The following is a 57,671-nucleotide window of genomic DNA, read 5'->3' on the forward strand; positions in this document are numbered from 1 at the left end:
GCATGCGAAACCTCCACACCCTTAGGCCGACCCGTCGACCCCGACGTGAAAATCACATACGCCAAACCACCCACCACATCCACCCGCGACACCGGCGAAACGGGCCGGGCGTCGATGGCCGCCCGGTCGTCCGGGTCGTCCACAACCACGGTCCGCACGGCGAACCGGTCCGCGTAGGCGCTCTGGGTCACCGCCACGCGCACGCCGGCGGTGCCGACCATCGCGGCGATGCGCTCAGCCGGGTAGGACGGGTCGACCGGCACGTACGCGCCGCCGGCCTTCCACACCGCCAGCAGCGCGGTCATCAGCTCGGGCCCGCGGTCCAGCAGCACGGCCACACGCGACTCGGCCCGTACCCCGCAGCCGCGCAGGGCGTGAGCCAGTTGCGTGGCCCGGGCGTCGAGCTCCGCGTAGGACATCGTGCCGCAGTCGAAGCGCAGCGCGGTCGCGTCCGGCTTCCCGGCGACCTGGGCCTCGAACAGCTGCAGAACGGTCAGCGGCTCCACCTCCACAGCCGACTCGTTCCATCGCACCAGAACCCGCTCGCGCTCCTCCACCGACAGGTACGACGCCAGCGCATCACCACCGGCACCCGCCGCCATCGACTCGAGCACCCGCCGGTACAGGCCCACCAGGGACTCCGCCGACTCGCGCGACAGGGCGTGGGTGTCGGTGGTCAGGGTGATGTGCCCGACTCGGGCCGAGACGGCGAACGGGAACTCCGTGGGGCTGTCATCGATGCTCGCCAGATAGTCGACCAGCTCCCGGTCGACCTGGTGGAAGTCGTGGTAGCTGAACCGGACGGTGAGCAGCCGGTCGACACCAGCCGCGCGCTGGATCTCCGACATCGGGAAGCGCCGGTGCGGCCACAGCTCCACCTCGCGGGCGAAGACCCGGCGGACGAGCTCCTCCCACGTACGTGCGCCGCGGTCGAAGGCGAACGGGACGGTGTTGAGGTACATGCCGTACACCTCGTCGGCGCCCGAGGCCTCCGGCCGGCCGTTGCACACCAGGCCGGTGACGAAGGACTCCTCCTCGGTGAGCACGCTCATCACCTTGAGGTGGGCGGAGAGCAGCACGCTCTTGAGCGAGGCGCGGGCGGTGACGGCCAGCTTGCGCAGGCTGTCCTCCAGGTCGTGCCACGGTACGGCGACGCGGTACTTCTCCCGCGGCTGCGACGGATCCCCCGCCCACGCCTGCGGCAGGGTGAACCGGGCGTACCCGTCCACGATCGACTGCCAGTAGCCGCGCTCCTCCTCCGACGCGAGCGATCGTCCTTCCGCGGCGATGAAGTCCGCGTAACGGACGGCGGGCACGGGCGGCTGCGCGAGCTCCGAGCCGGTCCGTAGCGCGCGGTAGACCTCGATGATCTCCATGATCAGCGAGTGGCAGCTCCAGCCCTCCAGGATCGGGTGGCACTCGGTCGCGGTCAGCCACCACGCGCCGTCGTACTCGTGGGCGCAGATCCGGAACAGCGGGGGCACGGCGAGGTCGAAGAGCCTGCCCCGCTCCTCGGCGGTGAACTCCCGCAGCGAACGGTCGAGCTCGTCGGCGTCGAGGCCGCGCAGGTCACGAACGGCGACCGGCATCTCCGCGCTCGCGTGCACGACCTGCATGGGCACCGAGTAGCCGGTAAGGTCCAGCGAGGTCCGCAGGATCTCGTGCCGCTGCACGATCAGGTGCGCCGCGCGCCGCAGGGCGTCCACGTCGAACGGCTCGTCGTCGCGGACCCGGAACGACGTCACGTTGTGGTAGACGTGCAGCGCCGTGTCGTTGAGCATCTCGACGACCATGCCGACCTGCGTCTGGGCCATCGGGTACGCGTCCACCGCGTCCACCGGCAGCTTTGCCCGGTCCGCCTCCCCGATGAGCTCGAACGGGGCCACGACGAGGTCGAGCTGGTCCAGCGCGGGCCGGCCGGTGAGCAGCTCCGCCAGGCCCTCGATCGTGCGGTACTCGAACACGTCACGCACGGCGATGTCGAAACCGGCCGCGCGCAGCTCGCCGACCAGCGCCACCGCCCGGATCGAGTCGCCGCCCAGCTCGAAGAAGGGCTCGGTGACGCCGACCTGGTCGAGACCGAGCACGCGGGTCCAGACCTGGGCCAGCCGCTCCTCGGTGACCGTACGCGGGCTGACCTGCTCACGGCCGCCGAGCACGGTGTCCGCGTCCGGCTCGGGCAGCGCGGCCTTGTCGAGCTTGCCGTTGCCGGTCAGCGGGATCGTGACGACCGGCACGAACGCCGACGGGACCATGTACTCCGACAGGGTCCGGGACAGCGCGGCCCGCAGCGCGGCGCGGTCCAGTTCGTCGCCGGTGGCGGGCACGACGTACGCGACCAGCCGCTGGTCGGCGCCCGTGCCGCGGACCACGACGACCGCGTCGTGCACCTCGGGCAGCTCCACCAGCGCGGCAGCGATCTCCCCCAGTTCGATCCGGAAGCCACGGATCTTCACCTGGTCGTCCGCGCGGCCCAGGAACTCCAGGCTGCCGTCGGCACGGCGGCGCGCGAGGTCGCCGCTGCGGTACAGCCGGGCACCGACCGGGCCGTACGGGTCGGGCACGAACCGCTCGGCGGTCAGCGCCGGGCGGCCCAGATACCCGCGGGCCACGCCCAGGCCACCCACGCAGATCTCGCCAACGACGCCGGTGGGGACGAGGTTGCCGGCCTCGTCGAGCAGGTGCACCCGCAGGTCGCCCAGCGGGGACCCGACCGGGCTGCCGGCGTGCGGGTCGAGGTCGGCCGCGGTGAGCCGGTGGTACGTGACGTGCACAGTGGTCTCGGTGATGCCGTACATGTTGATGAGCTGCGGCGCGTCGAGCCCCAGCCGTTCCGCCCACGGCCGCAGCTCGGCCGGTTCGAGGCGCTCCCCGCCGAAGACGACCGCGCGCAGGCTCAACGCGTCCAGCCGCGGGTCGGCGGCGAGCGCCACGAGCGAGCGGAACGACGACGGCGTCTGGTTGAGGATCGTGACGCGCTCGGCGACCAGCAGGTCGAGGAAGTCCTCCGGTGAGCGGGTGACGTCCTGCGGCACGACGACGAGGCGGCCGCCGTGCAGCAGGGCGCCCCACAGCTCCCACACCGAGAAGTCGAAGGCGTACGAGTGGAACAGCGTCCAGACGTCACCGGCGGAGAAGCGGAATTGTCCGGCGGTGACGGTGAACAGGCGCAGCACGTTGGCGTGGGTGACGCCCACGCCCTTGGGCTTGCCGGTCGAGCCGGAGGTGTAGATGACGTACGCGAGGTCGTCCGGCACGGCTCGCGGCGCCGGGTCGTCGCACGGCCGGTCCAGCAGGGAGGCGGTGTCCGCGTCCAGGACGAGGGTCTCGCCGTCGTGCACCCCGCCGAGCTTGCCCGCGTGCCGCTGCTCGGTGACGACCATGGTGACGTCGGCGTCGGCGAGGATGAAGGACAGCCGGTCGGCAGGCTGGGCGGGGTCGAGCGGCAGATAGCCGGCGCCGGCCTTGAGCACACCGAGCAGCGCGGGCACGAGGTCGGTGCCACGCTCTAGGCTCACCGCGACCAGTGCGCCGGGCCGGACACCAGCGGCGACCAGGTGGTGGGCGATGCGGTTGGCGCGCTCGTTCAGCTCGCGGTAGGTCAGCGACTCACCGGTGTACGTGACGGCCGACGCGTCCGGGGTGCTGCGGGCCTGCCGCTCGAAGATCTCGACCACGGTGGCAGTCACCGGGGTGGTCTCCGCGGCGGAGGGCGCCGCGGCGAGCAGGGCCAGCTCCTGCGGCGCCACCAGGTCCAGATCGGACAGACGGGTGCCGGGATCGGTGACCGCGGCACCGAGTAGCCGGATCACGTGGTCGATGAGGCGTCCCATAGTGGACTTGTCGAAGAGGGCCGTCGCATATTCCAGGCGGCCGCCCAGCGAGCCGTCGGCCGCCTCGTGGAGCTGCAGGTCGAGGTCGAACTTCGCGCCGCCGCCGGTGCCCTCGTACGGGGCCGCCTCCACGCCGGGCAACTCGAACGCGGTGGCGCGGTCGCCGTGCATGGTGAGGGCCACCTGGAACAGCGGGGTCCGCGACAGGTCCCGCTCGGGCTGCAGCTCGTCGACCAGGCGGGCGAACGGCACGCCCTGGTGGTCGAACGCCTCCAGCACGGTGTCGCGCACGGCGCCGAGCAGCGTGGCGAACGACGGGTCGCCGTCCCAGCGGCCGCGCAGCACAAGGCTGTTGATGCCGTACCCGATGAGGTCCTGGACCTCGGGGCGCACCCGCCCGGACACGACGGTGCCGACGGGGACGTCCGCGCGGCCGCTCCACCGGGCAAGCACCGCCTGGTACGCGGCCAGCAGCACCATGAACGGCGTCGCGTCGTGGCGCGCGGCGAGGTCCCGCACACCCGTCATCAGCTCGGCGGGCAGCGCCAGCGGCACCACGGCACCGGCGCCGTCGCGGCGGGCCGGGCGGGGACGGTCGGTGGGCAGGTCGAGGTGGGGCAGGTCGACGAGCTGCCCGCGCCAGTACGCGAGGTGCCGATCGAGCGCCCCGGCCGAGAGCTGCTCGCGCTGCCAAGCCGCGAAGTCGGCGTACTGCACGTCGAGCGGCGGGCGCGGGGACCCGGCACCGGCGAGCGCTGCGGCGTAGTCCTCGCTCAGCTCGCGCCCGACGATCTCGATCGACCACGCGTCGAAGGCGATGTGGTGAAAGACGATGGCGAGCAGGTGCTCGTCCTCGGCGAGCCGGATGAGGCGGGCACGCACCGGCTGGTCCTCGGCGAGGTCGAACGGGCGGCGCAGGTCCTCCTCGACGAACGCGAGCGCGGCGGCCTCCCGCTCCGCCTGGCTGCCCGACCCGGAGAGCACGCTGAGCCGCAGCTCCGCCGCACCGGTGCCGTCGACGACCTGGGTGACCTCGCCGCCGTCCATCCGGTAGCGGGTGCGCAGGATCTCGTGCCGGCCCAGCAGCAGGCGCCACGCCTCGCCCAGGGCGGCGGTGTCCAGCCGACCCCGCAGGCGCACGACCAGCGGGACCAGGTACTCCGAGCTGTCGGGCTCGAGCCTGTTGAGGAACCACATCTGCTGCTGTCCGTACGACAGCGGCAGCGGCCCGGAGCGGTCGGCGCGCTCGATGGCCTGGCGCCGGCGGGTGGTGGGCCCGCCGGCGAGCCGCCGGCGCAGCAGCTCCTCCCGCGCCTCGGACGTGCCGGCCGCGGTGGGGTGGTCAGAACCGGTGCTCATCTGTCGCGCTCCTTAGCCGTCAGTTCCTCGCTCGCGATCTCGCTGTCGGAAAGCGCGGCGATCTCCGCCCGGATGCGCTCCTCGACGACGGCCGCCAGCTGGGCGACCGTCGGGCCCTCGAACACAGTGCGGACGGCGAACCCGATCTCGAACTCCTCCTGGATCCGGGAGATCAGCCGGATCGCGAGGATCGAGTTGCCACCGATGTGGAAGAAGTTGTCCTGCGCGCCGATCCGCTCGAGGCCCAGCAGCTCGGCGCACGCGGCGCCGATGCGCTGCTGCACCGGCCCGGACAGCGGCACGTACCCGCCGTCACGGTCGCTGCCGTCCGGCCCGGGCAGGGCGCGGCGGTCGACCTTGCCGTTGGCGGTCAGCGGAATGGCGTCCAGGGCGGTGAACGTGGCCGGCACCAGATAGTCGGGCAGCGTCCGGGCGCAGTGCCCGGCCATTTCGGTGACCGGTCCGCGGCCGGGCTCGGGCACGTAGTACGCGGCCAGCTCGGTCTCACCCGCCGCGGAGGTCACGGCCAGCACCACGGCCTCGCGCACGTCGGGGTGGGTCAGCAGCACGGCCTGGGCCTCGCCGGGCTCGACGCGGTAGCCGCGGATCTTCACCTGGTCGTCGGCGCGGCCAAGGATGACGACCTCGCCGTCCGGGCCGCGGCGCGCCAGGTCGCCCGTGCGGTACAGCCGCGAGCCGGGCGGGCCGAACGGGTCCGGGACGAAGCGTTCGGCGGTGAGGTCGGGGCGGCCCGCGTAGCCGCGCGCCACACCGGTGCCGCCGGCGTACAGCTCCCCGACGACGCCGGGCGGGACCAGCCGGCCGTCCGCGTTCAGCACGTACATGACCATGTTGGGCAGCGGGTGGCCGATCGGCAGCACCTCGGCGTCGATGGTGGCCGGGACGGGGTAGATGCAGGTGCCGACGGTCGCTTCGGTGGGGCCGTACTCGTTGATGAGCAGCACGTCGGGCGCCGGGCGCCGCCACCGCAGCAGCGTCGCCCGGGTGAACGCCTCCCCCGCCACGACCAGCACCGGCGCGAGCTCACGCGCCTGCGCCGGGGTGAGTTGCAGCGCGAGCACGTCCAGGTGTCCCGGCGTGAGCTTCACGAAGCTGAATGCGCCAGCGCCGGCCAGCGTGCGGCCCAGGTCGGCCAGGTCGGCATCCTGCGCGACCAGGAAGACCCGCTGACCGCAGATCAGCGGGGCCCACAGGTTGGGCACCACGAGGTCGAAGGCGACCGAGGAGAACAGCGGCGCGCCGCCGTCGCCGCGCGACGCCAGCTCCCGCGCCGCCCAGGCGACGTGGTTGACCAGGCCGCGGTGGGTCACCTCGACGCCCTTCGGGCGCCCGGTGGAACCCGAGGTGAAGATGACGTAGGCGAGGTCGTCGAGGGCGGTGTCGCGCGCCGGGGCGGTTCCCGGGTACGCCTCCGCCTGGTCGAGCAGCACGAGGTGCGGCACCGAGAACAGGCCCGCGTGGCTTTCCTGCGTCACCACCGTGTGGGCGCCCGCGCTGTCCAGCATGGACGCGATGCGCTCCGCCGGGTACGACGGGTCGAGCGGGACGTACGCCGCCCCGGCCTTCCACACCGCGAGCAGGCTGGCCACCAGGCCCGCGCCGCGGTCGACGAGGACACCTACCCGGGCCTGGTCCGCGTCTGCGGACCGTCGGCCGGCGCCCTGCTCGCGCAGCCGGTGCGCGAGCCGGTTGGCCCACCGGTCGAGGTCCGCGTAGGTCAGCCGGACATCGCCCTCGACCGCGACCGCGCCGGGGGTCCGGGCGGCCTGCGCCTCGAACTCGGCCAGCACGGACAGTTCCTGCGCGGGGTGGTACGAGGCGTTCCAGGTGTCGAGCAGCAGCGTGCGCTCCTGCTCGGAGAGCAGCTCGACGGCGCCGAGGGCAACCGTGGGCGCCCCGGCGACCTCGCGCAGCAGGGTCACGAAGTGCTCCGCCATACGGGCCACCGTGGGACGGTCGAAGAGAGCCGTCGCGTACTCCAGCACCCCGTCCAGGGCACCGTCGGCGGTGCGGCGCATGAACAGCGAGAGGTCGGTCTTGGCGACCTGCCACGCGGCGACGAACGAGGCCATGTCGTCGTCGTTCGTGGCGACGCTGGTGACTCCCTCGCTGTGCAGGTCGAAGGCGACCTGGTAGAGCGGCGTACGGGACAGGTCGCGCTCGGGCTGCAGGTGGTCGACCAGCACCTCGAAGGGGATCTCCTGGTGCAGCATCGCCTCGCGGACGACGTCGCGGACCCGGTCGAGCGCGGCGGTGAACGGCAGGTCGCCGTCCAGGCCGCAGCGCACGACGAGGGAGTTCAGGAAGAACCCGACCGTCGAGTCGACCTCCTCGCGGGGGCGGCCGGCGACCGGCGTGCCCACCGCCACGTCCCACTGCCCGCTGAACCGCGCCACCATCGCGGCGTACGCGGTGAGCAGCGTCATGAACAGCGTGGCGTCGTGCGAGCGGCCCAGCGCGGCGAGGCGCTCGGCCAGCTCCGGGTCGATGCGCAGCGGGACGACGGCCCCGTGCGGGTCGCGCTCCGCGGGGCGCGGATGGTCCGCCGGCAGCTCCACCGTGGGCAGGCCGTCCAGGGCGGTACGCCAGTACGCCAGCTCCTGCTCGACGTACGCGGGGGTCAACCGCGCGGCCTGCCAGGCGCCATAGTCCGCGTACTGCACCGGGAGCGGGGCCAGCACCGGCTCCCGGCCCTCCTGAACGGCGGCGACCAGCTCGCGGATCTCACGTTCGAGCACCACCGTCGACCAGCCGTCGGAGGCGATGTGGTGCATGGTCAGCAGCAGGACCTGGCCCTCGGCGCCGAGCCGGGCGAGCAGGGCCCGCCACAGCACGCCCTCGGCGAGGTCGAAGCCGAGCTGGAACTGCTCGGCGAAGCGGTCGCCGAGCTGCTCCGGGACCGTGTCGACGACGCGCACCTCCACCGGCGCCTCGCCGGGCGCCATGATGATCTGGCGCGGCTCGCCGCCGTCGTCGGTGTAGCGGGTGCGCAGCGCCTCGTGCCGCGCCGCGACCGTCTGCAGCGCGCCTCGCACCACCTCGGCGGGCACCCCGGCGGGAAGCCGCAGGAAGAGCGGGGCGACCCATTCGGGGCTGCCGGGGTGCATGCGGTCGAGGAACCACAGCCGCCGCTGCCCCGAGGACAGCGGCAGCGGGCCGCTGCGAGGGATCGGCACGATGGGTGCGCCGCCGTCGCGGAAGGCCGCCTCGATCGCCGTCTCCGGCGTGGCGGCGGGCTCCGTGCTGCCGGCGATGAGGCGGGCCTGGGCCTCGACCGTGGTCGCGGCGAACAGGCCGCGCAGCGCGATTTGCTCCCCCGTCGCGTTGCGCAGGCGTACGGCGAGCCGGGTCAGCTGCAGCGACGTGCCGCCGAGGGAGAAGAAGTCGTCGTGGACGCCCACCTTCTCGGCCCCGAGCAGCTCCGCCCAGACGTCGGCGACCAGCTGCTCGGTTTCGGTGCGCGGGGCCACGAAGCCCGGCTGCGCGGCGGCGAGCTCGTCGAGGGCGGGCAGCGCGGCACGATCGATCTTGCCGCTGGTGGTCAGCGGGAACTCGGCCACGACCCGGAACGACGAGGGGATGTGGCTCTCGGGCAGCCGGTCGTGCAGGTACGTCCGCAGCTCGTCCGAGGCGACCGGCTCGCGGGTGGTCAGGTACGCGGCGAGCCGCTTGCCCCCGTCGGGCGCCTCGGCGGCGATCACGGCCACGCCCCGTACGGCCCGATGGGCGGCGAGCACTGCCTCGATCTCGCCGGGCTCGATCCGTACCCCGTTGACCTTGATCTGCTGGTCCAGCCGGCCCAGGTACTCCAGCGTGTGGTCGCTGCGCCAGCGCACGGCGTCGCCGGTGCGGTAGAGCCGGGCTCCGGGCGCTCCGTACGGGTCCGGCACGAACCGCTCCGCCGTCAGCGCGGGACGCCCGAGGTAGCCGCGGGCAACGCCGGCGCCGCCCGCGTACAGCTCGCCGGGCACGCCGACGGGCACCGGGTCGCCGGCCGGGTCGAGCACCATCACGCGCAGGCCCGACAGCGGGCGGCCGATGGGCACCGGTCCGGTGGTCAGCGCGGGGTCGGCGAGCTGGGCGGTCACGTCGATGGCGCACTCGGTCGGGCCGTACGTGTTCCACACCGTCAGGTCGTGGCCGAGGCGTTTCCGGACGCGGGACACCAGTTCGGCGTGCAGCGGTTCGCCCGCGGAGAACAGCAGGCGCAGCGCGGCGCACCGGCTCCACAGCTCGGCGGGCTCCTCCGCGAGCAGCCGCAGCACCGAGGGGACGACCTGGAGGACGGTCACGTCGTGGCGCGCGACGGCCGCCAGCATCGCGGCCGGGTCTCGCTCCGCGCCGACGGGCGCGGCGACGACGGTGGCTCCGGCGACGAGCGGCGCGGCGATCTCCCAGACCGCCGCGTCGAACCCGATGGAGGTCTTGTGCAGGACGCGGTCCCCCGGCCCGAGGCCGTGCGCGGACACGGCCCAGTCGACCCGGTTGGCGATGCCCCCGTGGGTCACCGCCACCGCCTTCGGGCGCCCGGTCGAGCCCGAGGTGAAGATCGCGTACGCGAGGTCGCCCCCGGCTGCGGCTACCGCCGTGAACTCCGGCTCGTCGCCGTCGCCGGGCGCACCGGGCTGCAGGACCTCGGCGCCGGCGGAGCGCGCCGCGGACTCCAGCTCCGGGGTCACGAAGGCCAGCTCGGCGCCCACGTCGGTGAGCAGGGCGGTGAGCCTGGCCGGCGGGTTGCCGGGGTCCAGCGGGACGAAGGCCGCCCCGGCCCGCCACGTGGCGAGCAGCGCCACGACGAGGCCGACGCCCCGCTCGAGGCACACGCCGACCAGCGATTCGGGGCCGGCCCCCCGCTCGCGCAGCAGCCGGGCGGTCCGCCCGGCCGCGGCGTGTAGCTCCCGGTAGGTGACGGAGCGTTCCGCGTCCACGACGGCGATCGCGTCCGGTGTGCGGCGAGCCTGCTCAGCGAGGCGCGCGACGAGCAGGGCTGCGGCGCCGCTGCTGCCGGCGGCGACCGGCGGAAGTTCGGTGGTCACGGGCACTCCTGTCCAGGTGGCGGGCGATCGGGATTACGCGGCGCTGTCCAGGCGCTTACGCAAGCTCAGCGGGCGCATGTCGGTCCACACCTCGGCGATGTGCTCCAGGCACTTCTCCTTCGGGCCATCGAAGCCCTCGGCGCGCCACCCGGCCGGCACCTCACGGTCGCTGCGCCAGATGGAGTACTGCTCTTCGTGGTTGAGCACGACGAGGTAGGTGCGGTCGTCGGTCGCGTCGGCGGTCATGGTTCGCTCCTTGTGCGGCTAGGGATGACGCATCGGTGGTCAGGGCAGGAAGTCGTCGACGCGGACGCCGAGCGAGGCGGCCGCGGCCGTGCGGCGCACGAACTCGGCCAGCGCGATGTCGAGCACGCCGAGGCCGAAGGGTGAGAAGACGACGGGGCGGTACGGGTCGCGGGTCACCGTGGCGGTACCGCGCAGCAGCGCGCCCAGCGACGCGGTCACGAAGTCACGGCCGCCGGTGCTCTGCTCGGCCAGGTGCAGCGACGTGCGCTCGCGGCAGACGTGGTCGGCGTCGTCGACGACGTTGGTCGCCGCGAGGATCGTCGGGACGGTGAGGTCGCGCAGCGACACGTGCAGCACGGTGGTGTCCGGCGGCGAGGCCGTCAGGTCCATGTGCGGCTCGGCGGCGGTGGTGGCCAGCGACACGAGCCGGTGCCGGCCGACGAGCTCGACCGCGGTCGCGGCGGTGGTCACCCGCAGCGCGGGGAACTCCGCGGCGCACCGGTCGACGAAGGCGGCGGCCCGCTGCGGGTTGGTGTCGAAGCAGACCGCCTCGGTCAGCCCGGGCAGGGTGACGGTGAGGAAGCGCAGGATCTCGTGGTTGATGACGCCGCAGCCGATCAGACCCACGGCGGACGGCGGTGCCTCGGTGGTGAGCTCCCGGGCGGCCAGGGCCGCGCTCGCGGCGGTGCGCCGCGCCGAGACGACCGCGCCCTCGACCAGCGCCGCCGGGCGCCCGTCATCGAGGGAGTTGAGCACGATGGAGGCGCTCGCCCGCTCCCGCCCCCGAGCGACGTTGCCGGGGAACGAGGCGATCCACTTCATGCCGGCAGCGGGCGCCGGGCCTCCGGCGTACGCGGGAAGCCCGATGATCCGGTCCCGGCTGTGCGTCTCCTCGGGAAAGCGCAGGAAGATGGAGTGCGGTACGGCGGACTGCCCGGCGTCGTGCAGCCGGTAGGTGTCGGCGACGAGGTCGACGATCTCCTTCTCCCGGCCGGCCAGCACCGTCTCCACGTCCGCGCGCCGAAGGATCAGCATGGGGCTCCTCTGTCGAAGACCATCTCGATGAGCCCATCCTGCGGGGGGCGGCTATACCGGCCCTATACGAAGCGGAAGCCTTACGCGGCACCGGATCCGAGGCTCAGCAGGAACGCCAGATCGTTCTCGGCGACGACAGCGGGGCGGGTCACCGGCTGACCCGGCTCCTCGACCGACGCCTCGACCATCAGCCGGTAGATCCCGGCCAGTCGCTCGACCGTTTCCGGCAGGAAGAGGTCGCGGTTGTACCGCAGCAGGGCGGTGAACCGGGAGCCGCTCTGCAGCATCTCCACAGTGAGGTCGAGCTGGCCCTCCTGCTGCGGGACGTCGACCAGCTCGAGGTCGAGCCCGGCGTGCCGGACCGGCCCGTCGAACAGCCCCGGCACGGGCAGCCGGTCCGCCGCCACCAGCGTGAAGGTCACCGGCAGCGGCGGCAGGGCGTCGCACAGCTCGGTCGGCAGCCCGTTGTGGGTCATGCCGGCCAGCATCTGGCGCGCGGCCGCGGAGATGACGTCACCGAACGTCGGGGTCGCCTCGAAGCGGGCGGCGATCGGCAGGATGTTGACGTAGTACCCGACCGCGTCCCGGCTTCCGGGCACCGACCGGGTGGTGGCCGGGCAGCCGACGAGGAAGTCGGTCCCGCACCCGAAGCGGTACAGCGCCGCCTGGAACGTGCCGAGCAGCCACGCGAACGGGGTGATGCCGTGCGCCGCCGCGGACGACTGGACGCGGGCGCCCAGCGTGGCCGGCAGCTCGAGGGTGTGGGTGGCGCCGTTGAGGGTGCGCTGTGCCGGGCGGGGGTGGTCGCTCAGCAGCTCGGCTCCGGCGAGGGAGGCGCAGACCGTACGCCAGTGCTCCCGGGCGCGCTCGCCGCGGGCGGAGGCGGTGAGTTGCTGTTCGGCCCGTACCCGGTCGTCCCACGGCAGGACTGCGGGCAGGGACGCGCCGGGGTCCTCGTACAGGCGCAGCAGGTCGCGCATGAGCAGCCACTGCGACGTCGCGTCGGTGACGAGGTGGTGGGCGGCGGTGACGAGCACCGCGTCGCCGGGCGCCCGCGTCAACAGGACCACCCGGAAGGCTCCGGAGGTTTCCAGCGCGAACGGCTCCTCACCGGCGCGCCTGGCCAGGTCGAAGAGTTCGGCGTCGCTCGCGCCGGGCACGGGCCGCACGTCGAGCTGGACACTGTCCGCCGCACGCAGCGCGCGCACGTGCCGGCCGGCCGCGGTCATGGTGAAGGTGGAGCGCAGCAGCTCGTGCCGCTCGGCAAGCGCGGTCACGGCCCGTTCCAGGCGCGCCCGGGCGAGCGGCGAGCGCACCCGTACGGCCAGCACCACGTTGAAGGCGGAGCTGTGCGGATCGAGCTGGTGGGCGAGCCACAGCGCCTCCTGTCCGGCGCTCATCAACATCGGATCTCAGCCCTTCCAGAGGTGGGCGACTTCCCCGAAGTTCTCGTGCACCCAGGAGTCGGAGTAGATCGTGTCGAGGTAGCGGTCGCCGCCGTCCGGGAAGATCAGCACGCAGTTGGCGCCGGCGGGGATGCGGTCGGCGTACTTGAGCAGGGCGGCCACCGTGGCGCCCGAGGAACCGCCGGCGAGCACGGCCTCCCGGTCGATAAGCTGCCGGCAGGCGACCACGCAGTCGAGGTCGGATACGTGGATGACCTCACCGGCCGCGGACGAGTCCAGCAGCGGCGGCACCACCGAGGCGCCGTGGCCCGGGATCAGCCGCCGCGTCGACTCCAGGCCGAAGATGGCACTGCCCAGCGCGTCCACCGCGATCACGTGGGTGTTCAGCCCCTCGCGGCGGATGAGGTCGGCGCAGCCCCGCAGGGTGCCGAACGTGCTGACCGAGGCGAACAGGTAGTCGACCCGCCCGTCCAGCGCCTCGGCGATCTCGCTCATGGTGGTCTCGTGGGCCCGCGGGTTGAGCGGGTTCGCGTACTGGTTGGGCCAGAAGGCGTCGGGTATCTCCTCGACCAGTTCCCGTACCCGGCGCAGCCGCACGGGCAGGTATTCGCCGGTGAGCTCGTCGCGTTCGGTGATGACCTCCACCTCCGCACCGAAAGCGTGCAGGATGGCCAGGTTGACCCCGGTGGTCTTGCCATCCACCACGCAGATGAAGCGCAGGCCGAGGTTCCGGCAGATCTGGGCCAGCCCGACGGCGAGGTTGCCGGAGCTCGACTCGACCACGACGGAGCGGCCCGGGACCACCCGCCCGTCGCGCAGCGCGTCGTTGAGCATGCTCAGCGCGCTGCGGTCCTTGATGCTCCCGCCGGGATTGAATCGCTCCACCTTGGCGAAGACGTTGAAGGCGGCGCCCGGCACCAGGCTGCTGAGCTCCACGAGAGGAGTCCTGCCGATGGTCGCCAGAATGCCTTTGTAGGGTTTGTCCCGCACGGCTGTCCTTCCCCTGGAGGCGAGTGCCGGTCGCGTCAGCGGTCGCCCGCGACGAGGCCGATCAGGTGGGCCGTCATGGCGTTCACCGTCGGGTGGTCCCACGCCATGGTGGCCTCCACCACGACGCCGAAGCGGTCCTCGACGTCGCCGCAGAGGGTGAGCGCGTAGACCGAGTCCAGCCCGAGGTCGACCAGCGGCGCGCTGACGTCGATCTCGGCGGCCGGCCGTTCGAGGTAGAACGCCACGCGTTCCACCAGCCACGCCCGGACCGTCCCGGCCATCTCCGTCGTGGTGTGCGAGGTCTCTGTCATCGGTCAGCTCCCTGGGCGTCGAGCGGGTCCAGAGGCCAGGCGCCCCTGGAACAGGTCGAAAGTGCGGGCGGCCTCGTGGCGGGCCGTCAGGTCGGCGAAGAGCCGGTCCTCGATGTCCGGCGGCAGCGGGCCGGGCCGCAGACCCAGCCGGGCGGCGAGCCGGTGCAGCGCGGCGCCGGCCCAGACCGGGTCGGCGGACGGCGTGCCGGCGCCGGTGGAGTACGCGTGCCACCAGACGCCGGCGACGGCCGCGGCGGCGAGCACATGGGCGTAGCGGTCGGCGAGGGTGAAGGCCCGCGGCCCGGCCAGCACCGTCCGGTCGCGGGGCGCCAGCGCGAGCACCCGGTCGGCCAGCCCGCGCAACTCCGTCACGAACAGCCCGGTGAGCCCGGCGAGCAGGCCCAGCGCGGGTTCGCGGCCGGCGCGTCCGGCGAGGACGGGGTGCAACCGGACGAGGTCGGCGGCGAGACTGTCCGCGCCCCGGGCGTTGAGCTGCAGGGCGCCCAGTCGCAGCGGCGGCAGCGGCCCGTCGAGGTCGTACACGGACCCGACGTCGTCGTGTTCCGGGCTCTGCCCGGCGAGGGCGGGCCGCCACCCGCGTTCGGCGAGACGGGGCAGCTGCGTCACCAGGCTGGCCTGGCAGACGGCGCTGCCGGCGTGGGCCAGGGCGACGACGGGCAGGTCCCGCGCGGCTTTCTGGAACATGGCGTACGGTCCGGTGCGCAGGTAGCTGCGCGCCCCCATCTGGACCGAGAGCCGGTACGACGACTCCTGCAGCAGTTTGGGGACCAGGTACTTGACCGCGGCGGCGCTGACACTGGTCTCGCCGGGCCGCAGGTGCAGCGAACGGCCGACGACGGAGGCGAAGGCGTCGCAGACGAGCAGGTCGGCGAAGCACCCGGTGAGCGTGCTGCGCGCCGACGGCAGGTCCGCGAGGCTCCGGCCGTAGAGCCGTCGGTCTCGGGCGAAACCCAGGACGGTCCGCAGCTGGGTGTCACCGACGCCGACCACCATGGACGGCAGCACGGCCCGGGTCACTTGGAAGACGCGCAGGACGGTCTCCATCGCCCCGCCCTCGGCGCCCAGCTGGGCCTCCGGCGGCACGAGGCACCCGTCGATCTCGATGCCGCCGAGCAGGCAGCCGCGTACGCCGGAGACCGGATACCGCTTGTCGCGCCGTACCCGGCCCGCAGGCAGTGCCGTGAGGTCCACCAACAGGTGCGAGTGTCCCCGGCTGCCCGGTCCCTCGGACGTACGGGCGAAGAACACGGCCAGCTCGGCGCGTGAGATGTTGTTCACGAGTTGCTTGCCGCCGTCGAGCACGAACCCGCCGGGGCCGGGCGCGGCGGTGAACTCGGTCCGCGAGAAGTCGCTCCCGTGCGCCAGCTCGGTGTACGCCGCCACGACCCGCCCGCCGGCGAGCAGGGTGCGCGCCACCCGGGCCTGCTGTTCCGGCGTGCCGTCGGCCCAGACCGGGAGCCCGGCGATGAAGCTCGTGACGCCGTACCCGATGCCGAGCGCGCAGTCACGCCGGAACACCGTACGCATCAGCTGCCCCAACCGGTCGGCGCGTTCGAACCGCCCGCCCAGGTGCGCCGGCACGAACTCGGCGTTCAGCCCGAAGTCACGCAGCGCGCGTTCGCCGTCGGCGAGAAGCACACCCTGCTCGTCGGCCGCGAGCACGGCCGCGTGCCCGAGCGGGTTCGCCGGGTCGTCGCCGGGACCGAGCACGTCCTCCAGGTGGGCGGCCCGGGTGCGGTAGCTCTGCTCCGGGCGGATGTCCACCGTCACGGCTCCTCCTTCGCCAGCTCGCAGGGGAAAAGGGAGAACAGCTGCCCGCGGTCGTGCTGGGCACGGAGGACCGGCAGCAGCGCGTCGACGGCCGGACCGTCCTCGTCGTCGAGGTCCGGCTCGCCGGTCAGCCGGCGCAGCAGCCGGGTGAGGACGGCATCCAGCCACGCGCCCCTCTGCCACAGCGGATCGGCGGCCCGGGCCCCGAAGCCGGCCAGGAACAGGTGCGCGCTCGCCGCGGCGGCGTACAGGACCGCGTAGCGACGGGCCAGCACGAACGTCTCCTCGGTGACGCCACGGGGCGACGGCCGGACGGTGGAAAGCTCCGCGTGCACGCTGTCCGCCACGTCGCGCAGGCGGGCGCAGCGGTCGGCGAGGGCGTCCGGGATGTCGTGGCGGGCGGCGAGCTCCTGGATGCCGGCCACCGCGGCGGGCAGACTCTGCACCACGCTGCTGCCGGAACGCGAGTAGAGCGCGAGCCGCTGCGGCTGCAACGGCGGGGGCGGCCCGTCGGAAGTCACCGCCGCCGCGAGGCCGGGCTCGTCGGTGTGCCCGGCGCGGTAGCCGCGTACCAGGGCCGGGAACTGGTTGACGAGCAGGTTGAGGTTGACCGCGGTGCTGCCGTCGAAGATGCCCACGATGCGGTGGTCGCGGTCGAGCTTCTGGAACGCCCCCTCCTCGTGGTCGGCGACCAGCATCGCGCGGGCGCCGAGGACGCCGCGCAGGCCGTCGATGACTCCGTCGCCGAGGCTCGGCACGAGGTACTTGACCACCGCCGAGGCGACGCTCTGCTCCGCCGGGAGCGCATGGATGCTGCGGACGCCGACGAGGCTGACCGCCTCCATCGCCAACATGTCCACATAGGACTCAGTGAGCGTGCGCGCGGCCTGGGGCAGCTCGGCCAGCGGGCGGCCGTACAGCCGGTGGGCGCCGGCGAACCGCATCGCCAGGCGCAGCGCGTGGTCGGTCATGCCCAGCGACATGGCCGAGCAGAGCGTACGGGTGATCTGAAAGCCCTTGAGGATCGTCTCCAGGCCTTCGCCCTCGGCGCCGATCAGCGCGTCCGCGGCGACCCGGGCGCCGGTGAAGGCGATACCGCTGATGTCGGCCCCGCGGACCCCGTGGGTGGGCACCGCCGGCAACGCCCGCCAGCTCCCCGGGGTCAGCGCCGCCTTGTCGACCAGCAGGAGGCTGAAACCGCGAGCGCCGCCGGCGGGGTTCGTGCGGGCCAGCACACAGACCATGCCGGCCCGGGTGGCGTTGTTGATGAGCCACTTCTCGCCGTCGAGACGCCAGCCGCCCGAGGCGAGAGGTGTGGCGCTCAGGTCACCGGCGAGCAGGTCGCTGCCGTGCTCGTGCTCGGTGAGAGCCAGCGAGACGACCTCGCCGGCGCTCACCCGGGCGGCGAGCGCGGCGGCCTGCCGGTCCGACCCGGCGACCCACACCGACACCGCGCCGAGGTACGTCTTCACGTGCGCCAGCGCGACGGTGAAGTCACGGCGGCTGAGCACGCGGATGAGTTGGGCCAGGTCCTCGCTGTCGCGCAGCGCGCCACCGTGGGCTTCCGGCACGAACCACCGCGGCAGGCCCAGCGCGTCCAGGTCGCGGCAGATGCCGGCCGGGAACCTCTCGTCACTGTCCAGCGCGGCGCTCTGCTGCGGGGTGAAGGTCCGCGCCGCGCCACCGAGCACCCTCTCCAGCTCGGCCGCCAGAGCGTGCGGCGTCCACTGCCCGGCCAGGGCGTCCAGCGTCGCGCGGCTCACGAGCCGGCCCCGCCCGTCGCCACCGGTGTCCGCAGCGGACGCGCGGCGCCGCCGTGCAGCGCCGGGTCCAGCTCCTCGTGCCACGCCTCCAGCTCGCCGCGCAGGAACAGGTCGCGCATCAGGTTGCGCTGGATCTTCCCGCTCGTCGTACGGCGGGTGCGCCCCACGCGCAGCAGCACGAGCCCGGCGACCGCGACGCCGAGGCGACGGGCCAGGGCGGTGCGGGCGCGCCGGGCCAGGGCTCGCAGATCCTCCGCCGGCACGCCGCGGCCGCGGACCTCCTGCGTCACCACGATCTCCTCGTGGGTACGCCCGGGCGGGCGGACCGCGAACACGGTGGCGGGCAGGCCGTCGAACGCAGGGTCGAGCGCCTGCACCTCCCGCTCGAGGTCGTGCGGGTACAGGTTCCGGCCGTGCACGATGATGATCTCCTTCAGCCGGCCGGTGACGACCAGCTTGCCGTCGTGGAACGCGCCGAGGTCACCGGTACGCAGGAAACCGCCGTCGCCGCCCGCGGTCGTCCCGCCGAACGTCCGCGCGGTCTCCTCCGGCCGCTGCCAGTAGCCCTGGGCGACGCTCCGGCCGCGGATCCACACCTCCCCCACGACGCCCGGCGCCGTCTCGATGAGGCGTATCGGGTCGACGATGCGCACGTCCAAGCCCCGGACGACGCCGCTGGCGGCCACGTCGACGGTGTCCGTGCCCGCCTCGACGAGCCGGCCCTGTTCGAGCGCCGCCGGGTCCACCCGGAACACGGCGGGCTCCTCGTGCACCGGCGTACCGGAGACGTAGAGAGTGGCCTCCGCCAGCCCGTAGCCGGGCAGCAGCGCCGAGGGTTTGAGGCCCGCGGAACGGAACCGCTCGGCGAACCTGGCGAGCGTACGGGCGTCCACCGGCTCGGCGCCGTTGCAGGCGTAGCGCCAACGCGACAGGTCCAGGCCGGCGATCTGCTCGTCGCCGAGCCGGGCACACAGCTCGTACGCGAAGTTCGGCGCGCAGGAGATCTCGGCGCCGCAGCGGTCGATCAGGCGCAGCCAGGACACCGGCCGCTTGAGGAAGTCGGTGGGTGGCATCAGCACCGCTGTACCGCCGAGGTACAACGGCGCGAGCATCATCGCGATCAGGCCCATGTCGTGGTACGCCGGCAGCCAGCTGCACCACGTCATCCCGCCGTGCCACCCGTGGCTGTCCCGCATCAGGGCGAGGTTGTGGGCCAGTGCCCCGTGGTGCACCATCACGCCCTTTGGCTCACTGGTCGACCCCGAGGTGTACTGCAGGAACGCGAGCTGCTGCCGCTTTGGCAACGGCGGTGTCCAGTCGGCCGGGTCGGCCCGCAACGCCTCCTGCACGGTGAGGACCGTCGGGGCGCCGAGCCCGTCGCCGGACAGCGCCTCGGCCGTGTCGGTCAGGAGCAGCTCCGCGCCGGTGTCGCGGGCGATGCCGGCGGTGCGCTGCGTCTGCGGGGCGTGGCCGCCCGGCGGCGGGACGGGAACGGGTACGCGGCCCGCGTACAGGCAGCCGAGAAAGCCCTTGAGGAACGCCGTGCCCGGCGCGCAGGACAGCAGGACCCGGTCCGCCGGGGCGGTGCGGGCCCGTACCGCGGCGGCCACCGTGCGGGCGGCAAGATCGAGCTGGGCGTAGGTCAGCCGCTCGTCGCCGTCCCCAGCGCAGAACCGGACCGCGATGTGACCGGGCCTCTCGGCCACCCGCCGGCGAAACGCGCCGGTGAAGCTGTCGAACTCGGACACCGTCCCCCCGTTCCGTCGATCTGCCAGAAGCTTTGCCGCCGGCGCTATACCGCCCCTATACGGCCGTTGCCGCCGTCAGCCGCACCCGCCGGCGTGACCGTCGTCGACGCCGGGCGGCGCGGGCACCGTCACCAGCCGGCCCGCGTCCACGGGCGGCTCGGCGCGGACCGGGTCGGCCCCGAGCGCCTCCAAGAAGGCGGGCAGCCGGTCGATGCCCCAGAACTTCTGCCGCCGGTGCAGGAAGAACGGCACGCCGAAGACGCCGTCGTGGTCGACGGCGAGTAGCGCCTGCACCCCCTCGGCGCGCAGCACCGCATCCTCGGCCGCACCGGCCAGTTCGTCACCGTCGAGTCCGAGCACCGTCGCCATCTCCGCGACGACCTCCCGGTCGCAGATGTCGCGGCCCTGCTCCCAGCGCGTACGCGCGGCCTGGGCGATGAACGCGGGACCGAGCCCGTGCCGCCGGGCGGCCAGGTACGCCAGGTGCGGCACCTCCCACATCGGGTCACGGTCGACCGGCCAGGTCAGGCTCAGCCCACGCGCGGCCGCGAGCCGCCGTGCGTCCTGCAGGATGTAGTGGTGCTTCTGCCGGGACATCGGCACGTACGGGAAGCTGCCGCCCGCCTCGGCCAGCATCGCCAGGCTCCGCTGGTCGGGCTCGAAGAACGGCACCCACTCCAGCTGCGCCGCGACCTGCGGGTGGTGCGTGAGCAGGTCCCGGTACGCAAGGTACGAGTACGGGCTGCGCAGCGAGAAGTAGAAGCGCGGCGGCCGCTGGGAACGCCGCGCCGGTCCTGCGCTCACAGCGCGATGCCGCCATCGATCTGGAACACCTGCCCGGTGACGTAGGAGGACTCCGCCGAGATCAGGTACGAGACGAGCGGCGCGACCTCCTCCGGCTTGCCGAAGCGCCGCAGCGGGATGCGGCCGAGCATCGCCTTCGCCGCCTTCTCCGACATGGCACCGGTCATGTCGGTGTCGATGAACCCCGGCGCGACCGCGTTGGCGCGCAGCCCGTACGGGCCGATCTCCTTGGCCAGCGACTGGGTGAACCCGATGATCCCGGCCTTGGAGGCCGAGTAGTTCGTCTGCCCGGCGTTGCCGGCGACCCCCGCGACGGAGGAGATCGTGACGACCGCCCCGACACCGCGTTTGATCATCGGGTAGATGGCCGGCCGGCAGACGTTGTACGTCCCGTCGAGATTGGTGCGCATGACCGCGTCCCAGTCCTCGCCGTCCATCATCACGAGCGGGCGGTCGCGGGTCACGCCCGCCGACGTGACGATGCCGGTGACCGGGCCCAGGTCGCGCTCCACGGACTCGGCGAACTCGGCGCTCTCCGCGCGGTCCCCGACGTCCACCTTGCGGGCCAGCACCCGCCGGCCCAGCCCCACCACGGCCTTCTCCACCTCGTCGGCCGCCGCCACGTCGGACCGGTAGCAGAACGCGATGTCGTACCCGTCGCGGGCGAGGTGCATCACGACCGCGCGGCCGATCCCCCGGGAGCCGCCGGTCACGATGACGACGCCGGACTTCTGCTGCTGACTCATGCCGCTGCCTCCTCAGGCGAGCGCACCGGCGGGCGCCGATGCGGGAATGAACAGGGTCGGCGCCGGCAGCTCGGTGACGTCGCGCAGAGCGACCACGAAGGAGCCCACCCGCAGCAGCGGCGCGCCCTCCACCCGGCTCTCCCCGGCGAGGATCGCGGTGCCGTCGATGGACTTCACGAGCTGCACGTGGTGCTCGATCACCTGCCCCGGGAACACCTGGCCCTCGACGGCGATCTCCTTGATGGAGCCGGCGAGCTCGACCTTGCCGGCCAGCACGTCCGGGTTCGGGCACTCCCAGACCGCCAGCAGCACCGCGGACTGCGCCCACGACTCGATCACCAGCGGGATCGGGTACGCGTAGTCCGCGGCCTCGCCGGCGAAGCCCGCGTACACCGGCTCGTTGGCGGAGACGGCCTTGCGGGTCGTCATGCGCTCGCCGGGGAGGACCTCGGTGACCCGGTCGACGAGCAGGATCGGCGTGCGGTGCGGGATTGTGCGGCTGATGCGCTCCAGGCCGTACGTGCTCATCGGGTCTCCCTCGCGTAGCGCAGGCGGACGTCGGCGACCTTGCCGCGGCCGGTGCGCACCTGGGCCCGGCAGACCAGCTCGTCGCCGTCGGCACCGGTGACCGTCACCTCGGTGACCACCCGGTCGCCGGGGTAGACGGGATGCAGGAACTGGCACCGGGTCACCGCGGTCAGCCGCACAGCCGGGCCGCCTTCGCTCCAGTGCTTGACGGTCCGGTCCGCCGCCTCGATGAGGTAGACGCCCGGCAGCACCGGAAAGCCGGGATAGTGCCCGATGAGCACCGGGTCGGCCGGGTCGACCGAGAAGGCCGCCGCGGCACCGTCGGCGTCGCTTCGCAGCGGCTCCAGCGCCGCGCCGAGCGGGCTCGCAGTGCTCACCCCTGCTCCCGCAGCTTGCGGTTCAACAGATCGTAGGTGGCCTGCAGGGAGGTGACGGCGGCCAGCTCCTTCTCGTCGAGCTTGACGCCGTACTCACGCTCCAGCCGGACGGTGATCTCCAGCGCGAGCAGCGAGTCGACCTCGAGGTCTTCGGCGAAGTGGGCGTCGTCGGTGACCTCGGCAGGGTCGATGTCCAGGACGGTGGCGATCCGGCCCCGCAGCTCCTCCTTGTCGATCGTCAGGACGCTCGCCGGGCGGGCTGTGTCGGTCATGGTTCTCTCCGTTCTCCGTGGCGGATGGGGGTGGATCAGCGGGCGTTCAGGCGCCCGCGCGCAGCACGACGCATCCCGCCTGTCCGTCGGGGTCGACGGACGTGACGAGCACGGTGTCGCCGGGAGCGGCCAGGGCCAGCGCGGCTGCCAGCTGGAACGCCGAGGAGGCGGCCGACGCGTCGCCGAGCAGCGACCGCAGCCGGTGCCGGTTGGGCGTGTGGCCGGCCAGCACCTCGTCGAGGGCGGCCTCCTCGCGGGCGCCGAGCGCACCACCGAGGTCGGAGGGGACGACCAGGCGGACATCGCCCGCCGGCACGTCGGCCTCCTTGAGGGCTTCGGTGACCGCCCGCGCGACCGCGTGCTGGGCGCCCTCGGGACGGCTGAACGCGAGGAAGCGGGCGGCGGCGATCGTGGCGAGGGGTGTACGGCCATAGGCGAGCGCCCGTCCCGCGGGCTCCAGCAGGAAGAGCGCGCAGCCCTCGCCCAGCGGGCCGGCGGGCCGACCGTGCGGGGACCCGGCGAGCGAGCCCCGGTATTCCAGCCAGGCCCGGTCGACCGAGAACTCCTCGACCGCCCCGCACAGCACCGCCGCGCAGTGGCCCTGGCGCAGCAGCCGCGAGGCGTAGCGCAGCCCGAGCAGGCCGGTGAGCCGGCCGCCGGCGACAGTGGTGTTGGGGCCCTTGATCGAGTGCCAGATCGCGCTCTGCCCCGCCGCCCGGTTCATCACCGTGTTGGGGAAGCGCGCCGGGTCGACGTGGAACGGCTTGTCCCCGGCGAGCGCGTCGCGGGTGAAGTCCATGATGCTCTGCACGCTGCCGTGCCCGGTGCCCAGCACCATCCCGATCTCCTCGGGGTGGTCCGCGGTCAGCCCGGGCCCCGCCGACTCCAGCAGCGCCGCCGTGGTGGCCACGGCGATCGCGGTGGCCCGGTCCATCGACCGGGTGCCCTTGCGGCCCAGCACGGTGCGGGCGTCGAAATCCGGGATCCGCCCGGCGCGGTCGAACGGCCCGGCGGTACCCGGTTCGGCGGCGGTCACGGCAGAGCGCTGTTGCCGGACACCGTCGGTGAACGGCTGCGCGCCGAGACCGTACGGGGACGTGGCTGACCAGCCCGACACGACCAGCGGGTCCGCGGGCAGGAACGTGGTCATCATGGTGCGACTCCTCAGCTTCCGCAGGGCTACGAGGGGGACGGTCCCCAGGCGCCGGCGGCCGCATGGAACTCCCCGCCGTCGACGCCGATCGTGTTGCCGGTGATCCAGGACGAATCGGTGCGCGCCAGCAGCGCCACCGCCTCGGCGACGTCCTCCGGCTGGGTGAGCCGCCCGTGCGGGTTGTTCTCCGCGGCGCGGGCGACGTAGCCGGCGTGCTCGGGGATGCGCTGGAGGGCGGGAGTGACTGTGACGCCCGCCCGCAGCGCGTTGACCGCGACCCGGTGCGGCGCGAGCTCGCAGGCGAGCTGCCGCACGTGCGACTCCAGCGCCGCCTTCGCCGCGGACACCGCGCCGTAGCTCGGCAGCGCCTGCCCGACCCCGGCGCTCGTCATCGCGAACACCTTCGCGCCCGGGCGCAGCAGGCCCGCGGCGTGCAGGTCCTGGGTCCAGTAGACGAGGCTGTGCGCCATCACGTCTGCTGTCATCTCCAGCTGCCGTGAGGACAGCGTCTTGTCCCAGCCGTCGCGCGGCAGGAACGGGACCAGCGAACCGAAGGCCAGGGAGTGCACGAGAAGGTGGATGCCGGTCCCGCCGGTGAGCTCGCGCAGGGCGGCGACGACCCGGGTACGCGTCTCGCGGCTCGCCGCGTTGGCGTTGAAGAACTCGGCGCGCACGTCGAAGTCGCGCAGCTGGGTCACCAGCTCCGCCACCTCGTCCTGGCGGGCGGCGGTGTCGAAGTGGACCCCGGCCACGTGCACGCCCTCGCGGGCCAGGCCCAGGCAGATCTGCCGGCCGATCCCGCTGGACGCGCCGAGGACGAGGCACCACGTGCCGGAGAGGGACTTCAGCATGGCCGGGACTCCTGTCCGGGGGACCGACGGCGTGCGCCGGGGCGGCACGCCAGGGTGATCGCGAGATGTCCGTCGTGGACGGCGGTGACGAGCAGGGTGTCGCCCGGCTCGCCGGTGAGGGCGTCGGCAAGGTGCAGGGCTGGGGTCAGGCAGCCCAGCGGTGACTCGGTGCGGTGCTGGATGACGTCCGGACCGACCAGGGCGGCGGGCACCGTACTCGCTGTCAACTCCGCAAGGCCCGAGCCGTCGAGAATCAGCCGCACCCGCAGGCCGGGCGCCGCATCGCCGGTGACCCGCCGGACGGCGGCCCTGATGGCGACGGCGGCCCGTTCCGTGCCGCCGGGGTCGGCGAGGAATTGTGGCGGCACGAACAGCGATCCCGCCCGGAGAACAGGCGTTTCCTGCCGGCCGTCGCCCGCCTCGAGCACGAAGGCGACCGCGCCCTCCTCACCCGGGGCCGAATCCGAGCCGGCGTCCGGCAGGTGCTGCTCGGTGGCGGCCACCAGGGCCACGTCGCAGCGACCGGCCCGCAGTGCGCGGGCGCCCGCCTCCACGGCATCCATCGCGGCTGTCCGCGGGGAGGCCATGGTCAGCGCGAACGCCTTCAGGCCGTGGTCAGCGGCGACCCGGTTGCCCAGGACGTTCACCGCGAAGTACGGCGCGCTCACGGGCGCCAGCCCCGCCGCGCCTTCCGCACTGGTGACCTGGCGGTCCATGTCGTCGAAGAGGCGTCCCAGTCCGCCGTTGGTGGCCAGCGCCAGTCCGCGGCGTACCTCCGGGACCTCGGCCAGGCCCGTGCCGCCGGCGGCGTGCCGGGCCGCGGCGAGCGCGTACTGGGCCGCGGGCGGCAGGTAGCGATATCCCCGCGCACCTAGGCGGGTGCGGTGGTCGAACCAGCCGGCCACCGTGCCCGTGCCGCCCAGCGCCGCCGTGGCGCTGTCGCCGCCGGGGCTCACCACCGCGACCGCGGTCACCGCAACGGCGCTCATGCCGCCTCCAGGACCAGGGACATGTTGTTGCCGCCGAAGCCGTACGCGTTCACCAGCACCCGGCCCCCGTCGAGTGGGACCGGCCCGTCCTGGGGCAGCGACACGTCGCATTCCTCGTCCTGCTCGTCGAGGCGCACGTTGGGCGGGACGCTGCCGTGCCGCAGGATCTGGGCGCCCGCCACGGCACCGAGCGCGCCGGACGCCCCGCCCGCATGACCCAGCAACGCCTTCAGGCTGTAGAGCGGTACGCGGGCGGCGCGGGCGCCCAGCACCCGGTGCAGCGCCCGGCTCTCCAGCGCGTCGTTGAGTCGGGTGCCGGTGCCGTGCGGCACGACGCAGCCGATCCCCTCGGCGCCGCCGGCCTCGGCGATCGCCTCGCTCATCGCGCGCACGATCTGTTCCGCCTCTGGCTCGGGCGCCGTTGGATGCCCCGCATCGCAGCTCCAGGCCGTGCCGGCGAGCCGCAGGCCACGGCCGGGCACGGCGGCTCCGCGCGCCTCGGCGTGCTCACGCGACTCGAGGACGAGCATTGCCGCGCCCTCGGCGAAGACCGTGCCGCCCCGGTTCCGGTCGAAGGGGCGGCACCGCTGCGGGTCGACGGCGCCAAGCCGGTTGAAACAGCCCAGCGCCACCCGCGAGTACGCGTCCGCGCCACCGGCGACGACCACGGAGGCCTCGCCCGCGCGGATCATGTCCGCCGCGGCGCCGAGGGCGTACCCGCCGGCGGCGCAGGCGTTGGCGATGTCCTGGGCGGTGCCGAGCACCCCGAGCGCCCCGGCGACCCCGGCCGCGAGCCGGAACGGCGGCAGCCAACCCTGTTCCGGTGCGACATCCCCGCGCCGGTCGCTCTCGTTGATGCCCGGCTCGCCCATGCAACTGCCGACGACGACCGCCACCCCGGCACCGGCCTCAGCGGGGCCCAGCCCGGCGTCGCGCCACGCCTCCCGGGCCGCAGCGACCGCGAACCGGGTCGCGCGCGCGCCGGTCAGATCCCCGCCCGGGGCGAGGTGGATCAGCGGGCGGTCCATCACCGCCGGCGGATCGGCGGGGCGGTCGGGGCGGCGCGCCGCGGCGTCCGTCATGGCCTTCCACAACGCGTCCGCGCCGGTGCCGTGGCACGAGACGGCGCCGATACCGGTGACCATGACGTCGGTGGTCATGCCGACGTACCGGCCAGGGCGGCGTTCATCCGGTCGTCGAAGGTGACCAGGCTCCAGTCGCGGCGGTTCTCGATGAGGGCGTACCCGTGGGTGATGGTGCCCGTGGAGGTGTGCACCAGGGCGCCGTCGCGCACGACGTACGTGTCCATCCGGGCCGTGTACGTGACGTCCTTGAAAACCTCCTCGACGGTGAAGACCGTGTAGAGGTCCTCCTCCATGCGGGCCTCGTCGACGACGGTGATCCGCGAGCGCGGCACGACCGGGATCCAGTTCTGCTCGTCCAGCAGCGTCTTGATGGACACGCCGCGGTCCTCGAGGAAAAGGTCCACGACCTCCTCCATGAGCCGCAGGTAGCCCGACATCTGTACGCGCTCCGTGAAGTGGCAGTACCAGTACGGCATGCGCCACTTCCAGGCGAAGGCGTTGCTGCCGGCGGTCAGCTGCTTGATCAGGTCGTCGGCGTCGAGGTTGACCTCGGGCGCCTCGACGGCCCAGCCGGGAGCCGCGCCCAGCTGCGACACGACATGCGGCCGCAGCACGGCCGGGATCGGCTGGTCTTTACCGCCGCGGGGGTCGTGGCGCAGTTGCACCCGTACGGTCGACGTGGCGGCCTTGACCAGGCCCTCCTCCCGGGCGACCTGCAGCACCACCCCGAACAGCAGCTCGCCGTCGCGGGCGCGCCGGTGCGGGCGGACCGTGGCGGTTACGACGTCGTCGATGTGCAGGGCGTGCACGATGCGCGTGTCGATGTCCACGAGGTCGGTGCACAGGCCGTACGTCTCGTAGATCGCGCCCGGCGGCAACCCGCCCTCGCGCAGGTGGTTCAGCACCGACTCCTCGACGAGGTAGTTGACGTGCTTGAAGCCGATCCAGGTGCAGATGTTGGAGCCCTCGTAGCGGGGCCGGATCGTCAGCTCGGACGGCTCCGTCAGCGACGGCGTCGGGGTCAGGGTCACGTCAGCTCCTTGAGGTGGTGGTCAGGCGGGGAAGCTCCCGCAGCAGGTCCCCGGCGACGCCGGCGCAGTGCCCGGGTCGCTCGGCCATCGGGAAGTGGCCGCAGCCGGTGAGGATCTCCAGCCGGGCGTCGGGCAGGCGCGCCGCGAGGGCCGCGGCATCGCCGGGCGGCGCGCAGAAGTCGTCGGCGCCGGCCACGATCCGCACGGGCAGATCCAGCGCGGCGACGTCGAGGAACGGGGTACGCAGGTACGCGTCGAAGAACCGGGTCCAGCCGTACGGCCCGATCCGGTCCCGCACCCGCCGGGCCATCCCCGCGACGACGTCGTCCCCGAGCCGGCCGGCGGACCGTACCCGCAGCCCCTCCTCAAGGATCCGGTGGAAGCCGTTGAGGTACGTCGAGGCGGTGTCCCAGGTGAAATCGCCGGGGGTGGCGCGGTGGAAGGGCGCCAGCACCATGGCCGAGCGGGGCCGGTCCGCAGTGCGGGCAAGCCACTCCAGCGTCAGCGGCACCGCGAAGGAGTGCGCGACGACGATGTCCACTGTGCCCGACATCGCAGCCAGCGAGCGGCCGATCCACTCCGCGGGGTCGCCGCGGTGACTCCACGCCGGTTCGCTGAACGAGCTCCACGGCAGCTCTGCCATCCACACCTCGGCGCCGCCCGGGAGCCCGCCCGCGAACGGCTCCCACATCGCGTCGTTGCCCGCCAGGCCGGAGAGCAGCAGCACCCGCTGCGGTGCGTCGGAGGTGGCCGGGCGGATCAGCCGTGCGGCCGTCGCCGTCACGGCCCGTACGAGGATAGGACGACCGCGGCGGCCGCGTCCTCGCCTCCCGCGTCGCCGATGCCGGCGGTGGCGAGCACGGACCCCGAGTGCGGGCCGCCCAGCCACGCCGCCGCGGCCACGCACTGCAGGACACCCAGCGCGCCGGAGGCGGGTCCGAACGTCGCCGACAGGTCGATGCGGTGCGCGCCCGTCACGATGTCTCCCATAGGAGCCGACCCACGCTCCGGCAGACACCACAGCCCGACCGGGGCCGCTCCCGCGGTCACCTGGGCGACGGCCGTCGTGAGCGAGGCGCGCCGCGCGTAGCGCCCGACGACGGCCAACGGCCGTACGCCCCGGTCGAGGGCTGCCGACTCGGCTTCGAGCACCAGCGCCGCCGCGCCGTCGAACGGCTCCGCAGTGACACCGGAGCTGGACAGGACGTGGCGGACCGGCGCGTTGTCGGGCTCGGCCCCGGCGACCAGCACCCGATCGGCACGCCCCGCGGCGATCAGCAGCGCCGCCCAGTGCACGGCGTCGAGGCCGGAGGTCTGCCCGTTGCACAGGGTCAGGTTCGCTGCGCGGAAGCCGTACGTGATCGCCAGCCACGACGCGACGACGTTGCTGGAGGTCGCGGGCAGCGTCATCGGGCTGGTACCGAGGTAGGTGTGTTCCGCGATCGCCTGCACTGTGTCGCAGACGGTGTCGACGTTGCCGAGGTTGGTGCTGACGACCACGCCGACCCGCTCGCCGGGCACGGTCGCCCGGTCGTCCTCGCCGACCAGACCGGCCGAGCGCAGCGCGTCACGGCCGGCGACCAGGGCCAGCTTGGTAGCGCGGTCCTTGTAGCGCAGTCCGCGGCCGGTGAGCCGGCGCACCGGGTCGGCGGGGGCGGGGTCCCGCCGGTCCCCGCGCGGCTGCAGCAGATCGCCCGCGTCGTCGAGACCGGCGACGGCGAGCCCGAGCCCGGTCACCACCGCGCGCCGGCCTTCGGGCGTCATGGTCGGTCCTCCGTGCTCTCGATGACGGCCACGGCGTTGAGGCCGCCGAAGCCGAAGGAGTCGATCTGGGCAAGGCGCATCGGCTCGGCGGGCCGTACGGCCACGCCGCGCGCCAGCCGGAACCCGGAGACCGCCTCGACCGGGTCGGTGAGGCCGAGCACCGGCGGCACGACGCCGCGGCGCATCGCCAGCACCGCGGCGACCAGGCTGTGCAGCCCCGACGCCCCGGCGGTGTGGCCGGTCATGGACTTGATGGCGGTCATGTGCGGCATCGGCTCCACCCCGGCGAAGACCGCGCTGATCGCCTCCGACTCCGCCTCGTCGTTGAGCGGCGTGCCGGTACCGTGCAGCAGCACGAGGTCGATGTCGCCCGGAGTGATCCCGGCACGGCGGTGGGCCTCCTCGGTGACCGCGGCGATGCTCTTGGCCTCCGGGGCGGACGGGTGGTACGCGTCGCAGTTGACCGCGACACCACGCACCCTCGCGTGGATCCGGGGCGCGGGACCGGGACCGGCGGCCTCCCGGCGCAGCACGATCGCGACGGCGCCCTCGCCCTGCAGCATGCCGCGGCGATTGCGGTCGAAGGGGCGTACGCGGTCGGGGGCCTCGGGATAGCAGCGGTCCAGCAGGCCGTACGTGCTCTCGGTGAGGGTGTCCACGCCGGCGATCACCACCGTGTCCGCGTGCCCGAGGTCGAGCAGGTCGGCGCCGAGTGCGAGAGCATACAGCGAGGCGGAGCAGGCGTTGACGACGGTGTGCGTGTCGGCGGCCCGGAAGTGCTGCCGCAGCGCCGTGCCGAAGTGCAGATCCCGTACGTGGAACGGGATCTTGTCGCGCCAGGACAGCTCGACCGAGCGCAGCTCGCGCAGGGTGGTGCCGACCAGGACCGGTACCTCGCTCAGGTCGTCGCCCAGCCCCGCGTCGGCGGCCGCCGCCGCGACGGCCTGCACGAGCCAGCGGGTGGCCCGCAGCGGCTCGTCGGAGCCGAGTTCGGGGCGGTCGTCGATCTCGTACGCGACCTGCGCCCGGAACCGGCTGCGGTCGAAGCCGCGCAGCTCGTCGATGCCGCTGCGGCCGGCGACCAGAGCGGAGAACATCTCCTCCGCGTCGGCGCCGACGCTGGCGACCGCGCCCATGCCGGTCACGATCCAGCTCATGCCGCGCTCCGGTACCGACGCATGATGAGCACGGCATTGTTGCCACCGAAGGCGAGCGCATTGTTCTGCACGATGTCCAGCTCCATGTCGAGCGCCTTGTTGGGCACGCAGTCCACCGCGCACTCGGGGTCGGTGACGCGGTGGTTGACGGTCGGCGGGATGAAACCGCGAGAGACCGAGATGGCGCAGGCCGCGGCGGCCACCGCGCTGGCGGCACCCATGCTGTGCCCGATCATCGACTTGATCGAGATGGTGCGCGGCACGGCGTCGTCGCCGAACACCTGCCGCAGCGCCCCGCACTCGGTGACGTCGTTGGCCTTGGTGCCGGTGCCGTGCGCCGAGACGAAGTCAATCTGGTCGGCGGTGACACCCGCGTGCCGGTGGGCGTTGCGCACCGTACGCGCGATGCTGTCCCGGTCGGGCGCGACGGGGTGCAGCGCGTCGCAGGCGAGCCCGTACCCGAGCACCTCGGCGTAGATGCGCGCGCCGCGGGCCAGCGCGGAGTCGAGGCTCTCCATCACCAGGATCCCGGCGCCCTCGCCGGTGAGGATGCCCTCGCGGTCCCGGTCGAACGGGCGGCACAGCTCCGGGGCGATGGTGCCGAGCCGGTAGAAACCCGTGAACGTCTTGCGGCACATGGCGTCCGCACCGCCGCACACGGCGATGTCGACATCGCCGCTGCTGAGGGCGTCGTACCCGGACCCAACCGCGTAGTTGCCCGCCGCGCACGCGGTCGGGATGGTCACGGCCTCGACGTCCTCGAGCGCGAGCTCGCGGACGATGCCGGCAGACAGCCGGCCGGCCGAGACCCGCCGGGCCCGCACCGGGTCGTAGGACTCCGGCCCGTCGCGGAGCCCCGCCTCGACCAGCTCGTCGAGGTCGCGGGACTCCCCGTCGGTGGTGCCGACGGAGACCAGGCACCGGCGGGCGCGGACGTCTTCCTCGGTGAGGCCGGCGTCCGCGACGGCCATCCGGGCGGCGGCGACCGAGAACTGGCTCGCCCGGCCCAGCTCCGCGGGATCGAGGCGCTGGATCCAGGCCTCCGGCTCGAAGTCGTCCACCTCGCAGCCCTGGGCGTGGGCGAAGCCGGCGGTGTCGAAGGCGGTGATCGCCTTGACGCCGCTGCGCCCCTCCCGCAGCCCCGACGCGAAGGCTTCGACGCCGGTGCCAATGCTGGTGATGACACCGAGGCCGGTGATGACGACCCGGCGGCGCGTGGCGCCCGGTGCTGGAGCGTGCTGCATCATCTCACCCATCTGCGGTCGGGGCCGGGCGGTCAGCGGCGCGAGGCCTGCTCGACGACCTGGTAGATGCCCTGGAGGTTGACCATCCGGCTCAGCTCGGCCTGGTCGATGGTCACGCGCTGGCTGCGCTCGAGGGCGGCGAGGATCTCGATGGCGCTCAGCGAGTCCGCCTCGTGGTCCTCCTTGAACAGGCTGGTCTCGCTGACCTCGTCCTCCTCGAGCTCGAGGATGTCGCAGACGATCGTCTTGATCTCCTGCTTGCGGGCGGCGTCAAGGCCAACGGTCAGGTCGGCATTCGGCATGTCGGCTCCGTTCGGTTCGAGGCGCGCCGGCTAGGAGGGGCGCGCCCTTTGTCGGGCAGGTCGAGAGTGCCGTCGGCGGCTATACGAGCCCTATACGACGGCGGGGTCGGCGGCGCCCGCGCCGGGCCAGCGCGCGGCGAGGCCCGCGGTGCCGGGCCGGCGCAGCGCGTCGGCCACCAGCGACCCGACCCCGCTTAGCGGATTCGGCGTTGGTGAGCACGACGAAGCCCGTGTCGCTGTCGAACCGGGCGAACGTGCCGGCGCGGTAGCCCGCGGGTCCGGCCGCCGTGGCCGTACTCGGCGCCGCCGCCGGTGTCGTCCTCCGCGCGGGTACGCCAGCCGTCCTCCAGCGCCCCGCCGCCCCGTCGTGCCCGAGGGCTGCCGGATACCGGCTCTGTTCCGGATACCACTGGTCGAAGCTGGTGGTGGAGACCAGTCCCAGCGGTACACACACCAGGCGCTCGACGAGCTCAGGGAACGTCGCGCAGCACGGGCTCGACGATCGGGAAGCTGGCGCTGCTCTTGCGGAACCCGAGCCGGGTGGCGTCTCCGGGCGTACGGCCGCGAGCACCTCGGTCAGGGGGTGGGAACGTCTCCTCCGGTCGATAAGGGACGGCCGTCGCCCGGCCGAGCCGAACCGGTGGCTCATCAGCTCCCGCGCGGCACCGGCGGTCCCGGCACCCGCCACCGCCGGACAGCAGCGTCGAGGCGTGCCGCGCCCAGCGGGCCAGCGTCACACCCGCCGGTATCGACGGCTGGCGGGGAGGGACCGAGCACACCACCGCCTACCGCACCCGTGCCCTCGTTGGATGGCTGCTCCACCAGTGGGGGTAGCTGCAGAGACACCGTCAGGCGCACATCGCTTCTTGTCATCTTCGTTATTGATTGGCGGGGTTTTCGGGGGTAAACGGGGGGTCCCGCACAGAAACCCGCCAGGTCTGATTGTCCCCGCTGGCCCCGCCGCCGTGCCGCGCCCGCCTCACGGCATGCGTACTGACCGAACCTGTGGCAGCCCTTCCTCGGCAGCCGCACCGGGCGACCCACCACCTCCGGTCCTCCGCTCCAATCTATCGATCGATGACGAGAGGTTCGGCCCTCATCGGTCAGCTAGACCCTTGCAATCTTGCCGGCACCGTTGCCGGATGCCGGAACTGATCGCGCCCACCACCCGCCTGCACATCGCCTGGCTCGAGGCGCACGCGGAATGGGGCCCCGGGCAGCACGAGGACGGTTTCGGGCTGGTCCCGTCCGACGAAGTCGACTCGCCGGTCGGGTTCGCGGCCTGGGTGGCACGGCTCACCGACGATTCGAACCCGGCGTCGCCGATCGACGCCGACAATGTGCGCTGCACGTATCGATGGATCGTCGACAGCGAGCGAGTGCTCGGAGGGGTCGCGCTGCGGCGCGGGCCGAGCGACTACGTGCAGTGGGCTGGCCACATCGGCTACGGCATCCGGCCCTCGGCGCGCCGCTGCGGGTTGGCCACCTGGGCTCTTGGCCGAATGCTTGACGAGGCCCGAGTGCTCGGCCTGGATCGGGTACTGGCGGTCTGCGCGACCGCCAATGTCGCCTCGGTCAGGACGATTGAGCGGTGCGGCGGCCTGTTCGAGGGCATCCGGGACACCAAATTCGGTCCCGCCCGGCGCTACTGGATTGAGCTATAGCGAGGGATTCCGTGCGCTTGAACCGCCAGGTGCATCACAACTGCCTGCCGGCGGCGCACAAGTGCTGGGCATGGGCGAAGCATCCGCCGTGGTTCGGCGGGGTCCAGAGCCAAACCTGATAAGGGCACGCTACGCGCGGGCTGCGTTAGCCTCGCCCGGTGCGATACCTGAGCGAATCGTTCGCGGTCGGCGCGTTGCGCCGGTCGTCCTCGATCGAGCAGTTCCTTGGCCCGACCTTCAACGGCGAGCGTCGAGGCGTCCGCTGGGTCGCCATCGAGCCCGGGCGCAACGGCCGGTACGCGGTGATGGTCTACCTCAGCTGGGACATCGGCGATGAGCACTTCGGCGATCTGCTGGAGTTCCCGCCGCTGGATCCCCATGCCGACGACGCCGGCGAACTAGTCGCCGAGGTCGTAGATGCTATCGAAGCCCTCGCCACCGCCGAACGGGTCACGGACGCGGTACGCGAGCGTTGGACGAACGTCGGCGTCGCCGCCGAGGACTACTTCGACTACGTAAGATCCGGTCGGCTGCCCGACCCGCTCACCCGCCGCGGCGGTGCTGCGGATGCGCCGCCGCCGGGCCGAGCAGGTGGTGGCCGTCGCGGTCGTGCGAGGTGATCTGTCGGGGCCGACCCATTCGGGCGGCCGGTGCCAGGATGCCGCCGCAGCGTGACCACGCCCATGCCGGACCCCGACGCGGGGGCAGCCCCGGTGGGCAGAGGCGGCCTGTGGTCCTCTCTGCATCGTTGGGGAGGACCCGCGCGAGGTGGTTAAGGCTGTGGCCAGACGCGGACCCGGAATCGTTCGACACCGGTCGGGGGCTCGTCGCCGTACCAGGCGTCCTGCCCGTACAGGGTGCGCAGCCGATGTCGGCCGATGGCGTGGACGTCTACGGTGTATGTTCCCGGTTCGCCGATTGGCAGGGGTGGGGTGAGCAGCCGCTCGTCCAGGGCGCTGATGCACAGCGTGCCGCTGGTGGAGCGCAGTTCGGCGCGGCCGTGGGCCTCCCACTCATCCGTCTCCGCTGGTGCGGGGCCGTCCCAGGCTTCGACTGTGACGTGGGCACGGTGGCCGCTGCTGATCGCGCTGAACAGGTGGATCTGTTCGGTGCCGGCCCAGCAGAGCAGGTGGGCGGTGGTCTCGGGGTAGCCGAACACGTCGAAGTCCGCACCGATGATGGTGATCAGGCAGCGCTCGGGCATGGGGGTGGCGTTGATGCTGCCCAGCCGGCTCGCCACGCAGACCTCCGTAGCTCGTGTCCATCATGTTCGGTGCGGGCCGGCGCGGTTATGACGGGCCGGCCCACACCGAACGCTAGCGGACGGTCAGGCTATTAGTGGTGGATCTGCACCGCTCCGGCGGTTACCGGCGTGGGCAGGAACCGGTCCACGTCGTAGTCGGCGCCGCGCCGGTTGTCGTAGGTGATCGTGTCACGGGGGATTGCTCCGCTGCTGGTAGGCCAGAGCACGGCCCGTATGCGATCGGGGCCGGGCTGACAGTTCGGGCCGGCAGCGGGACAGCCTCGGTAGCCGTACACGAGGAACCCGACGCCTGCGCCGGTGGTGGTCGTGCTGGTGCCCTTCGCGGCCACCTTCCCGTCGGGGGTGACCACCAGCCATTCCAACCGGGAGGTGGGCTCCATGCGGATCACGTCGGGAATCCAGAGTTTGGCCTCGCCGGTGGGTGGACCGGCCTGGGTGTAGTAGCGGGCGGTCAGGTGCGCCCACGTCCACGCTGTGGTGTCGGTGCCGTCCACCGCGCCGGCTGGTGTCTCGGTGGCGGCGTCGACGTTTGTCCAGCCGCCGTCCGGGTCGTAGACCACGACCATGACGGTGGTGGCGTCGCTGCCGCCGTCGTCGTCGGTGACGGTCACGTCGAGCGTGTACATGCCGGCGTGGGCGAAGCTGCGCCGCAGGGTGCAGGTGTCCGCGCTGGCGGCGGCGGTGCCGGTGGTGCCGTCGTCCCAGTTCACCGCACAGGTGTGGGTGTCGTTGCTGCCCGGATCGGTGAAGGTGGCGGTGACGGTCACCGGCGTACGGGCCTTGAACAGCTGCCAGGGATCGGGACCGGTCACGGTGACCTGCGGTGCGACGTTGTGCACGGTCACCACGGTGGTGTCGGACACCGGCACGTTGAACCCGTCGTCGGCGGTCAGGGTGACAGTGAACGTGCCGTCGTCGGTACAGCTGATCGCGGTCTGGGGGTCATGGGCGGCGGTGAACTGGCAGGTGGCGCCGGCATCGACGTTGTCGCCGGCGGTGTAGGTCCAGGTCACCGACGGGGTGGACTCTCGGTCGCGGGCCGAGCCGTGCAAGGTTATCGGCGAGCCCTCGTCACCGGTGACATTGGGTCCGGCGTCGACCACAGGCGCCTGGTCGATCTCACCGGTGCCACCGCCGGCGCCGCCGGACGACTCGATGATCTCGACGAAGAACAGGTCGACCCACTCCCCCGATGGCTTGTTCTCCGAGTACAGGATCCGGTCGTCGCGGTAGAAGTCCCGCAGGGCCGATCCGGCCCGGCTGTTGTCGCCGGTGGGCACCGCACGCACGGAGAAGTCCCAGTTCGGGTTGGCTGCTCCCTGCTGGGTGCTGGCAAACGGATACTCGTCGCACTGTTCGCCATCGCCGGGCGGGTTGGGCAGGCCGGTGCTCTGGTAGGGGGCGGTGCGGTCACACGCCCGGTCCTTCTCGCGTCCGTTGTCGGTGTGCGTGCTTCCGCCGGTGGGGACCCGCTCGAGGTACTGGTCCAGTGGTCCGGCATACCGGCCGGGGATGACCTTGTCGCCGTCGGGCTTGAGCGGGTAGGTGGCGTTCGGGCTGGCGAACGCGTCGCGGATGTGCGCGGCCACGGCGTGCACCGGCGTCGGTGTGCCGTCAGCCTCGTACAGCCGGTACTGCAGGTGCGGGATCACGTCGTTGAAGATGCACGCCTTCGTGCGCGTGGCCAGGAAGTAGGTCGCAGAGTCGCACCGGACCCAGTACTGGTTCTCGTTGTCGGAGGTGTGGCCGTCCTGAGCCTGGACCTCGAAGTTGAACGCGTGGTACAGCGCCTGGTCTTGCAGCGTCGACACCGATTCGTCCGAGTTGAGGTGCCAGGTGACCCACTGGTTGGCGGCGGCCCGTTCCTTCCACAGCGAGAGCGGCATCAGCCAGGTGCCGCCGCTGATGTCGCAGCCAGGAGTATCGCGGTAGCACTCCATCTCGAGACCGAACAACGATGCGGGCGTGTAGCTGCCGCCGAAGGTCACAGACTCCGCGCGCAGGAACACCGTGATGTCCCGCTGGCCGTCGTCGCGGCCGTACCCGACGGCGATGACCGGCATGTACACGAATCCGGTTTGCCTGTTCCGGGTGTCGAAAACGTAGTCGTAGGCGATGTAGCGGGCACACCACATTAGCCGGTTCCGTATGTGTCCCCGGCCAGTGGTCGCCGCCGATGTTGTCTGGCACTCCCGCACCAGGTCTTCATCAGGCTGATGCGGTGGACTGAACCGCTCGCGCAGGATCCGCGGCCCTGCAGCGGCGGCGACGTCGAAGCCTGGCGTGCCGGGCGGCGCTGGCCGGGCGTTGCGCCGTGCCAGCTGCTGCGCCTCCTGCACCGATAGCGGCCCGCCGGCAAGCCGGCTCGGTGCTGCGGCCTTGGTCAGTTCAGCCGGCGGCGCGCTGGCCGGTGCCATTCCCAGCAGCCGCTGGCCTGCTTGCGTGTCTGGCCGCGCGGTCACGGCAGTCTGGGTGGCCGTCGGGCCAGCGACGGCGGGCGTGAGTGACGCGGTCCAGCTCAGCGCCGCACCGACCGCCAGTATCGCGACAGCACGGCGTCTACCTACTCTTTCCATGGAGATCCCCGTTTCCCCGTGTAGCCGCTGCGGGTGCCGAGCTGATGGTCGGCGAGCACGCGGCGGCGATGCCCTGGCGGACACCACGGGCGACGATATTCACCCGACCAGACCCACTCCAGCCCTCTGTAGAGATGACGACCGATGAACTTTCCCACGCGGCCCGCCATCGCGCACCAACGTCACGTGGCGGCTCGACAGTGAGGGTGAGAGCCCTCGAGATCTCACATCGGGTATTCCGGCCCCGTTCGGCCCACTGCCGCGCAGTGTCCTGCCGTCGACCGCGATCACTCGTCTGCCGGCTACGGCAGGTCGGCGGCCCATTCGACGATCTCCACGACGCGACTCGATCCCGGAACCACCGCCGCGATCACGAGCAGTCCCGGCAGCGGCTGGATCAGGCCGCCAGCGTCCCGTGGGTCCGGAACCCGGGCGAGGGCCTGCAGCAACCTGGCGTGTCCTGTTCCGACAGCGGCAACATTCGCCGCTGCACCGAGCGCGACTCCTGCGTGACAAGCGCCTTTGACAAACAGCGTAAGGCCCGGCTACCGGAACGGCATTGATCGATGTCTTGACTCCATGCGCCGCTCTGCTCATGATTTACTGCGGCGGTTCGACAGTGAGGGTCAATGTGATGACGCAGGTAGAGCCACCGGCAGGAGGCCCCACATCAGCCGCCACTCTCAACGAGCTTGGACAAACTAGCCGACTCGCGCGTGCCAGTTCAGGCACGAGGGACTGGCTGACACGTAGGCCCCATTGGCGGGAACTGAGTATCGCGAGCCTCGGTTCGGTGCTCCTCGCTGTCGCGATGATCTGGCTGATTCCGCCGTACGCGGTTCGCGTGCTGACTGCCGGCGCCAAGACTGTGCCGATCGCCGACCCGGCCCACACCATCGTCGGTGACGCGGGTGACCCGACGGCCCAAGCATGGCTGGTGGGATGGGGTGGCCACGCTCTCACCCACGGTCTGCGTGACCTGTGGGATACCAACGCCTTCTATCCCGACACGTACGGCCTAGCCCTGAACGACAGCCTGCTCGGCTATGCCCCGGCAGGGCTGATCGGCAGCGGTGTAGTCGGCGCCGTGCTGCGCTACAACATCCTGTTCGTGCTGGCTTTCGCGCTCGCCTTCCTCGGCGGCTACGCTCTCCTGCGCCAACTTGGCGCGAACAAGGTCGCCGCCGCGATAGCCGGGGCCGCCCTCGCCTACGCGCCCTGGCGCTACGGCCACGACGGCCATCTGAATATTCTCTCCACCGGTGGTATCACTCTGGCCCTGGCGATGCTGGCGCGCGGCCACGGACTCTCGTTCACCCGCGGCTACCTTGCCGAACGAGTCCGGCCGGGCTGGGCGTTCGCTGGCTGGCTGGTTGCGGCCTGGCAGGTCAGCCTCGGCTTCGGCGTGGGGCTGGGATTCGTATACGTCCTCGCCGCCCTATGCCTGATCACACTGACAGCCTGGCTGATCCACCGCCCACGCCTCAGCCTCCGGCTGATCGTCGGTGATCTGATCGGCGGGCTGGTCTTCACCGTGGTGACCGGATACTTCGCGTACGCGTACAAACACGTGCGCGAGCTCAACCCAGATGTCACAAGGGACTGGGACTACGTCGCGCACTTCTCCCCGACACTGCGCGGACTTCTCGTGGCGCCGCAGTCCTCGCTGCCCTGGGGCACCCTGCACAACGACGCCCGCACCGCTCTTGGTGACGTACCGACTGAGAAAGTGCTGCTATGCGGGTACGCACTGTATCTACTGGCCTTCGCCGGCCTGTTCCTGTCCCGCTGGTCACCGGTGCAACGGCTTCTGCTGCTGTCTGGGGCGGTCGTCGGAGTGTTGTTCGCGCTCGGCACGAACGGGCCGATCTACCACCTGCTCTATCTTTACGTGCCCGGGTTCGATGGATCCCGTACACCAGGTCGCTTGATCTTGTGGCCCACTCTCTGCCTGGCCATCCTCGCGGCCGGCCTGGTTACCCACCTGGCCGAGGTGGCTCGCAAGGGCGCCAAGCCGCAATGGTCGGTGGAAGCGGCGCGTCTGCTGACCGTGCCGTTGCTGGTCCTCGTGCTAGCTGAGGGCGTGCCTGACCTGGACCACCCCCAAACCCCAGCCAAACCGGCCGCGATGGCGCTAGCGTCCGCGCACGCTCCCATCATGGTGTTGCCGTCCAACGACGGCATCGACCTCCACGTCCTACTGTGGTCGACCGACGGATTTCCCACCATGGTCAACGGTGCGGCCAGTCACACCACACCCAACCGTCAGGCGATCCGCGACGTCATGGCGACCTTCCCCAGCCAGCCGGCCCTGGACCGGTTGCACCAGCTCGGTATCCGCAGCGTCGTCCTGCTGCGCGACCGGGTCCACGGCACCCCATACGAACCACTGCTAAACATCCCCGACGTACCCGGCATCACCCGCCATGACGTCGGGCCAGACGTGGTGTACACCATCGACACCATCACGAAGTGATGTTGGGCGTGTCCTCGGGAGACGAGGATCGTTCTGTCTGAACGTGAGGAGGGGTGAGCAGCCGCCGCGGATCGTCTCGGACGAACTCTGGGCCGAGATCGAACCACTGTTACCACCCCGACCACCACTCCGGCACGGTTTCCCCGGGGCGTAAGCGCCTCGACGACCGCAGAGTGGAAGACCTGCTGGCGCAGGTTGCGGGACTGGAACGACGCCGACGCATGGCACGACCTCTCTGGCGACGCGATGACAGGGTGCTCCACCGTCCACGATCAACTCATGGAGACCAGGACCAGAGAACCCCTCGACGATCCTGCCTCGCCTCGGGCGATCGTCGAAAACGTCCGGCGTAGCGACAGCTGACGGCATCAGCAGCGCTTGACGCGGAATCAAGAGACCCAAGTGCCGCTTCATCCAGGATATGGATGAAGCGGCAGGTCAGAGCTCTACAGGGGCGCATGTCGACGGCCAACCACCCAGGCGGTTACCGTCAACATAGATCATCCGTCACTGTATGTTACCGGCCGTTACCTGGGATGATCTTCATCTCCCCAGGCCAATCGGTCGGGACGGCCGGACTCGAACCGACGACCCCTTGACCCCCAGGACATTTTGGTCAGCGTTCCCGCACGTCACGCACGCTATCCCGAAGATCAGGCCGCATGGCTGACGGCGTGCCGCCTGTCATCGCGCATGCCGTGTGGTCCCTGGATGCTAAGCGGCTTACCGCCCCCGGCTTCTCGGGGCTGGGGCGGCAAGCCGTGTGACCGGCTCTCCGCGCATGCACCCTGGTTGCCGGTAACAGGACGCGACGCGGCGCGGCAGCATTTTGCTTGTGGTGGTCGGCCGTTGGGCGGTTTCGCTGGGTCTGTCGGCGGATGGGCCGTTGCTCAGAGATGCGGTTCAATGAGCGGTCAGCTTTTGGTGATTTGGTCGCGTCAGGGAGTGACGGTGAGCTTTCGGGGTCAGCCGTGGTCGCGGTGGCTTGTGGCCCTGTTGTTCATTCTGGTGGCGGTTGTGACCACGGCGGTGGCGTTGGCGGTCAACGCGGCGAGCAGTGACGAGCGGCGGTGGCCGTGGGGCCTGCACATGATCCAGGACTACCCGTTTCCTTCGGTGTTGGTCCTGACGGTAGTACTCGCGATGTTGAGCATCATGGTGGTGTCGGTGCCACGCGAGCGGGAAGCTCGTACCACTGGCGCTTCAGCCGTGGCTACGTCCATTTTCGATGCCTCGCCAGCCTCAGGGGACAGTGGGCTACCCAGCGGTACCGGTGTGATAGGTGCACCGCTAGGGGAGTTGCCGGTCGTCGTCCGGGGACGTGACGGTGTAGTCAGTGACCTCGTGGCACCGCCTGGTGCCTATTCGCCGCAGGTTCGGGTCTTGGTGGGGATGGGTGGTTGCGGGAAGACCACTGTGGCGTTGGCGGCGGCGCGGGAGGCTCAGGCGTCCGGCTGGCGGGTGTGGTGGGTGTCGGCGGTGGACAGGGCGACATTGGTGGCCGGCATGTCGGCCGTGGCGCGGGAGGCGGGGGCGTCGGCAGAGGAGGTGACCAGCGCCGATTCGGATTTGGCGTTAGCGGGGGTGGTATGGGGGCAGCTCAATCGACTGTCCGGCCACTGGTTGTTGGTCATTGACAATGCCGATGCGCCTGAAGTGTTGGACCCGGGCGGTACGAGTGTGGCGGGTGGTAGCGGTTGGTTGAGGTCTGCCGGTGCCGGGGTCGTTTTGGTGACCACCCGAGTGACTGATCGGGCGGTGTGGGGGCATCGGGCAGGGTGGTTCTCGCTGGGTGAGTTGGATCAGCAGGCGGCGGCGTTGATGCTGCTGGACCGGATGGGCCGTGCGGACGAGCCCGAGCTGATTGAGGCGGCGACGGCGGTGGCGGATCGGTTAGGCCGGCTGCCGTTGGCAGTGCACCTGGCGGGGTCGTATCTGGGTTCGGGCATGGCAGTGGTAGGGCTGGACGGCTACCTGCATCTGTTGACGGATCGCTCGCTGAGCGTGGTGGATGAGGGCGCGCCTGGGTGGGGGGAACAGGATCCGCGTCGGCTGATCATGTCGACGTGGGAGATCTCGTTGGACGCCTTGGAGCGGCAAGGCCGCGTACGGGCGCGCACCCTGTTGCGCGTGTTGTCGTTCCTGAGACCGGGCTCGATGGTACCGATGCCGATGCTGAACCCCTCGGTGTTGTCGGAAGCGGGGCTGCTACCTGATGGGGACGAGGGCCGCGCGGAAATGGCGGCCGGGTTGGCGGGCCTGCGCGCGGTGGGCCTCATCGACGGGGCACCAGCCGGGGTGGATGGTTCTGGCGATGGGCTGATAGTGCATCCGCTGGTGGCCGAGGTGTGCCGATGGCGAGCCGGGCGCGACGGGCAGCGATCGTCGCTGATGGCGGCGGCGGCCGGAATGGTCGTGGCCGCGAGCGCACGGTTGAACCCGGCTGATCCTGCCGACTGGAACGGGTGGCAGGTGGTCGCCCCGCACGCGAGAGTAGCGCTCGGTGTGATCGCCGAGATGAGCGAAGACCTGATTGCCCGCGTGGTCGGTGTCAACAATGGTTTGACGTACCATTACACCGCTCAAGGTTCGTATCCGGCGGCTATCGACCAAGGCGAAGACGTCGTCGCCGCTGCCGTCGCAAGAATGGGTGCCGAGCACCCGGACACGCTGATGTCGCGGAACAACCTGGCTGCCGCCTACAGGGCGGCGGGGCGGTTGAGTGAGGCGATTCCGTTGTACGAGGCGACGCTTTCCGTACGTGAGCGAGTGCTGGGTGACGAGCATCCGGACACGCTGATGTCGCGGAACAACCTGGCTGCCGCCTATCAGGCAGCAGGCCGGCTGGGTGAGGCGATTCCGTTGTACGAGGCGACGCTGGCCGCGTACGAACGAGTGCTGAGTGACGAGCACCCGGACACGCTGACGTCGCGGAACAACCTCGCCTACGCCTATCAGGCAGCAGGCCGGCCGGTCAACGCCGTCGGCGCCGTCGGCTTGGCCGGACGGCAACATCCCGTCGGCTACCACTTCGCCGGCCGCCGGGTCACCATCCGCCTCGACCTCGGCTTACTGCAGCTCATCGATGACGGCGTCTTACTGCGGAGCCTGCCCAACCCGCTCACCCCGGCCGAGCTGGCCCGCCTCCGCGACGCCCGGCCCGCCGGTCCGCCACCCCAGCCTCCCACCGGCCCGGTTCGGGTCGAGCGACGGATCAGCGGCCGTGGTGCCCTGGCCGTCGCCGGGCAACGTATCCACGTCGGCATGGTCCACGCCGGGCGCACCGCCGCCGTCGAGACCGCCGACACCACCTGGCGGATCTACCACGGCGACGAGTTGCTCACCGAAGTCGCCCGCACCACCAGCAAGAACATCGCTAGATTCAAGGTCTCCAAACCCGAAGCACCGCGTCGCCGGGCAGCCCCAACCGACAGCGCAGGACAGGTGTCATGAAGATCCCCGCATCGCTGATCGGCTGCCACGTCGACCGGACCGCGTTCGACTATCAGGTACGCCTCAGCTTCTCGGCCCTCGATCCAGACGAGGGTTACCGGGTCGACGCAGACCTCGTCATCGAGACACCATTTCTGCTCCGCGACCGCGCTGGCGAATGGCACGAACTCGACCCCGGCAGCGGCTCGGCCCTCGCGCCCGCCCTGGACCTCTTCCGACGGGCCGTCACCGCCGTCGAGATTCGTGCCAAAGGTGCCCTCCACCTCACCTTCGACGAAGGTCTTCAACTACACGTCGGCCCACACCCTCGGTACGAATCCTGGAGCCTGACCGGGACCGGCGTCGAGCCCGTCACCGTCGGCCCCGGCGGAGAGACCGACTGGCAGCTCCCCTAAACACCGACCCCACCGATCCTCGGTACCGTGCCCGACGAACATCGTTCTAGCCGGAGCTGTCACGGATCATCTGACCTTGATCCGTAACGGATCAAGTGGAGCCTGACAGCTGAGAATCAACGTGTGTGATCCGCCAGCTGATGTGCGACAGATCCGGCAAGCTAGGGGCAACAGGCTGGCCGCCGACACAACGTCCTGTCATGTCGAATCGAGGGCGTGTCTGCGGGACACCCATCGACCACGTCATGCGTTGCTGCCCGGTGTCATTCCACGGGGGCTCGCGGCGTTGAGAACACGCTCCCACTCGCCTATCAGTGTGACCTCAAGCCCAGAGTCCATCTGACCAGACTCGACCATGCCTACAAGTTCGCCGGCGTACTCAGCCTGGAATGAGGCACCATACTCATCCGAGACACGACAGACTTCGCCGAGCAGCTCCTTGACCTCCTCAAGATGCGCCCTGTCCACCTGAGGATCGATCTGCTCTCCCCAAGGGGGCAGAGCTGTATAAAGCATCAGCCCGAACCCCACCCAGTGAGAGCCGTGCTCATCTGACTGGTCAAGGAAGACCGGCGGACCGAGGACCCAGGTCCGCCGGCCAGCAAGCCTTTCGATCGACGCTTGCATCGTACTGACGATTGATGCGGATACCTCGTCTTCGAGCGCGACCACGAGTCGATCGATGGGATGGTTTTCTCGCATGAAGCACCTCCAGCTATGCCAGCTGATGTAGTCGATCCGAAGCGGCAGTGCCGGAGGTCGTGCGAGTTGGTGATCACCGGCAGATCCGAACGCGAGCCGCGCGTCGCTGGCAGGCCATCCGTTACGCAACGTCACCAATCGGAACGTCCGCCGGTCCTGCACGCGTCACGATGCCCATCAGGCGATCAGCGGGAGGCCAGCTACCCCGCTGCAGCTCTGCACGACAAGAGGCTCTGTCGCTGATCTTGTGACGGGCGACCCTGCTGGATGAGATGAACTCCGCGGAGGACGGCCGCAACCCGTCCCGCCACGAGCCGCTCGCTTCCGGATCTGCCGATGTGAGCGCGTTCGCTGCTGTTCCCCTACGAGTGTTACTGGAGCCGGTTGAGCTGAGACTTCTCGCCTGACTGGCAGCGCGGATGTCAGTCACGCGCCGAGGTGGCTGGCCCAGCAAGATGACCTCCGAGAAGATCGCGGTAACCCGCAGGCGTGCACCTCCGAGAAGTGCACCGTCGACGTGGGGCGCTCGTCGTCCTCTCGAAGGCAGACAACGTCAGGCGCGTCACCTGACGTGCGCGCCTGCCGCATCGTGCACTTTAGTCTTTCGGTGCGACCCGGATACGGTTCCCGTCAGGGTCGGCTGCGAGGAAGGTCAGGCCGAATCCCACATCGTGCGGCTCTTGCAGGATCGTGACGCCCTTGGACTGCCACTGCTTGAAGATCGCGGTGATCTCGTCGGGTCGCCCACCTTCGATGGCCAGGCAAACCTCACTGGTACGCGGGACGCCAGGCGACAGATCCTCGAACTGACCGGACCACAGAGCGAGCTCAGCGCCAGGCCCGAGGTCGAAGGTGATGTATCCCGAAGTCTCGAACGAAGGGCTCATGCCGAGGAGATCGCCGTAGAAACGAGCTGCGGCGGGCGCGTCGTTCACGTAGACGATGGACACGACGGATGTGGTCATGGTTGTTCCTTCTCGCTGGTCGTAGGTACGCATCCACCAGCCTGGCCGGAATATGCGCCGCATCATGTCGCAATTTCTTGAGAAACTTGGTGGGTGACCCCGGACCGTTTCTTCGCCCTGATGCTGCTTCTCGAATCGAGGGATGGCGCAACCACCCAGGAACTTGCCTCGGCGCTCGGGGTTTCCCTCCGAACCATCACCCGGGACCTGAACTGGCTCCGCGACGCCGGTCTGCCGGTGACCGCACACCGGGGCCGCCTCGGCGGCGTGACCATGCTGCCCGGGTCCGGGCTCGACCTCACGCGACTCACCCCTGGCGAGCGTGATCATCTCTCGCTCATCGGGCTGGATGAAAAGCAACGCGCGGAGCTCAACGCATCGGCCGAAAGCCGACGCGCGCTCGCCAAGCTCGCCGCGATACAGTCACGTCGAGTTCATGAGCTCCTGCCGCTCACCGACGTCGTGCACGTGGACAGCCGTCCCTGGCACCAGACACGAGCTTCCGGCCCGACTCCGGCTTCGCTGATCGGCGCAGTGCGGCGAGGTCACCAGCTACGGATCGAGTACGACAGCCCACGCGAGTCATGCCCACGCGACCTGGTCGTAGATCCGTACGGGCTGCTCGCCAAGGCCGGCATCTGGTACCTCGTTGCCGACTGTGCCCGAGTGCCACGGATGTACCGACTCGAACGGATCACGGGGTGGAAAGAAGTCGACCGGCCACGACGGATCCGCCAGAACCAGACCCTGGTCACCCTCGCTGCGGCGCTCATTGATCAGTGGGCACACAACCACGCAATAGAGGTCAGCGCCACCATCGACCAGACCCAAATCGAGCGAGCGCAACGGATTTTCGGCCTACGACTCGTCCGGGACAACCATGAAGAATCCGCCACCGGCCACAAGGTGACCATTCGCTTCATGCATCTTGAGGACGTACGAGCATTGCTGCCGTTCGGGAGCGCCATCATGGTGCACGGCCCAGCCGAAGCCAGGGCTCACCTCCGCGCTCTCGCCACCGACCTTGCCCGCCACTATGCGCCGTCACCAACGTCCTGACCAGCAATACCTGGTTGTCTGCGAGGATGCCCATCCTTGCATCAAGATCAACTCACCCTCATGGCCGGACACCGATCCTGAGGAAAGTCTCGAAGGAGCCGCGAGCCGCGCGCTGCCCTCCCACGCGGACGCCGTGGTCCGCATATGAGGGAGGCTGGTTATGGAAGTCGTTCACTCCCGGTCGGCCGCCGGGTTCGTCACCCGCCTCCTCTCCGACCTCGAAGTCAAGACATGCTGGCAGTTGGCCGAGCAGGCGGGGCATGGTCGTCCGGACGCGATGCAGCGGCTGCTCTACCGGGCGAAGTGGGACGCCGACGCGGTACGTGACATGTGCGCAAGGCCGTCGTCGACCGGTCGGTGACTGTCGGGCACGGAAATCGGGCTTCGGCTACGCCGCCAGCGAATACTGGTTGATCAGGCCACCGAGGATTGGGCGTCGCTGGACCCGGGCGGTGGTCAGGTCTACGACCTTCGGCGGCCGACTCGGTGGCTGCTGGTCCAATGAGCCCTTTTCATCGTGACGGGGCTGGTCACGGCGGTGGGGTGGGGGCAGGGATCGACGTAGGGCGAGGCTCCCGGCAAGGCAGCAGTCGACCAAGATCCGATGCCCCAACCGGAAGCCTCGCTGTTGTCCTACCCCGCCGCGATTCCCCTGTCCGACCGCACCCTCATTTGCCTCGCTGACCTGATCCGCAACCACCGAACGCAGGTGGAGAATCGCGCAGCGCTTGGCTGGCGGTTCAACAAGTTTGACCCGAGTACCAGGCGTTGGATACGGCGTTGGCGCCGCCGATGTCCCACGTTCCCGGGCCGATGCACCAGGTCCAGTCGTCGCGGGGCCACGTCGCGTCGACGTAGATGAGCACATGGGTGTTCCCGCAGTGGTTGTACCAGGCCGTCACCGCGTCTTCGTAGTAGCCGCAAACCTGCGCGGCGACGTCCTCGCTGCCGGGCTTGGCCTGCTCCGAAACCGCGGTGGTTTCGGGCTGGGACAGGCGGGAGCCGGCGCCCGGACTTGCCTGTGCCACGGTCCCGGACAGGGTGAGTGCGCCGAGGATCGCGGTCACTGCCGAGATCCGAAACGCCGTTCTGTACCACATTTTCACAATGGTCTCCTGTCAGCCGCCGCTGCGGCCTAGATGATGCTGCTGGCTGCATGAAGTGATCGATGTACTTCCTCGCGCTCCTTCCATCGCGAAAACACGGACCGATGTAACACGCTCAAGTGAACCTTCTTCCGTAAGGCGGAATCAGATTCAACCCTGACTGAGCGGGCTTCCTAAGATAAGAGTGCACGCCACAGCCGGGTCTGTCGTTACTGGTAAGCGCACAAGTCTTTAGTCTGCGCGTACTCTCGCGCACTGCTCGCGGAACTGGCGTGGCGAAAGGCCGTAGGCGCTACGGAACGCCTGGCTGAAATGCGCCGGGCTGGTAAACCCCCACTGGGCGGCGATCGTGTGGATCGGGCGCGCGCCTAGTTGGGGGTTGGCGAGGTCGCGTCGGCACTGCTCCAGGCGACGCTCGCGGACCCAGCCGGCGACCGTGCGCCCGTCCTCGTGGAACAGCTTGTGCAGGTATCGCAACGAGATGTGATGCGCTGCGGCGATCGCGTCCGGTGTCAGGCGCGGATCGCCCAGATTCTCTCGGACGAAGGCGTAAATCTGAGCCATCAACGCTCGCCGTTGGGTGTGGGAGGGCACCGCACTTTGGACGTCCAGCGCGTTGGCCAGTGCCGCTGTCAACACGTCAATGGTGAGGGTGGACAGCCGGGCGGCGTCCAACGGACTGAGTTCGTCCATGTGCCGGGCAAGACGCAGCAGGAATTGTGAAGATAACGCGCCGACGCCTTGGGCGCCAGGGATGCGAACTGCGCTCAGGCGTCGCAACTCCCGAGGGGGCAACGGCAGTAACGAGCGCGGGAAGCGCAGGAGCAGCAGCTGACTAACTGGCGCATCCGGGGTGAATTCGGCCACGTAGGGCCGGGAGGTGTCATACAGTATCAGGTCCCCCACGCCGAAATCTGTGCGCTGGCCGTCTTGCGTGATCATGCCGCCACCGCGCACAAGGCAACCCAGCTTGAACACCTCGGGATCGGCCTGCCGAATGAGCTTGGGAGTACGGTGGACCGAGTGCGGCATCGTGGTCATTAATGTCGCCTGCACGGGACCGAACTCGCTGATTCCGACCTGAGCCCGAAATCCGGGCTCCCACTGCGATTCACAGCGTAAATCGTAGGGCACCCAGAGCTTCGAGTTTACCTCGCGCCAGAAGGCGAACCCGTCTTCAACCGGGACCTCGGTGGTGCTGACTACGTCCATGACTCACCTTCGCGCTGTCGCTGTAGGGGTCAGACCACGATAGCTTGGCGTCAATATAGCGGCGTTGCGATGTTATGGTGCGGGTCAGGCATTGAGGGCTCTTCATCGTGATGGGCCTGGTTGCGATGGGTGGCAGGCAGCGTGTGTCGACATAGGACGAGGCTCCCGGTAAGACAGCCGTCGACCAAGACCCGATGCCCCAACCGGGAGCCTCGCTGTGCTGTCTCACCCGTCTGCAGTCGCGCTGTCCAGCCGCACTCTGAACCACCTGGCCGACCTCATCCGCGCCGAACGCACCCGCCGCCGCGGCCGGTGGCGACGTCTTGATGCCGGCAGGCCCTGTTCACCCTGGCCCATCTGCGTAACGGTGACACCATCGCTCGGCTGGCCTGCGGCTTCGCGGTCAGCGTCACCACGGTCTGGCGGTACGTCCGAGAAGCCATCGACTTGCTCGCCACGCAGGCCGAGGACCTGAACGCGGCCGTGCGGCGCATCGCCAGGATCGCGTACGCGATCCTGGACGGCACCCTGATCCCGATCGACCGAGTCGCGCGGCGTTGACCAGCCAGCATCGTGCGGGCCTGGGCGGTCAGGAACTGTCGCCAGGTGGGCCCGGACCGCCGCGGCGCGGGGTCGATGCCGGCCTGGTGGAGGATCTTCCACACGGTGCTGGCCGCCACCGATAGCCCAGGCCGACCAGCTCACCTTGGATGCGCCGGTGCCCCCAGGTCGGGTCTTCCGCCGCCAAGCGCAGCACCAGCCCACGGACCCGGTTGTCGACGGGCGGCCGGCCCGGCCGGGCATGCGGGTAGGTCCATCGTCGGGCGACCAGCCCCCGGATGCCACCGAAGCAGTGTCGCTGGGGTGACGAAGAACGCCGACCAGCGCGGGCGGGGCAGCAGCCGCGACAACACCGCCAACACCACCCGGTCGGCGGGTTGAAGATCTGGGCGGTGCACCTGTCGGCGCAGCACCGCCACCTGATGCCGGAGTACCAGGATTTCCACGTCCTTGGCCCCACCATCGCAGGCGAGCTGGGACAACATCTGTAGAACCTGGCGAAGCAGCAGGTACATCAGCGATGTGCTCATGGCCTTCATCGTGTCGGCCAGGTCGATGTCGAGCGAACTGCAGCTCAGCCGGCGTAACCCAATTCTCGAGCCCCACAGGCCCGTCCGGCATGATCGGCTCGCTACAGGTTTCGATGCGTCTCGGTAACAAGCTGAGCTACATCAGTATGAAGAACATGGAGCTCACCCGGCTGCTCATCTAGCCGGCGAGGATCCGGGCGACGGCGGTGCTCAGCACGCGTACGCCGCGGGTCGAGCCCGCCTCCAGCCCGGTCAGGTCGCGCACCCGGGTCAGCCGGTAGTCGAGCGTGCGCGGGTGGATGCACAGCGCGGCCGCGGTGTCGAGCCGGTTCATGTCGTGCTGGTAGTAGGCGTCCAGCGTGGCGACCAGGTCGGGGCCGGCGTCGAGTTGCGCTCCGACCACCTGGAGCCACTGCCCGACCTCCGCCAGTCGGGCGGCGCCCAGCTCGGCGAAGACGTCGGTGACCGTGTACGCGTGGCGCGGCACGGCCCGCACCGGTGCGACCTCGCTGACCTGCCGGGCCAGCGCCACGGCGTCGCCGAACGCGCGCACCCGCCCAGGCGCGGTGCCGGCCGCGCACGGCCGGCCGGTCATCGAGGCCACGTCGCGGGCCAGCGCGAGCCCGCGCTCGACCGCCGGCTGCCGGCCGCCCGGCGAGCTGGGGATCAGCGCGACCACCTCGTGCGGCTCCGGCCAGCTCAGCGGCATCCAGTGCGTCTTCAGCAGCGCGCCGGCGAACTCGTCCCGCGCCGCCTGGTCCGGCCCGGGCGACCCGCCGGCCACCCGGACCACCGTCGCGACGACGTGGTCGGGGACCGGCATGTGCAGGCCGCGCGCCAGGTCGGTCGCGCTGTCGTCGCCGGCCAGCAGCATCACCGTCAGCAGCCGCACCTGGGCGGCGGTCGCCAGCGTGCGCCGCTGCCCCTCGATCCAGCCCCGGGTGTACGCGCCCTGCGCGGCCAGTCCCGCGGGAGCCAGCCAGGCGAGCGTGTGCATCGTCGCGGCGATGTCGTTCGGGCCGGCCGCCTCGTACACCTCACGCAGCGTCAGCCGGGTGTGCACGAGCAGCACCTGCCGCTGCGCGGTCAGGGTGAGTCCCTTCTCGCCGCGCTGGCGGCCCATCGCGGCCATCAGGTCCAGATCCTGCACGTGGAACGGCGCGCTGTCCGCCGCGAGGTCGACCGTGCGCTGACGGAGGAAGACCGCGAAATCGAGCATCTCCGACCGCACCCGCGGCATGGCCGCGAGGTTGCGGTATTCCAGCAACTCCTCCTGGTAGGCGTCCACCGCCCGGCGGGCGTTGTCGGCCACTCGCTGCCGCCAGAGGCTGAACAGACCGCCCATGCCGGTCAACGGTAATCGATGCGTTCCGGCCACTCCGCCCGGTTGACGCGGACCGGACAGCCTTGCGGACATTCGCAAGAACCGGGGTACGCCGGCGACCCGGTTCTCGCAACGTCACGAAGACCCGGCCACCGGCACCCTGGAACGCTTCGCCATGGACGTCGGACGACGGCCCGGCCGGGTCGGGCGCGACCAGGTACGCGCCCCGGCATCCGCAGATCGCACAGCAATCGAGAGGTGGTTCTGGTTATGACATGGCGTAGTCGACCCTCCGCCGGAGCACGATCCGGCATTCTCCGCGCATCCAGTCTGCTGTTGGCCGCGACGGCGATGCTCGCGGCGTTCATGGCCGCACCGTCCGCGGCGGTCGCGGCACCCGCGCCGACCGGCGACGCGGCTGTCGCCGCCATCGGAGCCGAGCGGGCATCGGCGAGCTCCGCCGGCACGTTGAGCGTCACGACGTCAACGGCCGCTGCCTCACCGGCGAAGGGCGGCGGTTTCTCGGTGATGTCGGGCTCCTGCCCGTACGCCGGGCAGTACGTCGACCCGTGGCTGATCGTGTTCCAGGGCTGCACCCTCACCGGCCAGCCGACGACCGCGGTCAGCGCCCGGTGCTCCAACGGGGCCACCCTGGGCCCCGTGCACGTGCCGCCCGGCGTCTACGACATCTATGTCGACTGCTACCCGGCGTTCTTCAGCTCGCTCGCGTTCATCTGATCGGCCCACCCGGCACGGATCCCGATGCCGGATCCGTGCCGGCGGTGCCGGTCTCAGGGCAGCGCGTAGGGGTGCGGGCCGACCGTGTTGGCGAGGCGGTTGCCGTTCGTCACGTCCCAGTTGACCGGCCAGGTCATCGCGCCGCAGGACCGACAACGGTCGGCCGCGTCCGTCGACCGCGAGGTGGATCTTCGTGCTCGGCGCGCCCGCGGGATCGACCGATGCCCTAAAGGGCCGGGTGGACTCGGCCTGTGTGTTGGGGCTCAGCACATTGTCCAGTCCTCGACAGCCAGGACCAGTTCTTCAGCGCGGGCATCCGAGATGCCGTGCCGTTCGGCAATATCCGCCAGCACTGCTTCCTCGCTGACGTCGACGTTGTCCTCGGTTGCCTGGTTGAACTCGGCGTTGAGCACATAGGCCTGCTCCGACGGCACCTGACACTCATCAGGCTGCGACAGCTTGTCGCGAACGACGGCCTGATGCAGCCGGTAGCCCCGCCAGGACGCGGGGTCGCCATCGGCGGCGTCCGTCCAGCGCCCCTCGGACGCCCATTCGAACACCGCGTAGCTGGGCACCACCTCACGCCGGTCGTACGTGACAACGATTGACAACGCCTGCCACCCCTGCCCGCGATGGCTCTCCACGATCTGCGTCGCCACGTCGATGACCTGCCGACTGTCGACGGGAAAGACGCGTAGCTCGACCCGCAAGGCCAGACGGCGAGCGCCGGATCCCGAGCTGACGTCCCGACGCTCAAAGGTGTCGTAGACGGGTTGGCGCTGTCCAGGCGTCGGTAGGCGAGTCGGCTGTGCCGACGGCGTGGCCGGTTGGCTAGGTAGAGCGGTGGTGCGAGCCGGCTCAGGTGTTCGGATAGCTGGTGACGGCGTCGGTCCGGCGGCAGAGACAGTCGGAGCGGATTGAGAAGGTGACGCCTCGCCGATGATCAAACCGACAGCGGCAAGAGCGCTCGCACCGACACAGCACATGAAGAGTCCACCAACGACTACCACTGACAGGACGATTCCCACCCTCACGCCCGCCCGAAGCTGGGCCGCCCCCGGGACCACCGGCTGCACCGAGGGCCGCCCAGCAGACGGCGACGCGTCGACTCCGGGCGGGTGCTGAGCGGATGGCTCCGACGAATCGGGTGTCTGCTGCACGGCGTCTCCAGTGAGAGGGCGTACGACAATTGTCGTGACCGCCGCAGCCACATACGCTCCGCCGAACAGTGAGACAGTCACCCCCGCCGAACGACTCACTGGTCGTCGAACGTCTACCGCACAAAGCTCTACCAGCACGAAACCTGCGACTTCTACAGCCGCCGGTTCCACGCCTCCAGACTCCTCCTGCACGTATCGGCTACCGTGACCGCGGGGTTTTCGCCAGGCCACCCTCGTGGGGAACGAGGATATTTGAACCCAGTAGAACCTCACGTCGAGCCTCGTCAAGGCTTGTCATTGCTTGTCATTGCTTGTCAAAACCCCTTGTTACCATCCGTAACCAAATCGAGCTTGTCATTGATTGTCAAGAGCAGGCGTTGAGCTGCACAGACACGATCATGCACTGGTCGCTTCTTGTCACTGATTGTCAACGGCAGGCGGGGGTTTTCGGGGGGTAAACGGGGGCCGGCCGACAGGACAGCGCTGGGTTCCACCGCGCCCCGCTCCCCCACCATCGGGGGCGTGCCGTCACCAGGCGAGCGACATGCAGACCGCGAGCGAAGCCGACATCACTCGCCGGGTGAACGAATACGCCGGCCAAGTAGCAGCCGCCACGGGCAGCACCCTCGCCAATCCCGCCGCCAGCTCCGCGCCGTGCGAAACCCTCGCCCGCCTCCGCGACCAATGGCGCTCCCAAGGGTGGACCATTACCGAGGACCGCACTTTCCCCAACGGCAGCGAGGGCACAATCACCGCCACGACCACCCCTGACGACTACTCCCTCACCGTGAGTGGCACCAGAGAACCGACAGCCCTCCTGCTCCTGGTCCACTCCGCCTGCTACAAGTCCGCCGAACCGCTCTGACGCCACCGCCGCGCAGCGGGCAAGCGCTGACTGTCGTCGTGACGCCCACAAGCCCTGTGCAGGTCGTCCGGCCTCGTCTGTCAGCGTTCGCGACATCGGGCGATTGTCCGCGCCTCGGCACGACGCCCGCCAACTCCGCCGACGCCTTGCCGAGCTAGACGCACAGTGGTGACCCCCTTCATGAAACCCATAGGGACACCCCCGGGTGCCCGGAACTGGCCACCCTGCCCGCACCGGACGGCGACGTCATCGGGACGTGCCCGAGAGGTAGACCCCGAGACCAGCCAGCAACAGGCTGATCAGGCTGGCACCGGCGCGTACCGAGTTCCACCACGTCCATGCGGACGAGTAGGAAGCCCACATCCGGACCGCCTCCGCAGGATCGGTAGGCACGCCTGCGGCGTCGAGCGTCTCGTTCATCGGCACGTTAACGACCACCGTCGGGATGAACGCGCCCACCAGGTACACCCCCGCGGCCACCAGGAACAGCACACCCGCAGACCGCTTCCCGAGGATCAACAGGAACACACCGGTCACCGTGGCGGCGACGAGCGGGCCGAAGAACGTGACGAAGAACAGCGGATTCTGGATCCTCTGGTTGATGCTCGTCATGGCCCGGATCGCGGTGCCGGCGTCGGCGGCGTTCAGACCGGGCATCACCGCCACCGAAAAGGCGTAGTACACACCGGTGATCGCACCCGTCACCGCCAGGGTCGCCGCCGCCGACCAGGCGGCCAGGGTGGCGTTCATGCCCAGTCTCCACCGGGTGACGTGTCCCATGCACCAGCGGCGGCGGCGTCGCGGGCATAGTCGGTGAAGTCGCGCGGCCCGCGGCCCAGCGCCCGTTGCACACCATCGGCGAGCTGTGCGTTGCGGCCGTCCAACACCTTGCCGAACAGCTCGGTCAGCACCGCCGCGAGCTCCGCCGGCACGTCGTACCCGGCCATCACGGCGGCGTACTCCTCGGGCGAAACCGATCGGTAGCGGATCTCCCGCCCGAGCGCGTTGCCGATCTCCGACGTCGCCTCGGCGAAGGTGAGAAGCCGCGGGCCGGTCACCTCGTAGAGCCGCCCCGCATGCCCGTCGCCGGTCAGCGCCGCGACCACGATGTCAGCGATGTCGTCGGCGTCGACGAACGGCTCCGGCACGTTCCCGGCCGGGAGGATGACCTCGCCGCCGCGGATCGAGTCGGTCAGGAAGTCCTCGCTGAAGTTCTGGCTGAACCAGCTCGCCCGCACTATCGTCCAGTCCACTCCGGAGTCCTGGACCACCCGCTCGCTGAGTTTGGCCTCCTCCTCGCCCCGGCCGGACAGCAGAACCATCCGTTCGATCCCGCCGGACACCGCTTGTTCGGTGAACGAGCGGATCGTCGCGAGGGCGTCCGGCGCGACCAGGTCCGGGTAGTACACCAGGTAGACCGACGAAACCCCGTCCAGTACGGGTGCCCAGGTGCGCTGGTCGGTCCAGTCGAACGGCGGCTCGCCGACGCGGGAGCCGACCCGCACCGGCCGGCCGAGTTCGGCGAGCCGGTCCACCACCCGCCGGCCGGTCTTGCCGGTGCCGCCCAGTACGAGGATTGGCTGCTCATCAACGTTCTTTGTCATGCCAACCAGTCAAGTCGAGGGCGAGCGCACCGGGAATGGGCGAGACTCTCGATCGCATGTCCCGGCGTCTCGACCGCCCACGTCACAGGGCTAACCTGAGCGCATGGATGCGCTCGCGGGGCTGCTGAACGGGCCGAGGGCGCGTGGTGCGTTCCTGATGCGGTCGGTGTTCGACCCGCCCTGGTCGGTACGGATCCAGGATCGCGCGCCCCTCACCCTGGTCACCATGCTGCGCGGCACGGCGTGGGTGGTGCCGGACCGGGGTGCTCCGGTGCCGCTGCAACCCGGCGATGTCGCGATCATCCGTGGCCCGGAGCCGTACGCGATCGCCGACGACCCCGCCACGGCACCGCAGGCAGTGATCCATCCCGGAGAGCGCACCACCACGCCCGCCGGGGACGAGTTGTGCGAAATGATGGACCTGGGTATCCGGACCTGGGGCGAACGCGCTGACGGAACCGCGGTGCTGCTCAATGGCACGTACCAGTTGCAGGGCGAGGTCAGCCAACGGCTGCTGCGGGTCCTGCCTCATCTCCTGGTGCTGCCGGCCGGTGCACTGGACAGCCCGCTCATCCCGTTGCTCAGCGACGAGATGACGAAGGACGAGCCGGGGCAGGAGGTGGTCCTGGACCGCCTGCTCGACCTACTGCTCATCGCCGCACTCCGGGCCTGGTTCTCCCGGCCGGAGGCGGCGGCGCCCGCCTGGTACCGAGCGCACGCCGATCCGGTGGTCGGCAGGGCGTTGCGGCTGCTGCACGACCAGCCGGCAAAGCCCTGGACGGTGGCCACCCTCGCGGCCGGCACCGGTATCTCGCGGGCGGTGCTGGCCCGCCGGTTCACCGAACTGGTCGGCGAGCCTCCGATGGCGTACCTCACCAACTGGCGGCTCACGCTGGCCGCCGATCTGTTACGCGAACCGGACGCCACCGTCGGCGCGGTGGCCCGCCAGGTCGGCTACGGCAGCTCATTCGCACTCAGCGCGGCCTTCAAACGGGTACGCGGTCTCAGCCCGGCCGAACACCGGCAGGCCGTCGGGTCGCCTGACCTCACACCAGTGGGATGACCTCGCGGCCACCATACCGGTGACGAGGCGGCACGACCTGACCGACGCTCAGTGGGCGGCGCTTGTGCCGCTGCTTCCCAGGGGTAAGAGGCCGGTCGGCCGCCGAAGTGGAGTAAACGGCAGTTCATTGATGGGATCCGGTGGCGAGTGCGGGTGGGCTCGCCATGGCGGGACGTGCCGCAGTGCTACGGACCTTGGCAGACGGTCTACGGACTGTTCCGTCGCTGGCAACGCGCCGGGGTGTGGCAGCGGATCGTCGCCGGGCTGCAGACCCGCGCCGACGCGGCCGGTCTGATCGGCTGGGATGTCAGCGTCGACTCGACCATCGCGCGGGCGCATCAGCACGCCGCAGGCGCCCGCACCCAACCCGAGCGGCAGAAGGAACCACCCGGCGGAGTCGAGGACGAGCCCGCTGATCACGCCCTGGGCCGGTCGCGCGGCGGCTGGACCACGAAGGTGCACCTGGCCTGCGAGCAGGGCCGCAAACCCCTGGCGATGCTGGTGACCGGCGGGCAGCGCGGCGACAGCCCGCAGTTCAGCCGGGTCCTGGCCTGCATCCGGGTCCCTCGGGCAGGCGGCGGCCGACCCCGCACCCGACCCGATCGAGTCTTGGCGGACAAGGCATACAGCTCACGCGGCAACCCGGGCGGAACTACGCCGACGTGGCATCCCGGCGACCATCCCGATCAAGATCGACCAGGTCGCCAGCCGGCGCAGGAAAGGTGCGAAGGGCGGCCGGCCACCGACCATCGACCCCATCGCCTACCGCCAGCGTCACGCCGTCGAGTGCGGCATCAACCAGCTCAAACGCCACCGAGCTATGGCCACCAGATTCGACAAACTCGCTGTGCGCTACCAGGCCACGCTCCACGTCGCCGCGATCAACGAATGGCTCTGAAGGTGCCACCCGTTGGACCGCAAAACTTGCCTACCCTGAGGACCGTGAACAAGCGACAGCGAAAGAAACTCATCAAGCGCCTGATGGAGGCGGTGCTCCGCGAAGACGCAGCGATCGCCAACGCCGCCCTGCGCGTCGGAGCGGACCCCAACGCGGCCGACCGAGAGGGCACGACCCCGCTCTACCAGGCTTCCGTGCACGGCGCGGTCGATCT

47 protein-coding genes and 3 pseudogenes (1 of these 50 running past the window's edge) are annotated in these 57,671 nt (G+C 70.8%); 14 read left to right on the forward strand and 36 right to left on the reverse strand.

Annotated features, from left to right (window positions below):
* The 25 genes from AB0C19_RS25020 to AB0C19_RS25140 all read right to left on the reverse strand — a co-directional run.
* On the reverse strand, nt 1-5,192 hold a 5,192-nt coding region (locus tag AB0C19_RS25020; RefSeq protein ID WP_357189189.1), incomplete at its 3' end, for an amino acid adenylation domain-containing protein.
* The gene (locus tag AB0C19_RS25025; protein ID WP_357189191.1) at nt 5,189-10,249 is read right to left on the reverse strand and encodes an amino acid adenylation domain-containing protein; all 5,061 of its coding nucleotides are present in this window, start codon (nt 10,247-10,249) and stop codon (nt 5,189-5,191) included. The genes AB0C19_RS25020 and AB0C19_RS25025, both read right to left, overlap by 4 nt.
* A 33-nt stretch (nt 10,250-10,282) precedes the next feature.
* Complete coding sequence (locus tag AB0C19_RS25030; RefSeq protein WP_357189193.1) at nt 10,283-10,495, reverse strand: MbtH family NRPS accessory protein; 213 nt, start codon at nt 10,493-10,495, stop codon at nt 10,283-10,285.
* A 39-nt stretch (nt 10,496-10,534) separates the two neighbouring features.
* Nucleotides 10,535-11,530, reverse strand: coding sequence for a 2,3-diaminopropionate biosynthesis protein SbnB (gene sbnB / locus AB0C19_RS25035; protein ID WP_357189195.1), 996 nt, complete (start codon nt 11,528-11,530; stop codon nt 10,535-10,537).
* 80 nt (nt 11,531-11,610) lie between these two features.
* Nucleotides 11,611-12,930, reverse strand: coding sequence for a condensation domain-containing protein (locus AB0C19_RS25040; RefSeq protein WP_357189197.1), 1,320 nt, complete (start codon nt 12,928-12,930; stop codon nt 11,611-11,613).
* Nucleotides 12,931-12,942: 12 nt separating this feature from the next.
* The gene (gene sbnA / locus AB0C19_RS25045; RefSeq protein WP_357189355.1) at nt 12,943-13,902 is read right to left on the reverse strand and encodes a 2,3-diaminopropionate biosynthesis protein SbnA; all 960 of its coding nucleotides are present in this window, start codon (nt 13,900-13,902) and stop codon (nt 12,943-12,945) included.
* Nucleotides 13,903-13,961: 59 nt separating this feature from the next.
* On the reverse strand, nt 13,962-14,237 hold the full coding sequence (locus tag AB0C19_RS25050) for an acyl carrier protein (RefSeq protein ID WP_357189199.1): 276 nt from the start codon (nt 14,235-14,237) through the stop codon (nt 13,962-13,964).
* Between the two features lie 3 nt (nt 14,238-14,240).
* The gene (locus tag AB0C19_RS25055; protein ID WP_357189201.1) at nt 14,241-16,028 is read right to left on the reverse strand and encodes an acyl-CoA dehydrogenase family protein; all 1,788 of its coding nucleotides are present in this window, start codon (nt 16,026-16,028) and stop codon (nt 14,241-14,243) included.
* Nucleotides 16,025-17,791: an acyl-CoA dehydrogenase family protein gene (locus AB0C19_RS25060; RefSeq protein ID WP_357189203.1), complete on the reverse strand. Its 1,767-nt coding sequence runs from the start codon at nt 17,789-17,791 to the stop codon at nt 16,025-16,027. The genes AB0C19_RS25055 and AB0C19_RS25060 overlap by 4 nt, the downstream gene beginning before the upstream one ends.
* Nucleotides 17,788-19,539 (reverse strand): fatty acyl-AMP ligase, encoded by a 1,752-nt coding sequence (locus AB0C19_RS25065; protein WP_357189205.1) that lies wholly within the window; start codon nt 19,537-19,539, stop codon nt 17,788-17,790. The genes AB0C19_RS25060 and AB0C19_RS25065 overlap by 4 nt, the downstream gene beginning before the upstream one ends.
* Nucleotides 19,540-19,614: 75 nt before the next feature.
* A complete protein-coding gene (locus AB0C19_RS25070) occupies nt 19,615-20,343 on the reverse strand; it encodes a DsbA family protein (RefSeq protein WP_357189207.1) in 729 nt (242 codons plus the stop codon).
* Nucleotides 20,340-21,089 carry a 3-oxoacyl-ACP reductase FabG gene (gene fabG, locus AB0C19_RS25075; protein ID WP_357189209.1) on the reverse strand — a complete coding sequence of 250 codons (750 nt, stop codon included), beginning with the start codon at nt 21,087-21,089 and terminating at the stop codon, nt 20,340-20,342. The genes AB0C19_RS25070 and fabG overlap by 4 nt, the downstream gene beginning before the upstream one ends.
* A 12-nt stretch (nt 21,090-21,101) precedes the next feature.
* Nucleotides 21,102-21,617, reverse strand: coding sequence for a beta-hydroxyacyl-ACP dehydratase (locus tag AB0C19_RS25080; RefSeq protein ID WP_357189211.1), 516 nt, complete (start codon nt 21,615-21,617; stop codon nt 21,102-21,104).
* Complete coding sequence (locus AB0C19_RS25085; RefSeq protein ID WP_357189213.1) at nt 21,614-21,994, reverse strand: hotdog domain-containing protein; 381 nt, start codon at nt 21,992-21,994, stop codon at nt 21,614-21,616. The genes AB0C19_RS25080 and AB0C19_RS25085 overlap by 4 nt, the downstream gene beginning before the upstream one ends.
* Nucleotides 21,991-22,266 carry an acyl carrier protein gene (locus tag AB0C19_RS25090; protein ID WP_357189215.1) on the reverse strand — a complete coding sequence of 92 codons (276 nt, stop codon included), beginning with the start codon at nt 22,264-22,266 and terminating at the stop codon, nt 21,991-21,993. Before AB0C19_RS25090 ends, AB0C19_RS25085 begins: the two co-directional genes overlap by 4 nt.
* A 46-nt stretch (nt 22,267-22,312) precedes the next feature.
* Nucleotides 22,313-23,419 (reverse strand): beta-ketoacyl synthase N-terminal-like domain-containing protein, encoded by a 1,107-nt coding sequence (locus AB0C19_RS25095; RefSeq protein WP_357189217.1) that lies wholly within the window; start codon nt 23,417-23,419, stop codon nt 22,313-22,315.
* Nucleotides 23,420-23,445: 26 nt separating this feature from the next.
* Complete coding sequence (locus AB0C19_RS25100; RefSeq protein WP_357189219.1) at nt 23,446-24,270, reverse strand: SDR family oxidoreductase; 825 nt, start codon at nt 24,268-24,270, stop codon at nt 23,446-23,448.
* Nucleotides 24,264-25,259 (reverse strand): beta-ketoacyl synthase N-terminal-like domain-containing protein, encoded by a 996-nt coding sequence (locus tag AB0C19_RS25105; protein WP_357189221.1) that lies wholly within the window; start codon nt 25,257-25,259, stop codon nt 24,264-24,266. Before AB0C19_RS25105 ends, AB0C19_RS25100 begins: the two co-directional genes overlap by 7 nt.
* Entirely contained in the window at nt 25,256-26,419 is a 1,164-nt protein-coding gene (locus tag AB0C19_RS25110) for a beta-ketoacyl synthase N-terminal-like domain-containing protein (protein WP_357189223.1), read from the reverse strand. The genes AB0C19_RS25105 and AB0C19_RS25110 overlap by 4 nt, the downstream gene beginning before the upstream one ends.
* Nucleotides 26,416-27,375, reverse strand: coding sequence for a thioesterase (locus tag AB0C19_RS25115; RefSeq protein WP_357189225.1), 960 nt, complete (start codon nt 27,373-27,375; stop codon nt 26,416-26,418). Before AB0C19_RS25115 ends, AB0C19_RS25110 begins: the two co-directional genes overlap by 4 nt.
* A 1-nt stretch (nt 27,376) precedes the next feature.
* Nucleotides 27,377-28,159, reverse strand: coding sequence for an alpha/beta hydrolase (locus tag AB0C19_RS25120; RefSeq protein ID WP_357189228.1), 783 nt, complete (start codon nt 28,157-28,159; stop codon nt 27,377-27,379).
* Nucleotides 28,156-29,139 carry a beta-ketoacyl synthase N-terminal-like domain-containing protein gene (locus AB0C19_RS25125; RefSeq protein ID WP_357189230.1) on the reverse strand — a complete coding sequence of 328 codons (984 nt, stop codon included), beginning with the start codon at nt 29,137-29,139 and terminating at the stop codon, nt 28,156-28,158. Before AB0C19_RS25125 ends, AB0C19_RS25120 begins: the two co-directional genes overlap by 4 nt.
* Nucleotides 29,136-30,296: a beta-ketoacyl synthase N-terminal-like domain-containing protein gene (locus AB0C19_RS25130; RefSeq protein ID WP_357189232.1), complete on the reverse strand. Its 1,161-nt coding sequence runs from the start codon at nt 30,294-30,296 to the stop codon at nt 29,136-29,138. The genes AB0C19_RS25125 and AB0C19_RS25130 overlap by 4 nt, the downstream gene beginning before the upstream one ends.
* Complete coding sequence (locus tag AB0C19_RS25135) at nt 30,293-31,540, reverse strand: beta-ketoacyl-[acyl-carrier-protein] synthase family protein (RefSeq protein WP_357189234.1); 1,248 nt, start codon at nt 31,538-31,540, stop codon at nt 30,293-30,295. Before AB0C19_RS25135 ends, AB0C19_RS25130 begins: the two co-directional genes overlap by 4 nt.
* Before the next feature lie 32 nt (nt 31,541-31,572).
* A complete protein-coding gene (locus tag AB0C19_RS25140) occupies nt 31,573-31,842 on the reverse strand; it encodes an acyl carrier protein (protein ID WP_180200199.1) in 270 nt (89 codons plus the stop codon).
* Between the two features lie 1,142 nt (nt 31,843-32,984).
* On the opposite strand from AB0C19_RS25140, the gene AB0C19_RS25145 reads away from it, so the two are divergent.
* Together AB0C19_RS25145 and AB0C19_RS25150 are read left to right on the forward strand one after the other, a co-directional pair.
* Entirely contained in the window at nt 32,985-33,506 is a 522-nt protein-coding gene (locus tag AB0C19_RS25145) for a GNAT family N-acetyltransferase (RefSeq protein WP_357189237.1), read from the forward strand.
* A gap of 158 nt (nt 33,507-33,664) precedes the next feature.
* Nucleotides 33,665-34,126: a hypothetical protein gene (locus AB0C19_RS25150; RefSeq protein WP_357189239.1), complete on the forward strand. Its 462-nt coding sequence runs from the start codon at nt 33,665-33,667 to the stop codon at nt 34,124-34,126.
* Nucleotides 34,127-34,278: 152 nt separating this feature from the next.
* Here the strand turns inward: AB0C19_RS25150 and AB0C19_RS25155 are convergent, their stop codons facing one another.
* A complete protein-coding gene (locus AB0C19_RS25155) occupies nt 34,279-34,746 on the reverse strand; it encodes a hypothetical protein (protein ID WP_357189241.1) in 468 nt (155 codons plus the stop codon).
* Between the two features lie 95 nt (nt 34,747-34,841).
* Nucleotides 34,842-36,833, reverse strand: coding sequence for a PKD domain-containing protein (locus AB0C19_RS25160; RefSeq protein ID WP_357189243.1), 1,992 nt, complete (start codon nt 36,831-36,833; stop codon nt 34,842-34,844).
* Between the two features lie 1,306 nt (nt 36,834-38,139).
* On the opposite strand from AB0C19_RS25160, the gene AB0C19_RS25165 reads away from it, so the two are divergent.
* The 3 genes from AB0C19_RS25165 (at nt 38,140) to AB0C19_RS25175 (ending at nt 43,670) form a co-directional block, all read left to right on the forward strand.
* Entirely contained in the window at nt 38,140-39,822 is a 1,683-nt protein-coding gene (locus AB0C19_RS25165) for a hypothetical protein (RefSeq protein ID WP_357189245.1), read from the forward strand.
* Between the two features lie 906 nt (nt 39,823-40,728).
* Nucleotides 40,729-43,275 (forward strand): tetratricopeptide repeat protein, encoded by a 2,547-nt coding sequence (locus AB0C19_RS25170; RefSeq protein ID WP_357189247.1) that lies wholly within the window; start codon nt 40,729-40,731, stop codon nt 43,273-43,275.
* Nucleotides 43,272-43,670 (forward strand): DUF6188 family protein, encoded by a 399-nt coding sequence (locus tag AB0C19_RS25175; protein WP_357189249.1) that lies wholly within the window; start codon nt 43,272-43,274, stop codon nt 43,668-43,670. Before AB0C19_RS25170 ends, AB0C19_RS25175 begins: the two co-directional genes overlap by 4 nt.
* A 243-nt stretch (nt 43,671-43,913) precedes the next feature.
* Here the strand turns inward: AB0C19_RS25175 and AB0C19_RS25180 are convergent, their stop codons facing one another.
* Both AB0C19_RS25180 and AB0C19_RS25185 read right to left on the reverse strand, forming a co-directional pair.
* The gene (locus AB0C19_RS25180) at nt 43,914-44,372 is read right to left on the reverse strand and encodes a hypothetical protein (RefSeq protein WP_357189251.1); all 459 of its coding nucleotides are present in this window, start codon (nt 44,370-44,372) and stop codon (nt 43,914-43,916) included.
* A 596-nt stretch (nt 44,373-44,968) separates the two neighbouring features.
* Complete coding sequence (locus tag AB0C19_RS25185; RefSeq protein ID WP_357189253.1) at nt 44,969-45,337, reverse strand: VOC family protein; 369 nt, start codon at nt 45,335-45,337, stop codon at nt 44,969-44,971.
* Nucleotides 45,338-45,430: 93 nt separating this feature from the next.
* Between AB0C19_RS25185 and AB0C19_RS25190 the strand changes: the two genes are divergently transcribed.
* The 3 genes and pseudogenes from AB0C19_RS25190 to AB0C19_RS25200 all read left to right on the forward strand — a co-directional run.
* Nucleotides 45,431-46,396: a WYL domain-containing protein gene (locus AB0C19_RS25190; RefSeq protein WP_357189255.1), complete on the forward strand. Its 966-nt coding sequence runs from the start codon at nt 45,431-45,433 to the stop codon at nt 46,394-46,396.
* A gap of 160 nt (nt 46,397-46,556) precedes the next feature.
* Nucleotides 46,557-46,757 carry a hypothetical protein gene (locus tag AB0C19_RS25195; protein ID WP_357189362.1) on the forward strand — a complete coding sequence of 67 codons (201 nt, stop codon included), beginning with the start codon at nt 46,557-46,559 and terminating at the stop codon, nt 46,755-46,757.
* 264 nt (nt 46,758-47,021) lie between these two features.
* Nucleotides 47,022-47,105: pseudogene (locus AB0C19_RS25200) on the forward strand (IS5/IS1182 family transposase); the annotation flags it as partial.
* Between the two features lie 31 nt (nt 47,106-47,136).
* On the opposite strand, the gene AB0C19_RS25205 reads toward AB0C19_RS25200, so the two are convergent.
* Nucleotides 47,137-47,463, reverse strand: coding sequence for a DUF6355 family natural product biosynthesis protein (locus AB0C19_RS25205; RefSeq protein WP_196930466.1), 327 nt, complete (start codon nt 47,461-47,463; stop codon nt 47,137-47,139).
* Between the two features lie 270 nt (nt 47,464-47,733).
* Nucleotides 47,734-48,714, reverse strand: coding sequence for a helix-turn-helix domain-containing protein (locus AB0C19_RS25210; RefSeq protein ID WP_357189258.1), 981 nt, complete (start codon nt 48,712-48,714; stop codon nt 47,734-47,736).
* Between the two features lie 217 nt (nt 48,715-48,931).
* On the opposite strand from AB0C19_RS25210, the pseudogene AB0C19_RS25215 reads away from it, so the two are divergent.
* Nucleotides 48,932-49,272 (forward strand): annotated as a pseudogene (locus AB0C19_RS25215) (transposase family protein); the annotation flags it as partial.
* A gap of 143 nt (nt 49,273-49,415) precedes the next feature.
* Here the strand turns inward: AB0C19_RS25215 and AB0C19_RS25220 are convergent.
* Nucleotides 49,416-49,805, reverse strand: a complete 390-nt coding sequence (locus tag AB0C19_RS25220) for a hypothetical protein (protein ID WP_357189260.1) — start codon at nt 49,803-49,805, stop codon at nt 49,416-49,418.
* Nucleotides 49,806-49,983: 178 nt separating this feature from the next.
* On the reverse strand, nt 49,984-51,150 hold the full coding sequence (locus AB0C19_RS25225) for a helix-turn-helix domain-containing protein (RefSeq protein WP_357189262.1): 1,167 nt from the start codon (nt 51,148-51,150) through the stop codon (nt 49,984-49,986).
* 249 nt (nt 51,151-51,399) lie between these two features.
* Here AB0C19_RS25225 and AB0C19_RS25230 point away from each other — a divergent pair, with 249 nt between their 5' ends.
* Nucleotides 51,400-51,867: a hypothetical protein gene (locus AB0C19_RS25230; protein ID WP_357189264.1), complete on the forward strand. Its 468-nt coding sequence runs from the start codon at nt 51,400-51,402 to the stop codon at nt 51,865-51,867.
* 263 nt (nt 51,868-52,130) lie between these two features.
* On the opposite strand, the gene AB0C19_RS25235 is transcribed toward AB0C19_RS25230, so the two are convergent.
* Complete coding sequence (locus tag AB0C19_RS25235) at nt 52,131-52,526, reverse strand: hypothetical protein (protein ID WP_357189265.1); 396 nt, start codon at nt 52,524-52,526, stop codon at nt 52,131-52,133.
* A gap of 1,045 nt (nt 52,527-53,571) precedes the next feature.
* On the opposite strand from AB0C19_RS25235, the gene AB0C19_RS25240 reads away from it, so the two are divergent.
* Entirely contained in the window at nt 53,572-53,892 is a 321-nt protein-coding gene (locus tag AB0C19_RS25240; RefSeq protein WP_357189267.1) for a hypothetical protein, read from the forward strand.
* A gap of 246 nt (nt 53,893-54,138) precedes the next feature.
* Here the strand turns inward: AB0C19_RS25240 and AB0C19_RS25245 are convergent, their stop codons facing one another.
* Both AB0C19_RS25245 and AB0C19_RS25250 read right to left on the reverse strand, forming a co-directional pair.
* The gene (locus AB0C19_RS25245; RefSeq protein WP_238687178.1) at nt 54,139-54,642 is read right to left on the reverse strand and encodes an anthrone oxygenase family protein; all 504 of its coding nucleotides are present in this window, start codon (nt 54,640-54,642) and stop codon (nt 54,139-54,141) included.
* Complete coding sequence (locus tag AB0C19_RS25250; protein WP_357189269.1) at nt 54,639-55,496, reverse strand: NAD(P)H-binding protein; 858 nt, start codon at nt 55,494-55,496, stop codon at nt 54,639-54,641. The genes AB0C19_RS25245 and AB0C19_RS25250 overlap by 4 nt, the downstream gene beginning before the upstream one ends.
* Before the next feature lie 103 nt (nt 55,497-55,599).
* Between AB0C19_RS25250 and AB0C19_RS25255 the strand changes: the two genes are divergently transcribed.
* The 3 genes and pseudogenes from AB0C19_RS25255 to AB0C19_RS25265 all read left to right on the forward strand — a co-directional run.
* On the forward strand, nt 55,600-56,559 hold the full coding sequence (locus AB0C19_RS25255) for an AraC family transcriptional regulator (protein WP_357189271.1): 960 nt from the start codon (nt 55,600-55,602) through the stop codon (nt 56,557-56,559).
* Nucleotides 56,537-57,457, forward strand: a pseudogene (locus AB0C19_RS25260) (IS5 family transposase). Before AB0C19_RS25255 ends, AB0C19_RS25260 begins: the two are co-directional and overlap by 23 nt.
* 44 nt (nt 57,458-57,501) lie before the next feature.
* A protein-coding gene (locus AB0C19_RS25265) for an ankyrin repeat domain-containing protein (protein WP_357189274.1) crosses the window boundary here: on the forward strand, nt 57,502-57,671 show its beginning. 262 nt of this gene lie beyond the right edge of the window; 170 of the gene's 432 nt are visible here — the first part of the coding sequence; the start codon lies at nt 57,502-57,504; the stop codon falls past the right edge of the window.

This window comes from Micromonospora sp. NPDC048842 (assembly GCF_040649935.1).
Taxonomy (GTDB): domain Bacteria; phylum Actinomycetota; class Actinomycetes; order Mycobacteriales; family Micromonosporaceae; genus Micromonospora; species Micromonospora hortensis.

Coding starts and splice junctions, on each gene's coding strand:
- AB0C19_RS25030 (WP_357189193.1), bottom strand. CDS start 10,495: ATGACCGCCGACGCGACCGACGACCGCACCTACCTCGTCGTGCTCAAC.
- sbnB (WP_357189195.1), bottom strand. CDS start 11,530: ATGCTGATCCTTCGGCGCGCGGACGTGGAGACGGTGCTGGCCGGCCGG.
- AB0C19_RS25040 (WP_357189197.1), bottom strand. CDS start 12,930: ATGAGCGCCGGACAGGAGGCGCTGTGGCTCGCCCACCAGCTCGATCCG.
- AB0C19_RS25050 (WP_357189199.1), bottom strand. CDS start 14,237: ATGACAGAGACCTCGCACACCACGACGGAGATGGCCGGGACGGTCCGG.
- fabG (WP_357189209.1), bottom strand. CDS start 21,089: ATGAGTCAGCAGCAGAAGTCCGGCGTCGTCATCGTGACCGGCGGCTCC.
- AB0C19_RS25080 (WP_357189211.1), bottom strand. CDS start 21,617: ATGAGCACGTACGGCCTGGAGCGCATCAGCCGCACAATCCCGCACCGC.
- AB0C19_RS25090 (WP_357189215.1), bottom strand. CDS start 22,266: ATGACCGACACAGCCCGCCCGGCGAGCGTCCTGACGATCGACAAGGAG.
- AB0C19_RS25095 (WP_357189217.1), bottom strand. CDS start 23,419: ATGATGACCACGTTCCTGCCCGCGGACCCGCTGGTCGTGTCGGGCTGG.
- AB0C19_RS25100 (WP_357189219.1), bottom strand. CDS start 24,270: ATGCTGAAGTCCCTCTCCGGCACGTGGTGCCTCGTCCTCGGCGCGTCC.
- AB0C19_RS25105 (WP_357189221.1), bottom strand. CDS start 25,259: ATGAGCGCCGTTGCGGTGACCGCGGTCGCGGTGGTGAGCCCCGGCGGC.
- AB0C19_RS25110 (WP_357189223.1), bottom strand. CDS start 26,419: ATGACCACCGACGTCATGGTCACCGGTATCGGCGCCGTCTCGTGCCAC.
- AB0C19_RS25125 (WP_357189230.1), bottom strand. CDS start 29,139: ATGACGCCCGAAGGCCGGCGCGCGGTGGTGACCGGGCTCGGGCTCGCC.
- AB0C19_RS25130 (WP_357189232.1), bottom strand. CDS start 30,296: ATGAGCTGGATCGTGACCGGCATGGGCGCGGTCGCCAGCGTCGGCGCC.
- AB0C19_RS25135 (WP_357189234.1), bottom strand. CDS start 31,540: ATGCAGCACGCTCCAGCACCGGGCGCCACGCGCCGCCGGGTCGTCATC.
- AB0C19_RS25140 (WP_180200199.1), bottom strand. CDS start 31,842: ATGCCGAATGCCGACCTGACCGTTGGCCTTGACGCCGCCCGCAAGCAG.
- AB0C19_RS25145 (WP_357189237.1), top strand. CDS start 32,985: ATGCCGGAACTGATCGCGCCCACCACCCGCCTGCACATCGCCTGGCTC.
- AB0C19_RS25160 (WP_357189243.1), bottom strand. CDS start 36,833: ATGCCGGTCATCGCCGTCGGGTACGGCCGCGACGACGGCCAGCGGGAC.
- AB0C19_RS25170 (WP_357189247.1), top strand. CDS start 40,729: ATGAGCGGTCAGCTTTTGGTGATTTGGTCGCGTCAGGGAGTGACGGTG.
- AB0C19_RS25175 (WP_357189249.1), top strand. CDS start 43,272: ATGAAGATCCCCGCATCGCTGATCGGCTGCCACGTCGACCGGACCGCG.
- AB0C19_RS25180 (WP_357189251.1), bottom strand. CDS start 44,372: ATGCGAGAAAACCATCCCATCGATCGACTCGTGGTCGCGCTCGAAGAC.
- AB0C19_RS25185 (WP_357189253.1), bottom strand. CDS start 45,337: ATGACCACATCCGTCGTGTCCATCGTCTACGTGAACGACGCGCCCGCC.
- AB0C19_RS25195 (WP_357189362.1), top strand. CDS start 46,557: ATGGAAGTCGTTCACTCCCGGTCGGCCGCCGGGTTCGTCACCCGCCTC.
- AB0C19_RS25210 (WP_357189258.1), bottom strand. CDS start 48,714: ATGGACGTAGTCAGCACCACCGAGGTCCCGGTTGAAGACGGGTTCGCC.
- AB0C19_RS25220 (WP_357189260.1), bottom strand. CDS start 49,805: ATGAGCACATCGCTGATGTACCTGCTGCTTCGCCAGGTTCTACAGATG.
- AB0C19_RS25225 (WP_357189262.1), bottom strand. CDS start 51,150: ATGGGCGGTCTGTTCAGCCTCTGGCGGCAGCGAGTGGCCGACAACGCC.
- AB0C19_RS25230 (WP_357189264.1), top strand. CDS start 51,400: ATGACATGGCGTAGTCGACCCTCCGCCGGAGCACGATCCGGCATTCTC.
- AB0C19_RS25240 (WP_357189267.1), top strand. CDS start 53,572: ATGCAGACCGCGAGCGAAGCCGACATCACTCGCCGGGTGAACGAATAC.
- AB0C19_RS25245 (WP_238687178.1), bottom strand. CDS start 54,642: ATGAACGCCACCCTGGCCGCCTGGTCGGCGGCGGCGACCCTGGCGGTG.
- AB0C19_RS25250 (WP_357189269.1), bottom strand. CDS start 55,496: ATGACAAAGAACGTTGATGAGCAGCCAATCCTCGTACTGGGCGGCACC.
- AB0C19_RS25255 (WP_357189271.1), top strand. CDS start 55,600: ATGGATGCGCTCGCGGGGCTGCTGAACGGGCCGAGGGCGCGTGGTGCG.